This is a genomic window from Sphingopyxis indica, assembly GCF_900188185.1.
GTDB classification, from domain to species: Bacteria; Pseudomonadota; Alphaproteobacteria; order Sphingomonadales; family Sphingomonadaceae; genus Sphingopyxis; species Sphingopyxis indica.
In genome coordinates this window covers 624,634-680,768 of the sequence record NZ_FZPA01000001.1, presented here as the reverse complement: position 1 = coordinate 680,768, position 56,135 = coordinate 624,634, and the positions used below count along the sequence as shown (strand labels likewise).

At 65.3% G+C, this 56,135-nt stretch carries 53 protein-coding genes and 1 tRNA gene (2 of these 54 only partly in view); 23 read left to right on the top strand and 31 right to left on the bottom strand.

All coding sequences use genetic code 11. The annotated features are described in order from the left end of the window. On the top strand, window positions 1–971 hold the 3' portion of the coding sequence (locus CHB69_RS03135; RefSeq protein WP_089214475.1) for an aldo/keto reductase. The gene continues 25 nt to the left of window position 1, outside the view; the window shows 971 of its 996 coding nt (coding positions 26–996); its start codon lies beyond the left edge, outside the window; its stop codon occupies window positions 969–971. A gap of 276 nt (window positions 972–1,247) precedes the next feature. Here the strand turns inward: CHB69_RS03135 and CHB69_RS03130 are convergent, their stop codons facing one another. Genes CHB69_RS03130 through CHB69_RS03115 form a run of 4 tightly spaced genes read right to left on the bottom strand, consistent with a single transcriptional unit; the run spans window position 1,248 to window position 6,576 of the window. Then, window positions 1,248–1,937 (bottom strand): NnrU family protein, encoded by a 690-nt coding sequence (locus tag CHB69_RS03130; RefSeq protein ID WP_089214474.1) that lies wholly within the window; start codon window positions 1,935–1,937, stop codon window positions 1,248–1,250. 54 nt (window positions 1,938–1,991) lie between these two features. Next, window positions 1,992–3,293 (bottom strand): amidohydrolase family protein, encoded by a 1,302-nt coding sequence (locus tag CHB69_RS03125; RefSeq protein WP_170935413.1) that lies wholly within the window; start codon window positions 3,291–3,293, stop codon window positions 1,992–1,994. Then, entirely contained in the window at window positions 3,290–4,696 is a 1,407-nt protein-coding gene (locus CHB69_RS03120) for an amidohydrolase (RefSeq protein ID WP_089214776.1), read from the bottom strand. Before CHB69_RS03120 ends, CHB69_RS03125 begins: the two co-directional genes overlap by 4 nt. A gap of 14 nt (window positions 4,697–4,710) precedes the next feature. After that, window positions 4,711–6,576 (bottom strand): peptide MFS transporter, encoded by a 1,866-nt coding sequence (locus CHB69_RS03115; RefSeq protein ID WP_089214473.1) that lies wholly within the window; start codon window positions 6,574–6,576, stop codon window positions 4,711–4,713. A gap of 167 nt (window positions 6,577–6,743) precedes the next feature. On the opposite strand from CHB69_RS03115, the gene CHB69_RS03110 reads away from it, so the two are divergent. Together CHB69_RS03110 and CHB69_RS03105 are read left to right on the top strand one after the other, a co-directional pair. Then, window positions 6,744–7,325 (top strand): nitroreductase family protein, encoded by a 582-nt coding sequence (locus CHB69_RS03110; RefSeq protein ID WP_089214472.1) that lies wholly within the window; start codon window positions 6,744–6,746, stop codon window positions 7,323–7,325. Between the two features lie 70 nt (window positions 7,326–7,395). After that, window positions 7,396–7,743 carry a GntR family transcriptional regulator gene (locus tag CHB69_RS03105; RefSeq protein WP_089214471.1) on the top strand — a complete coding sequence of 116 codons (348 nt, stop codon included), beginning with the start codon at window positions 7,396–7,398 and terminating at the stop codon, window positions 7,741–7,743. 1 nt (window position 7,744) lies between these two features. Here CHB69_RS03105 and CHB69_RS03100 read toward each other — a convergent pair whose 3' ends face one another. The 11 genes from CHB69_RS03100 to CHB69_RS03050 form a co-directional block, all read right to left on the bottom strand. Next, window positions 7,745–9,598: a tetratricopeptide repeat protein gene (locus CHB69_RS03100; RefSeq protein WP_245836474.1), complete on the bottom strand. Its 1,854-nt coding sequence runs from the start codon at window positions 9,596–9,598 to the stop codon at window positions 7,745–7,747. Continuing rightward, the gene (gene prsR / locus CHB69_RS03095) at window positions 9,591–10,973 is read right to left on the bottom strand and encodes a PEP-CTERM-box response regulator transcription factor (RefSeq protein ID WP_089214469.1); all 1,383 of its coding nucleotides are present in this window, start codon (window positions 10,971–10,973) and stop codon (window positions 9,591–9,593) included. The genes CHB69_RS03100 and prsR overlap by 8 nt, the downstream gene beginning before the upstream one ends. Continuing rightward, window positions 10,970–13,066 (bottom strand): XrtA/PEP-CTERM system histidine kinase PrsK, encoded by a 2,097-nt coding sequence (prsK, locus tag CHB69_RS03090; RefSeq protein ID WP_089214468.1) that lies wholly within the window; start codon window positions 13,064–13,066, stop codon window positions 10,970–10,972. Before prsK ends, prsR begins: the two co-directional genes overlap by 4 nt. A 2-nt stretch (window positions 13,067–13,068) precedes the next feature. Beyond that, the gene (locus tag CHB69_RS03085; protein WP_089214467.1) at window positions 13,069–14,457 is read right to left on the bottom strand and encodes a TIGR03013 family XrtA/PEP-CTERM system glycosyltransferase; all 1,389 of its coding nucleotides are present in this window, start codon (window positions 14,455–14,457) and stop codon (window positions 13,069–13,071) included. A 123-nt stretch (window positions 14,458–14,580) separates the two neighbouring features. Then, complete coding sequence (locus CHB69_RS03080) at window positions 14,581–15,942, bottom strand: cyclic di-GMP phosphodiesterase (RefSeq protein ID WP_089214466.1); 1,362 nt, start codon at window positions 15,940–15,942, stop codon at window positions 14,581–14,583. 108 nt (window positions 15,943–16,050) lie between these two features. Continuing rightward, window positions 16,051–17,187, bottom strand: a complete 1,137-nt coding sequence (locus CHB69_RS03075) for a zinc-binding dehydrogenase (RefSeq protein ID WP_089214465.1) — start codon at window positions 17,185–17,187, stop codon at window positions 16,051–16,053. Between the two features lie 207 nt (window positions 17,188–17,394). Then, a complete protein-coding gene (locus CHB69_RS03070; protein WP_089214464.1) occupies window positions 17,395–18,141 on the bottom strand; it encodes a 3'(2'),5'-bisphosphate nucleotidase CysQ in 747 nt (248 codons plus the stop codon). Then, on the bottom strand, window positions 18,134–18,409 hold the full coding sequence (locus tag CHB69_RS03065; RefSeq protein ID WP_089214463.1) for a DUF2061 domain-containing protein: 276 nt from the start codon (window positions 18,407–18,409) through the stop codon (window positions 18,134–18,136). Before CHB69_RS03065 ends, CHB69_RS03070 begins: the two co-directional genes overlap by 8 nt. After that, window positions 18,410–20,311 (bottom strand): sulfate adenylyltransferase subunit CysN, encoded by a 1,902-nt coding sequence (gene cysN / locus CHB69_RS03060; RefSeq protein ID WP_089214462.1) that lies wholly within the window; start codon window positions 20,309–20,311, stop codon window positions 18,410–18,412. 118 nt (window positions 20,312–20,429) lie between these two features. Next, on the bottom strand, window positions 20,430–21,335 hold the full coding sequence (gene cysD, locus CHB69_RS03055; RefSeq protein ID WP_089214461.1) for a sulfate adenylyltransferase subunit CysD: 906 nt from the start codon (window positions 21,333–21,335) through the stop codon (window positions 20,430–20,432). A 76-nt stretch (window positions 21,336–21,411) separates the two neighbouring features. Then, window positions 21,412–22,314: a LysR family transcriptional regulator gene (locus tag CHB69_RS03050; RefSeq protein ID WP_089214460.1), complete on the bottom strand. Its 903-nt coding sequence runs from the start codon at window positions 22,312–22,314 to the stop codon at window positions 21,412–21,414. A 103-nt stretch (window positions 22,315–22,417) separates the two neighbouring features. Between CHB69_RS03050 and CHB69_RS03045 the strand changes: the two genes are divergently transcribed. From CHB69_RS03045 to CHB69_RS03035, 3 genes are read left to right on the top strand one after another with little or no spacing between them, the layout of a single operon-like run. After that, window positions 22,418–23,587: an isovaleryl-CoA dehydrogenase gene (locus CHB69_RS03045; protein WP_089214459.1), complete on the top strand. Its 1,170-nt coding sequence runs from the start codon at window positions 22,418–22,420 to the stop codon at window positions 23,585–23,587. Then, window positions 23,584–23,934: a hypothetical protein gene (locus CHB69_RS03040; RefSeq protein ID WP_089214458.1), complete on the top strand. Its 351-nt coding sequence runs from the start codon at window positions 23,584–23,586 to the stop codon at window positions 23,932–23,934. Before CHB69_RS03045 ends, CHB69_RS03040 begins: the two co-directional genes overlap by 4 nt. Further along, entirely contained in the window at window positions 23,931–24,329 is a 399-nt protein-coding gene (locus tag CHB69_RS03035) for a VOC family protein (RefSeq protein WP_089214457.1), read from the top strand. The genes CHB69_RS03040 and CHB69_RS03035 overlap by 4 nt, the downstream gene beginning before the upstream one ends. A 108-nt stretch (window positions 24,330–24,437) precedes the next feature. Here the strand turns inward: CHB69_RS03035 and CHB69_RS03030 are convergent, their stop codons facing one another. Continuing rightward, on the bottom strand, window positions 24,438–26,528 hold the full coding sequence (locus CHB69_RS03030) for a M13 family metallopeptidase (protein WP_089214456.1): 2,091 nt from the start codon (window positions 26,526–26,528) through the stop codon (window positions 24,438–24,440). Window positions 26,529–26,670: 142 nt separating this feature from the next. Between CHB69_RS03030 and CHB69_RS03025 the strand changes: the two genes are divergently transcribed. From CHB69_RS03025 to CHB69_RS03005, 5 genes are all read left to right on the top strand, one after another. Beyond that, window positions 26,671–28,269 carry a carboxyl transferase domain-containing protein gene (locus tag CHB69_RS03025; protein WP_089214455.1) on the top strand — a complete coding sequence of 533 codons (1,599 nt, stop codon included), beginning with the start codon at window positions 26,671–26,673 and terminating at the stop codon, window positions 28,267–28,269. Window positions 28,270–28,347: 78 nt separating this feature from the next. Beyond that, the gene (locus CHB69_RS03020) at window positions 28,348–28,812 is read left to right on the top strand and encodes an endonuclease domain-containing protein (RefSeq protein ID WP_089214454.1); all 465 of its coding nucleotides are present in this window, start codon (window positions 28,348–28,350) and stop codon (window positions 28,810–28,812) included. Continuing rightward, on the top strand, window positions 28,809–30,647 hold the full coding sequence (locus CHB69_RS03015) for an acetyl/propionyl/methylcrotonyl-CoA carboxylase subunit alpha (RefSeq protein ID WP_089214453.1): 1,839 nt from the start codon (window positions 28,809–28,811) through the stop codon (window positions 30,645–30,647). Before CHB69_RS03020 ends, CHB69_RS03015 begins: the two co-directional genes overlap by 4 nt. A gap of 169 nt (window positions 30,648–30,816) precedes the next feature. Further along, window positions 30,817–31,269, top strand: a complete 453-nt coding sequence (locus tag CHB69_RS03010) for a MaoC family dehydratase (RefSeq protein WP_089214452.1) — start codon at window positions 30,817–30,819, stop codon at window positions 31,267–31,269. After that, on the top strand, window positions 31,269–32,120 hold the full coding sequence (locus CHB69_RS03005) for an HpcH/HpaI aldolase/citrate lyase family protein (protein WP_089214451.1): 852 nt from the start codon (window positions 31,269–31,271) through the stop codon (window positions 32,118–32,120). The genes CHB69_RS03010 and CHB69_RS03005 overlap by 1 nt, the downstream gene beginning before the upstream one ends. Before the next feature lie 18 nt (window positions 32,121–32,138). Here CHB69_RS03005 and CHB69_RS03000 read toward each other — a convergent pair whose 3' ends face one another. The 5 genes from CHB69_RS03000 to hisI all read right to left on the bottom strand — a co-directional run bounded on the left by CHB69_RS03000 (window position 32,139) and on the right by hisI (window position 37,222). After that, window positions 32,139–33,635, bottom strand: coding sequence for a phospholipase D-like domain-containing protein (locus tag CHB69_RS03000; protein WP_089214450.1), 1,497 nt, complete (start codon window positions 33,633–33,635; stop codon window positions 32,139–32,141). A gap of 46 nt (window positions 33,636–33,681) precedes the next feature. Further along, on the bottom strand, window positions 33,682–35,481 hold the full coding sequence (locus tag CHB69_RS02995; protein ID WP_089214449.1) for an acyl-CoA dehydrogenase C-terminal domain-containing protein: 1,800 nt from the start codon (window positions 35,479–35,481) through the stop codon (window positions 33,682–33,684). Window positions 35,482–35,815: 334 nt separating this feature from the next. Beyond that, the gene (locus CHB69_RS02985; protein WP_089214448.1) at window positions 35,816–36,247 is read right to left on the bottom strand and encodes a MerR family transcriptional regulator; all 432 of its coding nucleotides are present in this window, start codon (window positions 36,245–36,247) and stop codon (window positions 35,816–35,818) included. Window positions 36,248–36,315: 68 nt separating this feature from the next. Then, a complete protein-coding gene (locus CHB69_RS02980) occupies window positions 36,316–36,855 on the bottom strand; it encodes a hypothetical protein (RefSeq protein WP_089214447.1) in 540 nt (179 codons plus the stop codon). Then, entirely contained in the window at window positions 36,842–37,222 is a 381-nt protein-coding gene (gene hisI / locus CHB69_RS02975) for a phosphoribosyl-AMP cyclohydrolase (protein ID WP_089214446.1), read from the bottom strand. The genes CHB69_RS02980 and hisI overlap by 14 nt, the downstream gene beginning before the upstream one ends. Before the next feature lie 145 nt (window positions 37,223–37,367). Here hisI and purF point away from each other — a divergent pair, with 145 nt between their 5' ends. The 3 genes from purF to CHB69_RS02960 all read left to right on the top strand — a co-directional run bounded on the left by purF (window position 37,368) and on the right by CHB69_RS02960 (window position 40,020). After that, on the top strand, window positions 37,368–38,825 hold the full coding sequence (gene purF, locus CHB69_RS02970) for an amidophosphoribosyltransferase (RefSeq protein ID WP_089214445.1): 1,458 nt from the start codon (window positions 37,368–37,370) through the stop codon (window positions 38,823–38,825). Between the two features lie 4 nt (window positions 38,826–38,829). Further along, window positions 38,830–39,564 carry an SDR family NAD(P)-dependent oxidoreductase gene (locus tag CHB69_RS02965; protein ID WP_425442398.1) on the top strand — a complete coding sequence of 245 codons (735 nt, stop codon included), beginning with the start codon at window positions 38,830–38,832 and terminating at the stop codon, window positions 39,562–39,564. A 63-nt stretch (window positions 39,565–39,627) separates the two neighbouring features. Next, the gene (locus CHB69_RS02960) at window positions 39,628–40,020 is read left to right on the top strand and encodes a hypothetical protein (protein WP_089214444.1); all 393 of its coding nucleotides are present in this window, start codon (window positions 39,628–39,630) and stop codon (window positions 40,018–40,020) included. A gap of 39 nt (window positions 40,021–40,059) precedes the next feature. Here CHB69_RS02960 and CHB69_RS02955 read toward each other — a convergent pair whose 3' ends face one another. The 6 genes from CHB69_RS02955 to CHB69_RS02930 form a co-directional block, all read right to left on the bottom strand. Next, window positions 40,060–41,232 (bottom strand): serine hydrolase domain-containing protein, encoded by a 1,173-nt coding sequence (locus CHB69_RS02955; protein WP_170935410.1) that lies wholly within the window; start codon window positions 41,230–41,232, stop codon window positions 40,060–40,062. 19 nt (window positions 41,233–41,251) lie between these two features. Beyond that, window positions 41,252–42,532, bottom strand: a complete 1,281-nt coding sequence (locus tag CHB69_RS02950; protein WP_089214442.1) for an SAM-dependent methyltransferase — start codon at window positions 42,530–42,532, stop codon at window positions 41,252–41,254. 86 nt (window positions 42,533–42,618) lie between these two features. Continuing rightward, the gene (locus CHB69_RS02945) at window positions 42,619–43,566 is read right to left on the bottom strand and encodes a metal-dependent hydrolase (RefSeq protein ID WP_089214441.1); all 948 of its coding nucleotides are present in this window, start codon (window positions 43,564–43,566) and stop codon (window positions 42,619–42,621) included. Between the two features lie 57 nt (window positions 43,567–43,623). Then, window positions 43,624–44,028: a GxxExxY protein gene (locus tag CHB69_RS02940; RefSeq protein WP_212541880.1), complete on the bottom strand. Its 405-nt coding sequence runs from the start codon at window positions 44,026–44,028 to the stop codon at window positions 43,624–43,626. 41 nt (window positions 44,029–44,069) lie between these two features. Further along, window positions 44,070–45,116 carry a 2-oxoacid:ferredoxin oxidoreductase subunit beta gene (locus CHB69_RS02935; RefSeq protein ID WP_089214440.1) on the bottom strand — a complete coding sequence of 349 codons (1,047 nt, stop codon included), beginning with the start codon at window positions 45,114–45,116 and terminating at the stop codon, window positions 44,070–44,072. Next, the gene (locus tag CHB69_RS02930; RefSeq protein WP_089214439.1) at window positions 45,113–46,975 is read right to left on the bottom strand and encodes a 2-oxoacid:acceptor oxidoreductase subunit alpha; all 1,863 of its coding nucleotides are present in this window, start codon (window positions 46,973–46,975) and stop codon (window positions 45,113–45,115) included. The genes CHB69_RS02935 and CHB69_RS02930 overlap by 4 nt, the downstream gene beginning before the upstream one ends. A 200-nt stretch (window positions 46,976–47,175) precedes the next feature. On the opposite strand from CHB69_RS02930, the gene CHB69_RS02925 reads away from it, so the two are divergent. After that, window positions 47,176–48,117 (top strand): alpha/beta hydrolase, encoded by a 942-nt coding sequence (locus CHB69_RS02925; RefSeq protein ID WP_089214438.1) that lies wholly within the window; start codon window positions 47,176–47,178, stop codon window positions 48,115–48,117. Then, window positions 48,114–48,590, top strand: a complete 477-nt coding sequence (locus CHB69_RS02920) for an RNA pyrophosphohydrolase (RefSeq protein ID WP_089214437.1) — start codon at window positions 48,114–48,116, stop codon at window positions 48,588–48,590. The genes CHB69_RS02925 and CHB69_RS02920 overlap by 4 nt, the downstream gene beginning before the upstream one ends. Here CHB69_RS02920 and CHB69_RS02915 read toward each other — a convergent pair. Further along, the gene (locus tag CHB69_RS02915) at window positions 48,551–49,240 is read right to left on the bottom strand and encodes a uracil-DNA glycosylase (protein ID WP_089214436.1); all 690 of its coding nucleotides are present in this window, start codon (window positions 49,238–49,240) and stop codon (window positions 48,551–48,553) included. The two genes, CHB69_RS02920 and CHB69_RS02915, sit on opposite strands and share 40 nt — an antisense overlap. A 23-nt stretch (window positions 49,241–49,263) precedes the next feature. Here CHB69_RS02915 and folK point away from each other — a divergent pair, with 23 nt between their 5' ends. The 3 genes from folK (at window position 49,264) to CHB69_RS02900 (ending at window position 50,821) form a co-directional block, all read left to right on the top strand. Further along, entirely contained in the window at window positions 49,264–49,785 is a 522-nt protein-coding gene (gene folK, locus CHB69_RS02910; protein WP_089214435.1) for a 2-amino-4-hydroxy-6-hydroxymethyldihydropteridine diphosphokinase, read from the top strand. 44 nt (window positions 49,786–49,829) lie between these two features. Further along, a tRNA-Lys gene (locus CHB69_RS02905) sits at window positions 49,830–49,905 on the top strand. 436 nt (window positions 49,906–50,341) lie between these two features. Then, entirely contained in the window at window positions 50,342–50,821 is a 480-nt protein-coding gene (locus CHB69_RS02900; RefSeq protein ID WP_212541879.1) for a hypothetical protein, read from the top strand. Between the two features lie 12 nt (window positions 50,822–50,833). Here CHB69_RS02900 and CHB69_RS02895 read toward each other — a convergent pair whose 3' ends face one another. After that, window positions 50,834–51,145 (bottom strand): hypothetical protein, encoded by a 312-nt coding sequence (locus CHB69_RS02895; protein WP_089214434.1) that lies wholly within the window; start codon window positions 51,143–51,145, stop codon window positions 50,834–50,836. Window positions 51,146–51,234: 89 nt separating this feature from the next. Between CHB69_RS02895 and CHB69_RS20455 the strand changes: the two genes are divergently transcribed. The 3 genes from CHB69_RS20455 (at window position 51,235) to CHB69_RS02880 (ending at window position 54,102) form a co-directional block, all read left to right on the top strand. Then, entirely contained in the window at window positions 51,235–51,948 is a 714-nt protein-coding gene (locus CHB69_RS20455) for a 3'-5' exonuclease (RefSeq protein WP_245836472.1), read from the top strand. Window positions 51,949–52,038: 90 nt separating this feature from the next. Further along, window positions 52,039–52,914 (top strand): AAA domain-containing protein, encoded by an 876-nt coding sequence (locus CHB69_RS02885; RefSeq protein WP_089214432.1) that lies wholly within the window; start codon window positions 52,039–52,041, stop codon window positions 52,912–52,914. Window positions 52,915–53,001: 87 nt separating this feature from the next. After that, entirely contained in the window at window positions 53,002–54,102 is a 1,101-nt protein-coding gene (locus tag CHB69_RS02880) for a Fic family protein (RefSeq protein ID WP_089214431.1), read from the top strand. Window positions 54,103–54,386: 284 nt separating this feature from the next. Here the strand turns inward: CHB69_RS02880 and CHB69_RS02875 are convergent, their stop codons facing one another. Further along, entirely contained in the window at window positions 54,387–54,881 is a 495-nt protein-coding gene (locus CHB69_RS02875; protein ID WP_089214430.1) for a hypothetical protein, read from the bottom strand. 567 nt (window positions 54,882–55,448) lie between these two features. Continuing rightward, the gene (locus CHB69_RS02870; RefSeq protein ID WP_089214429.1) at window positions 55,449–55,637 is read right to left on the bottom strand and encodes a hypothetical protein; all 189 of its coding nucleotides are present in this window, start codon (window positions 55,635–55,637) and stop codon (window positions 55,449–55,451) included. Between the two features lie 189 nt (window positions 55,638–55,826). Between CHB69_RS02870 and CHB69_RS02865 the strand changes: the two genes are divergently transcribed. After that, a protein-coding gene (locus CHB69_RS02865; protein WP_089214428.1) for a hypothetical protein crosses the window boundary here: on the top strand, window positions 55,827–56,135 show its 5' portion. It continues 231 nt past the right edge of the window; only the first 309 of its 540 coding nucleotides appear in the window; its start codon is at window positions 55,827–55,829; its stop codon lies beyond the right edge, outside the window.

Here is a 56,135-nt window from a genome sequence, read left to right as displayed (position 1 = left end):
GCCTTGAAGTGTCCGCGATCGGTATCGGCTGTATGCCGATGATCAAGGGCGGCAACATCCTCTATGGCGAAGCCGCCGACATGGACGAGGCGACGCGCACGATCCACCGCGCGATCGACCTTGGCGTCACCTTTTTCGACACCGCGCAAATCTATGGCCCGTTCAGCAACGAGGAACTGCTCGGACAGGCGATCAAGGGCCGGCGCGAGGGCCTCGTCATCGCGACCAAGTTCGGCTTCCGCTTCGAAGGCAAGACGATCACCGGGGTCGACGGCTCGCCCGAAAACGCCCGCCGCGCGTGCGAAGGCTCGCTCCAGCGGCTCGGCATCGACACGATCGACCTCTTCTACCAGCACCGCGTCGACCCGAACGTCCCGATCGAGGATACCGTCGGCGGCATGATGGAGCTCGTCAAGGAGGGCAAGGTGCGCCACATCGCGCTCTCCGAGGCCGGCCCCGACACGCTGCGCCGCGCGGCGAAGGCCGCGCCGATCACCGCGCTGCAGAGCGAATATTCGGTCTGGGAGCGCGAGGTCGAGGCCGAAATCCTGCCCGTCTGCCGCGAACATGGCATCGGCTTCGTCCCCTATTCGCCGCTCGGCCGCGGGTTCCTGACCGGCACGATGCGCAGCCGCGACGAACTGCCCGAGCACGACTGGCGGCGGAATGACCCGCGCTGGTCGGACGAGAATTTCGCCGCCAACCTGCGCATCGTCGATGCGATCGCGGACGTCGCGGCAAAGCATCGCGTCTCGAACGCGCAGGTCGCGCTCGCCTGGCTGCTCGCGCAGGGCGACGACATCGTCCCGATCCCCGGCACCAAGCGCCGCGCGACGATGGAGGACAGCGTCGCCGCCGCCGACCTGAAGCTCGACGCCGACGACCTTGTCGCGATCGCGGCGGCGGCACCCGTCGGCGCCACAAGCGGCCCACGCTACGGCGAACAGGGGATGCGGATGGTGCGGCTGTAGGATATTGTAGGACATAGCGTGTGCTCCCGCGAAGGCGGGAGCCCATCTCCTGCCGGCGCCATTGGAAAACGACCGGTGATGGGTCCCCGCGTTGGCGCTACGCGCCGCCTTCGGCTCCGCGGGGACACACGAACTTTGGCAAATCCATCTTGAAGGGCGGAAACGCTCACCCCCGCCCCTTGATCTCGTTCACCGCCTCGGCGAGCACGTCGAGTTTGTGGTGCAGCCGCAGCGCCATATCCGACAGATGCGCGTCGGCGGCGGCCATCGCGGCGCTCAGATCCAGCGCCAGATCCCCGCGGCGATATAGCCGAGCGCGCCATGTGCCCAGGTGGCGATCAGCCAGACGACGATCCCGCCCCACAGCGCGTGACCGCGCGGGATCGTGTCGCCCCACGGCGCTGCGCCACCGAACTGGCGGGCGAAGGGCAGATAGCTCGTCCGCGCCGTCCAGTGGCGCCACGCATCGCCCATCTGCTTCGCCTTCTTCACATCCTGCCCCGCCGCCCCGACGAGCGCGAGGAAGGCGATCGTTGCCGACAGGACGAGCTGCGCCGGCGTCGGCATGACGAGCGCATGCGCGAGCGCCCACAGCGCAAAGCCCCACATCATCGGATGGCGGGTGATCGCAAAGACGCCGCGCGGCGCCCTTTGCGCGGTGGCGGCGGCGCCGGGGGCGGGAAGCGCGGGATTACCGACGAGCGAGCCCATGAACAAGATGCTCGCCACGAGGACGATCAGCGATGCGAGCGCCCACAGCGGATCGTCGACCGCCCAGAGCGGCGGTTCGGGCGGCATCGACCGCCACGCCTGCACCACCATGACCAGCGTCGCGATCGCGACCACCGAATAGACGATCTGAAAGGCTCGCTCGCCCATCCGCCCCGCGAGCGGCTCGCGCAGCGGGTGCGACAGGATCAGGTGCGAGCCGACGAACAGCGCGCAGGTGACGATCAGCAACGACATCGGTTCCACGGCCCTCTTCCTTTCATCATGGCCGCGTCGGTTCAGGCGCGGCAGCTACCAATCATAGGCGTTGGGCAGCGCGCCCTCGGCCGGATCGGCATAGCGGTCGCGCAGCCGGTCCTGCCGCGTCGTCAGCGACTGGCGCTTGCCGTCGATCCAGATCGCGGTCGGGCGGCTGCCCAGCTCGAGCGGATCGCGATCCCAGATCACCACATCGCCGACGCGCCCCGGCTTCAGCGAGCCGATGCGATCGTCCATGCCCACCGCGCGCGCGGGGCCGCTGCTGATCGCGGCAAAGGCCTGATCCCAGCTCAACCCGCTCGTGCCCGGCATTTTGGTCAGCGCGACCAGATTGCCGGCATATTGCGTCGCATAGCCCATCTTGTGCGCATCGTCGTCGTCGAACACGCCGACCGCGACCGTCACCCCCGCGGCTTCGAGCCGCCCGGCGTTCGACTGCGTCGCGCCGAGCTGTTCGAAGCTGTTCGGCAGGTCGGTGAGCGGCGAGACGATCACCGGCACGCGCGCCGCCGCGATCTGCGGCGCCACCAGCCAGCCTTCGGTCGCCCCGACGAGCACCAGCTTCATCGCGGGAAAATCCTGCTTCAGCTTGACGACGTTCAATATGTCGGCGGCGCGGTCGACGCGCACGAACAGCGGCGTCGTGCCGTCGATCACGCGCACCAGCGCGTCGGCGTCGGCGCGCTGGATCATCGCGTCATTGCCCCATTCGGCGAGCGTCGCGGCCCCGCGGGCATAGCTGCGCGCCGCGAGCAATTGTTCGCGAAAGAGCAGGAAGGTCGCGGCGCGGCTGCCGCCCGCCTTCGACGCGCCATCCTCGCCAAAGGCGACATATTGCAGCGCGCGCGGGCGCGTGACCATGGCCATGTCGTCGCCCAGATCGACGACCGCGCCCTGACCTGCGAACAAATTGCTGCTGCCCCCCGGCGCCACAACTGCGCGCGTGACGCCCGCGGCGCGGTTCACCGCGACCGGCGAGCCCATCGGGTTGAGCGCCGGCGCAATGTCGAGCCCGGCGGAAAAGCGCGTGCGCGGCGCGCTGCGATCGTTGGTGCCGGAGACCGCATCGACTTCGGTCAGCCCGACGCGGCTGAACGCCGCGACGATCCCCGGCGTCACATAATGGCCGCCGGCATCGACCGTTTCGATCCCCGCGGGCACCGCAACGCCCGCACCCGCCGCGACGACCTTGCCGCCGCGCACGACGACAGTGCCGCCTTCGACCGGCGCGCTGCCGTCGCCGATGACGAGCTTCGCATTGGTGATCGCAACGTCTTGCGCCGCAGCGGGAAGCGCGAGCAGCGCGGCGGCGGAAAGCAGGAGAGCGCGGATCATTTCACATCTCCCTCGCCGGGCTGGCCCAGCTCGAAATCGCTCACCGGCCGCCGCTTCGGATCATCGGCGTCGTACAGCAGCGCGCCGTCGATCCACACCTTTTCGGGGCGCGTATAGACGCTGAACGGATTGCCGTTCCACAGCACGACGTCGGCCATCTTGCCGGGCTTCAGGCTGCCCGTCTTGTCGGCGATGCCGAGCGCGGTCGCGGGGTTGATCGCGAGCCAGCGCCACGCGCGCTCGTCGCTGATCGTCAGCCCCATGCGGCGCCCCGCGGCGAGCGCCTTTGCCGCCTCCTGATTGAGCCGCTGGATCTGGTTCGCATCGTCCGAATGGACGATCGCGCACGCCCCCGCCTGCTCGACCATCGGCAGATTTTCGGGCACCGAATCATAGGCTTCCATCTTGAATCCCCACCAGTCGGCCCACAGCGCGGCGCAAATGCCTTCCTTCCTGAGCAGGTCGGCGACCTTGTAGGCCTCGACCGCGTGGTGGAACGCGGTGACCTTGTAGCCGAACTCGTGGCTCATATCGATGACCTGCGCCATTTCGTCGGCGCGGTAGCAGTGATTGTGGACGAGGATTTCGCCCGACAGCACGCCCGCGAGCGTTTCCATCGCGAGGTCGCGATCGACCGTCTTGCCCTCATCGAGCTTCTTCTTATAGGCTGCGGCCTTCGCCCAGGTCTGGCGGTCGACCGCGAAATTGCCCATGCGGGTCGAGGGCATCCGCCCCTTGCCGCCATAGACGCGCTTCGGATTCTCGCCGCACGCCATCTTCATGCCATAAGGCGCGCCGGGGAACTTCATGCCCTGCACGGTGCGCGACGGCACATTCTTCAGCGTCACCGAACGCCCGCCGATCAGGTTCGCGCTGCCCGGCAGTATCTGCAAGGTCGTCACCCCGCCGTTGGCGAGCGCACGCGAAAAGCCCGGGTCCTGCGGCCAGACGCTATGCTCGGCCCAGACCTCGGGCGTCGTCGGGCTCGTCATCTCATTGCCGTCGCTATGCGCGTCGACGCCGGGCGACGGATAGACGCCGAGGTGGCTGTGGACGTCGATCACCCCCGGCGTGACGAACTTGCCGCGCCCGTCGATCACCAGCGCGTCGGCGGGGATTGCTGTATCGGCGCCGCCGATGCTCGCGACCTTGCCCTCCGCCAGCACCACCGTGCCGCCGTCGATCCGCCCGCCCTCGCCGTCGAAAATCGTCACGCCCGTCACCGCGGTCACGCGGCCCGGATAGGCGTGATAGGTCGAGGGATAGGGGTTCTTGTCGAACCGTTCGGCCTTCGCGCCGGTCGCCGCCGGCGCGGCGTCGCTCCCCGCCGCCTGCGGCTGCGCGTCGGTCGCCGCGCATCCTGCGAACACCAGCGTCGCCGCGGCCAGAAGGCCGCTCTTCATGCCCCGGACCATGATCAGCTCGCCGGCTTGGGTTCGGGGTGGACGCCGGCAGCCTGTGCCTCGCCCAGTTCCTCGGCGCCCGCGACATCGGACGGACGGTCGCGCAGCGTGTCGAGGTGCATCCAGCGCTTGACGATCGGCGACAGCGCAAGGACGATGACACTGACCCCGATGGCAACAAGACCGATCTCCCAATAGATGGCGAGCGTCGCCTCCTTGGTCATCGCGCCGCTTTCGCCGCCGGTCGCTTCCCCGATCTTGCCGGCGACGAAATTGCCGACCGCGGTCATATAGAACCAGGCACCCATGATCAGCGATGCCATGAACGAGGGTGCGAGCCGGTTCATCGCGCTGAGCCCTACCGGCGACAGGCAAAGCTCGCCCGTGGTGTGAAGCAGATAGAGCAGGAAGACGAAAATCACCGGGGTCATCGCTTCGGGCCCTACGCTGTTCGCACCCCAGACGAAGACAAGGAAGCCGAGCCCGACCTGCGCGAGCGCCAGTGCGAACTTGGCGGGCGCCGAAGGCTCGAGCCCCCTCTTGCCCAGCCATTGCCACAGCGCGGCAAAGAAGGGCGCGAAGATGATGATGTAGATCGGATTGATCGACTGGAACAGCGACGCCGGGACATCGCCGATCGCGACATAACGATCGGTATAGAGGTTGAGACTGCCCCCTGCCTGTTCGAAAAGCCCCCAGAACAACGGGTTCAAGGCGATCAGGAACAAAATCGCATAGATGCGGTCGCGCGCGTGGTTCTCGACCCGGAATTTCTCGATCCCAAGGCCGAACAGCACGACGATCATGCCGACGAAATAGACGATCTGCGCGGCGGTCAGTCCGACTATCTTGACGCCTTCGTCCGACGTCCCGAGGCCGAGCGCGTTCGAAAGCGGCAGGAACAGCATTGCCAGCGTACCGGCAAGAAGCACGACCCGGCTGTCGCTGGGCGCGCTCGCTATCTTGCCATAGGGTAGTTGCAGCGCCGCGACCGCAGCGACATAGACGAGCAGCAGCGTACCCGAGATCAGCAGCAAATTCTGGATGACATCCTGATATTGGATGAGCCCCCACATCACGAGAACGGCGATCAGGCCGGTGCCGTACAGCGTCCATTCCTTCTTTTTCGAGAGCGGTGCAGGTGCTTCGCCAGCGCCTAGCAGTACATTCTTGCCGAGCACAAAAACGATAAGACCGGCGACCATGCCAATCCCCGCCAAGCCGAAACCGTATGACCAGCCAATCTTCTGGCCCAGATAACCGACGAGGATGGTGCCGATCGCCGCCCCCGAATTAATGCCCATGTAGAAAATGGTGTAGGCGGCATCGCGGCGCATGTCAGTCAGGCGATAGAGTTGCCCCACCATCACTGAGATATTGGCCTTCAGGAAACCCGAGCCGACAATGATGAGCGCCAGCGCGAGCCAGAAGATGTTGATCGCCGGATCGGCCTGCTTCACCGCAGCCTCGGTAATGCCATAGTCGCCCTCGAACGCCATGAACAAATGGCCGAAAGCAAGCAGCACGCCCCCGAACAGCACCGCCTTGCGTTGTCCCAGATAGCGATCGGCCAGATAGCCGCCGAGCACCGGGGTAATATAGACAAGGCTGGTATAGGCACCATAGATCAGGTTCGACTTGCCGTCGCTGAACAGCCAATGCTGGGTAAGGTACAGAATCAGCAGCGCGCGCATGCCGTAGTAGGAAAAGCGCTCCCACATCTCGGCAAAGAAGAGCATGTAGAGGCCGCGAGGGTGGCCGGCGAACTCGGGTTTCTTGCTCGCCGCGATCAACGCCCCGACGGTCAGAAACGCCCCTAACAACACCAGCGCTATGACGAACGTCCAATCGCCCCCGTCCCAAAGGCTCATCTCTTTCATGCGTGTGCGTCCCTTGTCCCCGTTTGATTTTGCTGCGGCTTTTGCCGCGCGATGGCGCGCAACCTAGCGCGAAAATGGCGGATTGAAAGAATCTAATTGCGCGTGAAACCAATGAAGGCGCCGCGACGCTCTTGCGAAAGCCTCGCAAAAGGGCCACATGCCCCGCCATGTTCAACGACATCTCCTCGCTCCGCTCGCACCTCGCCACCCGCCGTTCGGGCAAGGCGCGCGACATGATCGCGCCCGGCCCCGATGCCGACACGCTGCGCGACATCGTCGCGCTCGCCTTGCGCACGCCCGACCATGGCAAGCTCGCACCGTGGCGCATCGTCACCGTCGCGGGCGACCAGCGCGGCAGGCTCGCCGACTTGCTCAAACGCGCCTGGATCGCCGAGCATCCGGGGGCAGAGGGACTCGACCTCTCGGCGCTCGACCAGTTCGCGCATCAGGCGCCGACGCTGCTCCTGCTCCTCTCGACGCCGGTGCAGGACAGCAAGATCCCGGTCTGGGAACAGCAGATGTCGGCGGGCGCAGTAGGCATGAACCTGCTCCACGCCGCACATGCGCACGGTTTCGTGGGGAGCTGGCTTACCGGTTGGGCGGCCTATAACCGCGACGTCGCGGCCGCCTTTGGTGCGCGCCACGGCGACACGATCGTGGGATTCTTCTTTTTCGGAACCCCCGGCGCCGAGCTGTCCGAACGGCCGCGGCCAGATTATGATGACGTGGTAGGCGACTGGGACATTTAGTTTCAAAAACTGGACCGGTCGAGCAAGTGGGCGATTTGACTGTCCTGCTGTCTTATGGCATTAAGGCGGCATGCTCGATCAGTCCAAGCCCGTGTATCAGCGCCTGCGCGACGTCATCGCCAACGCGATCCTCGACGGCGCCTATGGCGACGGCGACATGCTGCCGTCGGTGCGCTCGCTCGCGGCCGAGGAGGGCGCGAATCCGCTCACCGTGGCAAAGGCCTATCAGACCTTTCAGGACGAGGGGCTGGTGACGGTCAAGCGCGGGGTCGGCATGTTCGTCGCCGACGGCGCGACCGAGCGGCTGCGCGAACTGATGCGCGACGATTTCCTGACCAACGTCTGGCCGCCCGTCGCGCAGCAGATGCGCCGCATCGGCCTCGACGCGCGCACCCTGCTCGACCTCAGCGACGCCTGAGCTACCGACCGGCCTGCGCCGCCTTGTCGCGCAGCGCGGCGGCATTCGCCGCATCGCCCTGCGCTTCGAGCAGATCGGCATAGAGCAGCATGATGCCGCAATTGAGCGGTTGCAGTCGATAGGCGCGCGCCGCCAGCGGCAGCGCGCGCTTCGCTTCGCCCTTCCCCGCCCACGCGTGCGCCAGGTCGCGCAGGATCACCGCGTCGCGGTCGCCGAGGCGGCGGCGCACGCGCTCGAACGCCGCGATCGCCGCATCCCAGCGGCGGCGATCGAGCGCCAGGCGGCCGGCGAACCGGTCGGCGGCGATGCTCGAGGGGTCGCTTTCGCGTAGCGCAGCGACCGCCGCGGCGGCTCCCGCGGAATCGCCGCTGCGAAGCAGCGCGTCGGCAAGGCGCAATGCCGCACCTTCGCCTGCATCGAGGTTGCGCGCCTTGCGAAAGGCGGCGACTGCAAGGTCCAGGCGCCCTTCCGCCAGCGCGGCATCGCCGAACAGCCGGTGCGCGTCGGCGACCCCGGGATTGGCGTCGCGCAGCCGCGCCGCACGTTCGAGCGCGCGCGCACCGTTGCCCTGCATTACGTCGGCCGCGATCGCCGGAATCACCTTCGACGGATCGAGCGGCGCGGCTTCGGCCGCCATCGCGACGAGCAGCGGATCATCATCGACCGTGAAGGGCGCCGCCGCGCCGCGGGCCAGGCGCGCCGCGCGGTCCTGATAGGCCGCCGAGCCCTTCCCGTCGCCCTGCTCGGCCGCGACGCGCGCCGCGAGCAGCAGCGACCAGCTGTCGGCGTCGGCGCGCGCGACGATCGGGGCCAGCGCCGCTGCCGCGCCCTCATCGTCGGCATCGGCCCAGTTCGCCGCGGCAAGGAGGCGGCGGACGGTAAAATTATGCGGCTGCACCTCGACCAGCCGTTCGGCCCAGGTCGCGGCGAGCGCCTGCCCGCCGAGCTGCAATTCGGCGATTGCGCTGACCAGCATGAATCCCGGCTCGTCGTCGAGCTGCCCGCGCGTGCGCTGGAGCAGGCTGCGCGCGAGGCGGTAGTTGCCCGCGCGCGCGGCGAGCACGGCTTGCAGATAGAAAAGGCGCGGCTCGCCCGGCGTCAACGTGGCGGCACGGCGCAGCGACGCGAGCATTTCGCGATAGCGGCCGAGATCGCCGAGCGTCGCAGCGCGCTCGATCCACGCATCGGCATTGCCGGGGTCGGCGGCGAGGGCCCTGTCATACCATGCAAGCGCGGGCGCCAGTCCCTGCTGATCGCGCACCAGATCGGCCTTGAGCGCGAGCGCCGCACCATTTCCGGCGTCGAGCTCGATCGCATGGTCGACCGCCTGGCGTGCGCCGCGCGCGTCGGCGTTGGCGGCACGAAAGCGCGCGACGTCGGCCCACAGCCCCGCCTCGCGCGGCCGCTCGCGGAGCGCGAGGTCAAAGGCCTTGCGCGCGCCCTCCAGGTCGCCGCGGTCGAGGCGGACATTGGCTTCGACCCACGCCGCTTCGCCGAGCATTTCGGGTGCGATCGGCCCCGCATCGAGCGTCGCGATCGCCCGGTCGCCCTCGCCCTGCATCGCATAGGCGCGCGCGAGCAGCGGACGCAGCACCTCGCCCGCGCCGCCCGCCGCGATCGCCTCCTCGACCGCCGCTTCGGCCGTCACGCTGTCGCCGAGCCGCATGGCGACGCGCGCCAGCGCGGCGCGCTCGCGCACCGCTTCGGGGTGATCGGCGACATAGCGCGTCAATTCGGCGCGCTGACGCTCGAGCGCCGCGCGCGGCGCCTCGGCCTCGCGCCCACCGCAGCCGGCGAGCAGCAGCGCCGCGAGCAGCGCGCCGGTCCGAAGCCGCCCCGACGTCATGTCAGCCATGCATCCGATATTGCTTCAAGAGATCATAGAGCGTCGGGCGGCTGATCCCGAGCAGTTTCGCCGCCGCCGAAATATTACCCTCGCTCTGCGCCATCGCGCGGCGGATCGCGACGCGGTCGGCCGCCTCGCGCGCGCTGCGCAGATTGAGCCATGCCGCCTCGTCCGCGTCGCCCGTGCCCGCCGCCAGATCGAGGTCGTCCTTCGTTACAAGCTTGCCGTCGGCCATGATGACCGCGCGCTTGATCCGGTTTTCGAGCTCGCGGACATTGCCCGGCCAGCGCGCCTCGTCGATCGCCTGCAAGGCGTCGGATGCGAAACCGCGCACCGCGGGGTTCATCTCGGGCGCATATTGGTGAAGGAAATGCCGCGCGAGCAGCACCGCGTCGCCCGGCCGCTCGGCGAGCGAAGGGATCTTCACCACCATCTCCGCGAGCCGGTAGTAAAGATCGTCGCGAAAGCTGCCCGCGGCGATCATCGCATCGAGGTCGCGGTGCGTCGCACAGACGATGCGCGTGTTGACGGCGATGGCCTTGCGCCCACCGATCCGCTCGATCGTCCGCTCCTGCAAAAAGCGCAGCAATTTGACCTGCAGCGGCAGCGGAATGTCGCCGACCTCGTCGAGGAACAAGGTCCCGTCGTGCGCGAGCTCGATCTTCCCCTCGGTCGTCTTGACCGCGCCGGTGAACGCCCCCTTCTCATGCCCGAACAGCTCGCTTTCGAGCAGATTCTCGGGGATCGCGGCGCAGTTGATCGCGACGAACGCGCCGTCGCGCCGCGCGCTCGCCTCGTGCAGGGCGCGCGCGAGCAGTTCCTTCCCCGTCCCGCTCGCACCGAGCAGCATCACCGACACGTCGAGATTCGCGACGCGCTCGATCGTGCGCGCGACTTTCAGCATCTCGGGCGCGCCGGTGATCATCCCGCCGAGCACGCGATTGTCGCTCGCTCCCGCTTCGGCAAGCCGCGCATTCTCGACCTCGAGGTCGCGGACGTGAAAGGCGCGGCGCACGATCAGCCCGAGTTCCTCGATGTCGATCGGTTTCTGATAGAAATCCCATGCCCCGCTCGCGATCGCGGTGAGCGCGCTCGCGCGTTCGCCGTGCCCCGACACGACGACCACCTTGGTATCGGGCTTCATTTCGAGAATCGCCCTCAGCACGCGGAAACCCTCGCGGGTTCCGTCGGGATCGGGCGGCAGGCCGAGGTCGAGCGTCACCACTGCGGGCTCCTCGGCGCGCAGCAGGTCGAGCGCCGCGTCATGGTCGCCCGCGATCAGCACCTCATAATCGTCATAGGCCCATTTGAGCTGCGTCTGGAGCCCGGCGTCGTCCTCGACGACGAGCAGCTTGCGCGGCGTCGCGGCCGCTCCCTTGGTCATGATGCCACCTTCATCCACTCTTCGCCGCCATCGGCGCCATTCTCTCCCGCCGCGGGCAGCCACAGCGTGAAGCAGCTCCCCTCGCCCGGCTCGCTCAGCACTTCGATCGTGCCGTTCATCGCCTGCGCGAGTCCCAGCGCCTCGAAGGCCCCGAGCCCGAAACCGCCTTCCTTCGTCGAGACGAAGGGCTTGAACAGCTCCTCGCGGATGAAGTCGCGGCTCATCCCGCAGCCCTGGTCGAGCACGTCGATGCGCACGCGCCCCGCTTCCTTCGCCGCGATGATCTGCACCGGGCTTCCCTCGGGCGAGGCGTCGATCGCATTGGTCGCGAGTTGTTCGAGGATCTGCCGCACCGAAGCCGCATCGGCCCACGCCGCAAGGCCGGTCGTGCAGCCCACGAAGATGTTGCGGCGCGGGCGCATCTGCGCGGCGATGTCGGAGAGAAGCGGTTCGACCAGCGTACGCGCCGCCTCGCTCGCCCGGTTGCGGTCGCGGGGCGACAGGCGCGCGAGCAAATCGCTCAGTCGGCCTGCGGAGAGTTTGAGCGTCTCGATCATATCGGCGCGAAACTCCGGCTTGTCGGCATGACGCTCGGCATTGCGCGCGAGCAGCGACAGCTGACTCGCGAGATTCTTGATGTCGTGCATGATGAAGGCGAAGCGGCGGTTGAACTCATCGAAGCGCTTCGCTTCGGATAGCGCCGCCTGGCTCTGCGATTCGGCGAGATAGCTCGCCGCCTGCTGCCCCGCGATGCGCAGCACGTCGAGGTCTTCCCAATCGAGCGCGCGCGACACGGTGGGGCGATGCAGCACGGCGAGCGCGATCATGCGGCCGAAATGCAGCACCGGAACGACGACCCACGCGCGCGTGTCGGCGATCATCCACTCGGGAATGGCCAGATCGGGCTCGACAGCAACGCCGTGCCGGACGGCGTCGAGGTCGACGATGTGCTGCGCCTCCTGCAAGGTGAAGGCGCAGCGCAAGGAAAGCGAAAGCTCATCGTCGATGCGCGCCGGCCAGCGCCACTGGTCGGCGATGCGAAAACAGCCCTGCACGTCGGGCAGCATCAGCAGCGCCGCCGGGCTTCCCGTCAATTCGGCGAGTGCCTTGGCAACGCGGCGGTAAAGGTTGCTGTCGCCTTCGTCGCTCTGCCCCAGCGTCGCGGTGAACCGCATCCATTCGGTGCGATAATCATAGCGATGCTCGAAAAAATGCTTCGAGATCGTCACCGAGAGCCACGCACGCGACCGCGGCGAGGCGAGCAGCAGGCCGCCCGCCCCCAGCGCGACGATCAGGAACAACCCCTGCGCCAGCTCGCCATAATCGCCGCCGCCGAGCCGCGCGACCGCCCCCGCGAGCCCGATCAGCACCAGATAGGCCGCGGCGCCGAGCAGCGCGATCGTCCGCATCGCGGCAGGGCGCGACAATCGGATGCGCTCGCGCCCGACGTCCATCGCGGCGAGCACGAAAGTCGGCAGCATCAGCAGCGCGACGGCGGGGGCCAGCAGCATCAGGGTCGAGGCCGGCTTTCCGGTCAGGGCGCCGATCAGCTGGACGTTGAGCTCGTAGGCCCAGAGCATCGCGAAAGCACCCGCCACCGCCACGATCGGCATCCGCAGACCCGATCCGCCGTGCCGCACGCCGCTGTCGACGAGCAGCAACCCGCCCGAGGCGGTGATCATCGCGGTCAGCGAGAGGCTCAGCCCGATCCACGGCAGCGAGGATTGTCCGGTGCGCAGCAGCGTCGCCCCCGCCACTACCGCCGCGACCAGCGAAATCGCGATGAGCAGACGCTGAATCAGTTTCTGCGGCCGCGACATCGGCGCATCGTGCGACCAGAAGCTTGCGCCGAGCCAGCCGAGCCAGGCGACATTGCGAAGCGCGCGGCCGACGAGACCCTCGGCCGAACCCGGTCCGAAGGCATAGACCGGCAGGCACCAGAGCGCGGTCGCCACGGCGGCGGCGACCAGCCATTTCGGTGCCGGCATCAGCGCCGCCATCCGGGCGCGCGGCCGGCTGAGCAACCACAGGGTGACGCCGGCGAATCCTGCGAGCGCAGCGCCCGCGAGCAGGTGCGACAGCGCCGCGAGCATCGTCACCGCGCCCCTTCGGGCCACAGCACGACGCGCACCGTCTGCAGCAGGATCAACAGGTCGAGGAAGGGCGAATAATTTTTCGCATAATAGAGGTCGTATTCGAGCTTCGCGCGCGCATCCTCGATCGACGCGCCATAGGGATAGTTGATCTGCGCCCAGCCGGTGAGACCCGGCTTCACCATGTGGCGCTCGGCGTAAAAGGGCAGCTCGCGCGTCAGCTCCTCGACAAAGGCGGGGCGCTCGGGCCGCGGCCCGACGAAGCTCATCTCGCCCTTCAGCACGCACCAGAGCTGCGGCAGCTCGTCGATCCTGAGCTGGCGGATGATGCGGCCGACGCGCGTGATTCGCGGGTCGTTTTCGCTCGCCCACACTGCCTTGCCCGCGGCTTCGGCGTCGGTGCGCATCGAGCGGATCTTGACGATGTCATAGGGCTCGCCGAACAGGCCGACGCGTTGCTGGCGATAGAAAACCGGTCCCTTGCTGTCGAGCTTGACCGCGATCGCTGCGACCAGGATCAGCGGCAGGCCTACGATCAGCACGACCAGGCTCGCCATAATGTCGAACAAGCGCTTGCCGACCTTCGAAATCCGCTGGCCCGCCGAAAATCCGTCCGAGAAAATCAGTCCGCTCGGATTGGTCGTCGCCAGGTCGATGCGCCCCGTCTCGCGCTCGATGAAGCTCGCAATATCGTTGACATGAACCCCGGTCGTCTTGACCCGCAATAATGCGGCGAGTGGCAGCGCCCCGCGCCGCTCCTCCATCGCCAATACGACTTCGCCGGCGCCCAGCGTCACCGCATGTTCGGCCAGGTTGGCGACCGCGCCGCGCGGCAGCGCTCCCGCGACCGCGCGCTCGTTGCCGGCCATCGCGATATGGCCGACGATGCTGAGCCCGCTCCCCGGCCGCGCCGCGAGCGCCGCGAGCCGCGCCGCGCGCGGTCCGGCACCGAGCACGAGGATGCGGCGGCGAAAGGCTTCGGTTCCACCAAGCTGTGTCACCGCGAAACGGACGAGGAAGATACCGGCGATCACAAAGACGATCGCATAGAGGCTGTTCGCGCGCCACAGCGTCGCGCCGGGCAACAGGAAGCGGAGCAACGACAGAAAAATCACGCCGAGCGAAATCGCCGCGATCAGCCGCGCGGTCGCGAAACCCAGCCAGCGCAGCGCCTCGGTCCCGTACATGCCGACCGCCATCATCGCGAGCGAATTGGAAAGCGCAAAGGTCAAAAGCGGCAGCCAGCGCTCACCGAGCCCCCCCGCGTCGAAATCGGCCTGATGCGCATAGAGGTGCCACGCCGCCTCGGCCGACAGCAGCACCACGGCAAACTCGATCAGCGCCAGCCAGACGACCGCGTGCGGAACATAATGTTTGAACAGTCTGAACATCGAAGACGCAGCGCCCTTTCGCTCGGGTCTATAGCGCGGCAGGCGTCAACTGTCGGTTAATTTTACACTTGCCTGGCCGCCCCTGGAGCCGGCTCGTCTTCGCTTGGAATATGTCGCGGGCGCTCAGGCCTTTTCGGGGCGGCCGACGCGCGTGGCCATGACCCGCATCCGCATCGCGTCCCAATCGTCGAAGCGCCAGAAGGTCGGGCTGTCGCGGCAGATGATCCGCGGATCGTCCGCGCCCGGCGAGATGGTGCAATCATAGGGCTCGATGTCTTCGAGCCGGTCGCTGTCGAAAAAGGCGCGGACCGTGACGTCCTCGTCGAGCGTGCCGCAATTGCCCGAGACGATACCCAGCAACCCGTTCGAAATCCGGACCAGCGTTCCGATCGGAAATATGCCCAGACTGTCGGCGAAGCGTTCGAGCAGTTTCGGATCGAAATGTCCCGGCCAGCTCTGCATTTCGGTTAATGTTTCGCACGGTGCCCACGCCGCTCTATAGGCACGGTCGGAGGTCACGGCGTCATAGACGTCACAGATTGCCGCCATTCGCGCGAAGAGCGAGAGCTTCTCGCCGCTCAGCCCGTCGGGATAACCCGTGCCGTCGAATTTTTCATGATGTCGCAGGCAGACATCGAGCGCGGCCGGTGGAATGGAGGGGGACTGCGCCAACAGCTTGTGCCCGGCTACGGGATGTTCCTCGACCGCCTGACGCTCGCGGCTGTCGAGCGCGCCGGGCTTCAGCAATATGTCGTCCGAAATCGCAATCTTGCCGATGTCGTGCAGCAGGCCGGCGACCCCCAAATCCTGTACCGTCGCCTCGTCCAGTTGCAGGTGCCGCGCGAAATTGATCATCAGCGCGCAGACCGCAACTGAGTGAAGATAGCTATACTCGTCCTTGTTCTTCAGCCGGACGAGATTGAGCAGTGCGCGCGGATCGCGGTGGATCGAATCGGCCACTTCCTGCGTCAGAAGGACGAGCGACTTGACCTCGATCGCGCGCCCGAGGCGAGCCGATTCGAACACGTCGACCATCGCACGGCGCGATTTGTCGATCACCCGCAGCGCACGCCGGCGCTCGGGACCATAGCTTTTCCGGGCACGCCGGACGTCGCGCGCGCGCTCGGGCGCGAACAGCGGCTGCGGGCGTGCCGCCACCGGCCATGGCGTGGCGATGGTGTGGACCGGCGGACGATCGATCGCTTCTGCACGGGCGGCGGCAGGGACCGCTGGGCCAGACGCTGGCGGCTCTTTCTCCGCGGGGCCGTCATCGGTCGCCGCGCCCTCGTCGATCACCGGCATGACGACGCTGCGGCTTGGGTCGATCACCAGCGCCTCGACGCGCGATTGCCGGATCCTTTCCAGCTGTTCGGAGGTTTCGACCAGGAAGCGACTGCGCCAAAAGGGATGATCGATCCACCGCCCCTCAAAGGTGTGGATGAACATACCGATCTCAACTTCGTCCGGACTTATCCTAAGCAGCATGCACTGTTGGCCCCGTGCGCGCGATCAACCACTGAAGAGCGTTAACGGCACGGGAAAGACGAGATTAAATCGCGGCGTCGCACGGCTAGCGGCTCGGCGGCCGGCACTTCAACCGTTCGGCCGGATCAGATATTTCTCGCCCGTGCGCTTCGCATTGTAATTTGCGATCGTGTCGAGCGAGAGGGCATCGGTCAGCGAGATTTCGTGGCTGTAGTGGCTCTTGAAGGTCGTCGTCAGCTCGTCGACCACGCGCGCGCGCATCCGGCCGACGACGTCGGCGCCCGCCTTTTGCAGGAAGGGTGTGAGCAGGAAGCCCGAAAGCGACCAGGAAAAACCGAAGCTGCGGTTGAGCACGGTCGGTCCGACGTCGAGCGCGCCGTAGATATAGACCTGCTTGAAGGTATCCGACCCATAGCGGCTATAGCTCGTCATCCGCCTGACCGCCGCGGCCTCCATGCACGCGAGGATCTGCCCCGCGAGCTTGCCGCCGCCGATCGCGTCGAAGCCGCAGGTCGCGCCTGTCTCGACGAGCGCGGCGGTCAACCGGTCGAGGAAATCCTCATCGCTGCTGTTGACGACATGCGTGGCGCCGATCGCTTTCAACAACTCGGCCTGCGCCTCGCTGCGCACGATGTTGACGAGCGGAATATCATCCTTGGCGCAGATCTTGACGAGCATCTGGCCGAGGTTCGACGCCGCCGCGGTGTGGACGAGCGCGCTATGCCCCTCCATCCGCATCGTTTCGGTAAAGGCGAGGCTGGTGAGCGGATTGACGAAGCAGGAGGCGCCGTCCTTCGGGTCGGTGCCTTCGGGCAGTTCCATGCACATCTGCGCGGGCAGGCAGCGATATTCCGCATAGATTTCGCCGCCGAGTACCGCGACGGTCTTGCCGAGCAAAGCCTGCGCCTCGGGCGACGCGCCCGCTTTGACGACGAGGCCGCAGCCCTCGTTGCCGATCGGCAGCGCCTGCCCGACGCGCGGCGCCATGGCGCGCATCCCCGGCGCGGGAATGTCGGCCGTCACGACGGGCAGGCCGTCGCGCTCCGACGCGCGCGCGCTTGCCATATCGGCGGCGCCGAACAGCAGGCCAAGGTCCGACGGGTTGATCGGGGTCGCGAGGATTCTCACCAGCACCTCATGCGGCGCGGGTTCGGGCATCGGCCGCCGCTCGAAGAAGACTTCGAGCTCGCCCTCGGGCTTGACCAGCGTGAGCATCGTCAGATTGGTATCGGGCAGGTCGGTCATCGCGGGTCTCCCATGCAATTGGTTTTTCGATGAAACCGAAATAGGGAGAGCAGGCGGCGCTGGCAATCGTGAAGCGCGCGAAATATCGAAACCCAGGGGTCGGCTTTGGGGTGGTTAGCTGTCGTTCGTCCAAACCCCTCCTCTTCAGAGGAGGGGCTTATTAAGTCCCCTCCCGCCCGATTCCAGTCATTCGTCCCAATCACCCAATCAGGGATTGGCCACAAATTCTCCCGCATACCTGAGCGCGTCGCTGGCGAGTTCTTTTCGGCAGATCAGGAGGTCTGGGAGGTAGGTGTCGGGATTGTTGTAGCGCAGGGGCGATCCGTCGGCGCGGCTGACGTGGAGTCCTGCTGCGATGGCGACGGCGGCGGGGGCGCAATTGTCCCATTCATATTGGCCGCCGGTGTGGAGGTAGATGTCGGCTTCGCCGCGCACGACGGCCATCGCCTTGGCGCCTGCCGAGCCCATGGCGAGCAGTTCGGCGCCGAGGCGCTCGGCGACGAACACGGCTTCGGCGGCCGGGCGGGTGCGGCTGACGAGCATCCTGGGCGGCGCGTTGGCGGGAGCGAGCGGGATGGGCGCGTCGGAGGTCAAGGTCAGCCCGAGGCCGGGCAGCGCGACCGCGCCGACCGCCGCGACGCCGTCGACGGCGAGCGCGACATGCACCGCCCAGTCGCTGCGCCCCTCGCCATATTCGCGGGTGCCGTCGAGCGGATCGACGATCCACACGCGCGACTGGTCGAGGCGGGCGACATTATCGCTTTCCTCCTCGGAGAGCAGCCCGTCGCCGGGGCGCGCGGCGCGGATTTCCCGGCACAGCATCGCATTGGCGGCCTCGTCGCCCGCCTGCCCGAGCGCCTTGCCTTCGAACGCGCCCGCCTGTCGCAGGTTCAGCAAGATATCGCCCGCCGCCGCCGCCAGCCGCGCGGCAAGCTCCCCGTCCGTTTCAGCCATGATCGCGAACCAGCCCCTCTTTCTCGATTTTGCCGTCCGGCGGCTTGCGTTTGTGCAGGCCCCAGCCGACCCGCGCCCAGGCGCGCTCGTGGAGATAATAGAGCAGCATCTTGGTGAGCACCTCGGTGCTCGCGATCGCGCTCGCCGCCTTCACATTCGCCGTAAAGAGATAGCTCAACAGGAAGGTGTCGATGCTGCCGAGGACGCGCCAGCTGATCGCCTTCAAGAGCGACCGGCTATGCGCCTCCCTCCCCCGGAACAGCAGCATCTAGCCGAGCAGCCGGTCGATGATCAGGTCGGCCGCGGCTTCTGCCGTCATCGTCGTCGTGTCGATGCGGATCTCGGGATTTTCGGGCGCCTCATAGGGGCTGTCGATCCCGGTAAAATTCTTGAGCTGGCCGCTGCGCGCCTTCTTGTAGAGGCCCTTCACGTCGCGCCGTTCGGCCTCTTCGAGCGGGGTGTCGATGAAGATTTCGAGGAACTCGCCCTCCGGCAGCATCGCGCGCACCATCTCGCGCTCGGCCTTGAAGGGCGAGATGAAGGCGGTGATGACGATCAGCCCGGCGTCGGTCATCAGCTTCGCAACCTCGCCGACGCGGCGGATATTCTCGATCCGGTCGGCCTCGGTGAAGCCGAGATCCTTGTTGAGCCCGTGGCGGACATTGTCGCCGTCGAGCAGGAAGCTGTGGCGGTTCATCCGAAAGAGCTTCTTTTCGACGAGGTTGGCGATCGTCGACTTGCCCGAGCCGGAGAGGCCGGTGAACCACAGCAGCGCGGCTTTCTGGTTCTTCAAATCGGCGCGCGCCTCGCGGCTGATGTCGCTCGCCTGCCAATGGACATTCTGCGCGCGGCGCAGGCTGAAGTGCAGCATCCCCGCGCCGACGGTCGCATTGGTCAGCTTGTCGATCAGGATGAAGCCGCCGAGCGCGCGGTTCTCGGCATAGGCTTCGAACACGATCGGCCTGTCGGTCGATAGCTCGACGACGCCGATGCCATTCAAGTCGAGCGTCTTCGCCGCGAGATGGTCGAGCGTGTTGACGTTGATCTCGTATTTCGGGGCCTGCACCGTCGCCGAGACGCTCTGCGCCCCCAGCTTGAGCCAATAGGCGCGCCCCGGGATCATCGCCTCGTCGGCCATCCACACCAGCGTCGCCTCGAACTGGTCGGCGGCCTCTGGCGGCGCGTCGGCCGCCGCGATCACGTCGCCGCGCGAGCAGTCGACCTCGTCGGCGAGCGTCAGCGTCACCGACTGGCCCGCGACCGCTTCGTCCAGGTCGCCATCCATCGTCACGATGCGGCCGACGGTGGTGGTCTTGCCGCTCGGCAGGATGCGCACCGCATCGCCCGGTGCGATCCGCCCGCCCGCGACCTGGCCCGAGAAGCCGCGGAAGTCGAGATTCGGGCGGTTGACCCACTGCACCGGCATGCGGAAGGGCTTGGCCTCCTCGACGCGCGCGCCGAGGTCGACGGTCTCGAGATGCTCGATCAGCGCCGGGCCCTTGAACCACGGCGTATTCGGCGACAGCGCGGTGATATTGTCGCCCTTGAACCCCGAGATCGGTATCGCCGTGAAGTCCGTGATGCCGATCTCGCTCGCAAAGGCGCGATAGGCGAGCAGGATGCGCTCGAACACGCCCTTGTCGTAACCGACGAGGTCCATCTTGTTCACCGCGAGCACGATATGCCGAATGCCGAGCAGATGCGCGAGGAAGCTGTGCCGCCGCGTCTGGGTGAGCACCCCCTTGCGCGCGTCGATCAGGATCACCGCAAGGTCGGCGGTCGAGGCGCCGGTGACCATGTTGCGCGTATATTGCTCGTGCCCCGGCGTGTCGGCGACGATGAACTTGCGCTTCCCGGTGGTGAAGAAGCGATAGGCGACGTCGATCGTGATCCCCTGCTCGCGCTCGGCGGCGAGGCCGTCGACGAGCAGCGCGAAGTCGATCTCGCCACCTTGCGTGCCCACCCGCTTCGAGTCCGCCTCGAGCGCGGCGAGCTGGTCCTCGAAAATCATCTTGCTGTCGTAGAGCAGCCGCCCGATCAAGGTCGACTTGCCGTCGTCGACGCTGCCGCAGGTGATGAAGCGCAGCAGCGACTTCTGCTCATGGCTGGCCAGATAGGCGTCGATATCCTCGGCAATCAGCGCATCGGTGACATAGACGGGGTCGGTCATGGCTTTAATTTCGTCTTTCCCGCGAAAGCGGGTATCCCGCTTCGCTCATTGGCTCCGAAAGAGACCCCCGCCTTCGCGGGGGTTGACCCTTCGTCAATCTGAAGATTGACGCGGCGGGTCAAAAATACCCCTCCTGCTTCTTCTTCTCCATCGACGCATCGCCGCCATCCTTGTCGATCGCGCGCCCCTGCCGCTCGCTCGTCGTCGTCAGCAGCATTTCCTGGATGACCTCGCTCAGGGTCGCAGCGGTGCTTTCGACCGCACCGGTCAGCGGATAGCAGCCGAGGGTGCGAAAGCGGATCGAGCGAAGGGCAGGAACCTCGCCGTCCTTGAGCGGAAAGCGGTCGTCGTCGACCATCAGCAACAGCCCGTCGCGCTCCACCGTCGGCCGCGGCGCCGCAAAATAGAGCGGCACGATCGGAATAGTCTCGCGCGCGATATATTGCCAGATGTCGAGCTCGGTCCAGTTCGACAGCGGAAAGACGCGGATGCTCTCGCCCTTCGCCTTCTTCGCATTGTAAAGGTTCCAAAGCTCGGGCCGCTGCTTCTTCGGGTCCCAGCCGTGCGACTGGGTGCGGAAGGAGAAGATGCGTTCCTTCGCCCGGCTCTTCTCCTCGTCCCGCCGCGCGCCGCCGAAGGCGACGTCGAAGCCATATTTGTCGAGCGCCTGCTTCAGCCCCTCGGTCTTCCACATGTCGGTGTGCAGCGCGCCATGGTCGAACGGGTTGATCCCGCGCGCCTGCGCCTCGGGGTTCTGGTGCACGATCAGCTCCATCCCCGCCTCTTCGGCCATGCGGTCGCGCATTTCGTACATCGCGCGGAACTTCCATGTCGTATCGACATGCAGCAGCGGAAACGGCGGCGGCGAAGGATAAAAGGCCTTGCGCGCCAGATGCAGCATCACCGCGCTGTCCTTCCCCACACTGTAAAGCATCACAGGCCGCGCCGCGTCCGCCATCACCTCACGCATGATATGAAGGCTCTCAGCCTCCAATCGGTCCAGATGGGTAAGCGTCTTCGTCATGTCCCCGCCATTGCCGCCACCGCCCGCAACAGGCAAACTGTATGGCCTTTTGCCCTGCCAAGCCAGACTTGCAGGGTCAGGCGATCATCGCAACCCTCGCGCGCTGCCAGTCGCGTGCGATCGCGTCGATCGCCTTGAGCGGCGCCTCCAGCCGCCGGGCGATGTCGGGAAGCCCGCTCCAGTCCGATGCGAACAGCAATCCCAGCTCGCGGCGAAAATCATAGCCGGTGACGCGCAGCGCCACCGTGTCCTCGCCGGCCAGCGACAGCGGCGCCGTGGTGATGCCGATCCCGGCGGCGACCATCCGGATGCAGCGATCGTCGCTGTCGCTGCGCAGCGAAAAGCGGGGACGAACGCCGTGGCGGGTAAAGAAGCGGCTCGTTGCGTCGAGAAATTCGCACGAGCGCCGCGCGATCATCGTTTCGGGCGCCAGTTCCTCGGGCGACACTTCGCCTCGCGACGCCAGCGGATGATCCTGCGGAACCAGCATGACCAAGGGCTCTTCATAAAGCGCCAGCGCCTCGCCCTCACCTTCCCCGGCCTTGAGCGGAACGAGCGCGATCTGGATACGGCCGCTCGCGAGCGCGGTGCGCAGATCGGAATCGCTTCCTTCGACGATCTCGATCGAGAAGGATCGGGCGAACTCGGCGACGATCCGCTGGAGAAATTCGCCCGGCGCCGACCGGATCGCACCGATCCGCAGCAGGGGCGCGGTCGCCGTTTCGTCGCGGCCGAAGCCATCGGCGGCGCGAAAGGCGCGTTCGAGCTCGCGCGCGATGGGGAGGAAGCGCCCGCCCGCTTCGGTCAGGCGGATCTTGCGCCGGTTTCTTATGAAGAGCTGTGCCCCGACGAGCCGCTCGAGTTCGGCGACGCCGGTCGACAAGGCCGGCTGCGTCACGCGGATCTGCTGCGCCGCCTGGGTGAAGCTGCCCGCATCGACGACCGCGAGAAACTGCCGGATATGCGCGCGCTTTATCATAAATTTTTCTTATGATCTATCGCATCGGATTTCAATTTTCATATGGTTCGACTTTCGTGCAAGAGTGGGACATCCTCACCGCCCGGACTGCGAAAGGCTGACCATGCGCGCCACCCCCGACTTCGATTTCGCGCTCGGCGAGACCGCCGACATGATCCGCGAGACCACCGCCCGCTTCGCCGACGAACAGATCGCGCCGCTCGCCGCCAAGGCCGACGCCGAAGACTGGTTCCCGCGCGACGAACTGTGGACGCAGATGGGAGAGCTCGGACTTCACGGCATCACCGTCGAGGAAGAATGGGGCGGGCTGGGGCTCGGCTATCTTCAGCATGTGATCGCGGTCGAGGAGGTATCGCGCGCGTCGGGTGCGATCGGCCTCTCCTACGGGGCGCACTCGAACCTCTGCGTCAACCAGATCCGCCGCTGGGGCAATGACGAGCAGAAGCGCAAATATCTGCCCAGGCTGATCTCGGGCGAGCATGTCGGAAGCCTCGCCATGTCCGAAGCCGGCGCGGGCAGCGACGTCGTCTCGATGAAGCTCAAGGCCGAGAAGGTTCAGGGCGGCTATGTCCTCAACGGCACGAAGTTCTGGATCACCAACGCGAGCCACGCCGACACGCTCGTCGTCTATGCCAAGACCTCGCCCGAGGCGGGATCGCGCGGCATCACCGCCTTCCTGATCGAAAAGGACATGCCGGGGTTCAGCATCGGGCAAAAGATCGACAAGGTCGGGATGCGCGGCTCCCCGACCGCCGAACTCGTCTTCACCGATTGCGAAGTCAGTGAAGAACAGGTGATGGGGCCGGAGAACGGAGGCGTCGGCGTGCTGATGTCGGGGCTCGATTATGAGCGCGTGGTGCTCGCGGGGCTTCAGCTCGGCATCATGCAGGCGTGTCTCGACACCGTCATTCCTTACGTGCGCGAGCGCAAGCAGTTCGGCAAGCCGATCGGCTCGTTCCAGCTGATGCAGGCGAAGGTCGCCGACATGTATGTCGCGCTCAATTCGGCGCGCTCCTATGTCTATAATGTCGCCAGGGCATGCGACGCGGGGCAGACGACGCGTTTCGACGCCGCGGGCGCGATCCTGCTCGCGAGCGAGAGCGCGGTGAAGGTCGCGGGCGAGGCGATCCAGGCGCTGGGCGGCGCGGGCTATACCAAGGACTGGCCGGTCGAGCGCTATTGGCGCGACGCCAAGTTGCTCGACATCGGCGCGGGGACCAACGAGATCCGCCGGATGCTGATCGGCCGCGAGCTTATCGGCGCCGGCGCGTGACCTGGCTGTGGCTGTCGGCCGCCGCGATGGCAGCGACGGCCTTCTTCCATTCGCGGCTCGGCGAAAGGCGGATGGTGCGCCCCCTGCTCGCGCTGAACGCGGGCGTGACCACCGATCCACGCATCCGCCGGATCATCCGTTTCGCCTGGCACGCGACGTCGGTGCTGATGCTGCTGAGCGCCGTCACCGTCGCCTGGCCCGGAACGCCGCGCGCGGTCGTCGCGATCATCGGCGGCGGCTGGCTGGCAACCGGCCTTGTCAACGCAGCCTATCTGAGCGGCCGCCATATCATGTGGCTGTTCCTGAGCACCGCGGGTGCGCTTGCACTGATCGGGGTCTTTGCATGAGCGACACGCGCTTTTCGGTCACCGCCCTCGACCACATCGTCCTCTGCGTGAACGACGTCAATGCGACGCGCGCCTTTTACGAGCGCGTCCTCGGCATGACCTCGCGCGAGGAGCGGCCCGGCAAATGGTCGCTGCAGTTCGGCGCCCACAAGATCAGCCTGCAGGACGCCCGCACCGCCCCCTCGATCGCGCGCGACACCGTGCCCGGCAGCGGCAATTTCTGCCTGCTCAGCGATGTTCCGGTGGCCGAGTGGCGCGGCCATCTGGCCGAGCAAGGTGTAGAAATCATCGACAGCGGGCACCGCGACGGCGCCACCGGAACGATCGACTCGCTCTATTTCCACGACCCCGACGGCAATCTGGTCGAAGTGAGCAATATCGTGGCGGCGCGATGAGCGAGTTCGCCCTCGACGCACTGCAATATTATGGCGCGGGCGCCCCGACGTCTGCCGCTGCGCCGAACGGCGGCGGGACGGACTGACCGCCCCGCCATGCTTCCCCAATCAACCCCAGACGCGCACGCGCTTTTCGGGCGGCAGGTACAGCTTGTCGGTCGGCTTGACGTCGAACGCCTTGTACCACGCGTCGAGGTTGCGCACGGTCAGCGCGCGATACATGCCCGGCGCGTGGCCGTCGGTCGCGATCCGCGCGCGCAGCGCTTCGTCGCGCATCTTCGTCGCCCACGTCTGCGCATAGGCGATGAAAAAGCGCTGGTCGCCGGTAAAACCGTCGATCACCGGCGCTTCCTTGCCCTTCAGCGACGCCCGATAGGCATCGTAGGCCGCCTGCAGCCCCGCCACGTCGGCGATATTCTCGCCCAGCGTCAGCTTGCCGTTCACCGCCAGGTCGGGGAACGGCTTATACTGGTCATATTGCTCGGCGAGCGCCTTTCCGGCTTCCTCGAACTTCTTGAGGTCCGCGTCGGTCCACCAGTTGCGCAGCGCGCCGGTCGAATCGAACGCCGCGCCATTATTGTCGAAGCTGTGGCTGATCTCGTGCCCGATCACCGCGCCGATCGCGCCGTAATTATAGGCGGGATCGGCCTTGGGGTCGAAGAAGGGCGGCTGCAGGATCGCGGCGGGGAAGTTGAGCGCATTCTGCACCGGCAGGTTCACCGCATTGACCGTCTGCGGGGTCATCCACCATTCGCCCTTGTCGAAAGGCTTGCCGATCTTGGCGAGCTGATGCGCATATTCGGCCTTTTCGCCCGCGACTTCGTTGGCATAGGCGGCATCGGCGCTGACCTGATAGCTGCCATAGTCGCGCCACGTCTCGGGATAGCCGACGCCGACCTGGATCGTTTCGACCTTCTTCAGCGCTTCCTTCTTGGTCTCGGGCGCCATCCAGTCGATCGCCTGCACCCGCTTCGCAAAGGCGGCCTTGATGCCATCGACCATGTCGCTGACTTCGGCCTTCGCCGAGGCGGGGAAATATTTCTCCGCATAGACGCGGCCGACCGCATCGCCGAGATACTGGTTCACCGCCGCGATCGCGCGCTTGTCGCGGCTGCGCTGCTCGGGCGTTCCCGACAGAATGGTGCCGTAAAAGGCGAAATGCGCATTGTCGATCGCGCTCGGCAGCACGTCGGCGTGGCTGTTGATCTGGTGGAAGGCCAGCCAGTCTTTCCAGGCTTCGAGCGGTTGCGAGGCGACGAGCGCCGACAGGCCCGTGATCGCCTTGGCATGGTAGGCGCCGAACTTGTCCGCGCCGTCGAGCTGCGCCGCGGAAAAGAAAGCCGGCCAGTCGATGCCGGGCGCCTTTTTCGCGAAATCGGCCTTGGTCCAGACATCGGCCGATTTGGTGAAATCCTCACTCTCTTCGCGGCTGGCATGCGCCCTGGCGATCTTCGTTTCGAGATCGAAGATGCGCTTCGCCTTCGCATCGGCGTCGGCAACGCCCGCCGCGGTCAGAAGCGTGGCGATATAGGCCTGATAGGCGGTGCGGATGCTCGCCATCTTCGGGTCGGGCGACAGATAATATTCGCGCTCGGGCATGCCGAGGCCACCCTGCAGCAGATAGGGGATCACTTCGCCCGGCGTCGCGAGGCCCTGCGTCACGAAGACGCCGAACAGGTTTTCGGTGTTGAAGTCGGTCGCGTTGAGCGGGTCGACGTCGGCGCGGACTTCCTCGCCCAATATCTTCGACAGCTCGGCCTTGTCGGTGATCGCGGCGAAGCGCGCGAGGTCGGGCTCGACGGGCTTCATGCCCGCCTTGTCGATCGACGGCGTGTCGATATAGGCCTTGTAGAAATTGGCGATCCGCGCCTGGTCGGTGCCCTTCTCGACCGGCCCCTTGACGATCGCGTCGATCAGCTCGCGGTTACGCTTCTCGGTCTCGAGGAAGGCGGTGTAAAAGGCGCCGGTCGACGAGCGGTCGGCGGGAATCTCGGTCGTTTTCTGCCAGTTACCGTTCGCATAGGCATAGAAATCGTCGCCCGGATTGACGCTCGTGTCCATTGCGGCCTTGTTGATGCCGATCTCGGTCCCGATCGAGTAGCTCGCGGCCGCCTTGTCCTCGCCGCCGCCCGAGCAGGCGACCGGGCCGGCGAGCACCGCGGCGGTAGACAAGAGGACGGCGAAAATCTTCTTCTTCATGGGTTTGCAACCTCGACTTCGGGGGAATGTGAAGGGGGGATACGCCTGTGACCGCCCGGTTTCAATGCCAACCAATTTCGGCCTGCGGCGCTTTTCATTCGACGAGCGACCAACTAGGCAACCAGCGAGGAGAGACAGCCAAGTGAGCGCACCGGTCCTGCAAACCATGGTCCAGCCGGAGAGCGAGGCCTTTCGCAGCAACGCCGCGCACAACCGCGCGCTGAAGGACGAGTTATGGGCGCGCGTCGCCGAAGCGGCGCGCGGCGGCAGCGAGAAAGCGCGCGAGCGGCACATGAACCGCGGCAAGCTGCTCCCGCGCGAGCGCGTCGAACGGCTGCTGGACCCCGGCTCGCCTTTCCTCGAAATCGGCCAGCTCGCGGCGTGCGACATGTATGGGGGTGAAGTGCCGGGCGCGGGGATGATCGCGGGTATCGGCCATGTGTCGGGCAGGCAGGCGATGATCGTCTGCAACGACGCGACGGTGAAGGGCGGCACCTATTATCCCATGACGGTGAAGAAGCATCTCCGCGCGCAGGAGATTGCCGAGGCGAACCGCCTGCCCTGCATCTACCTCGTCGACTCGGGCGGCGCCAATCTGCCGCACCAGGCCGAAGTCTTCCCCGACCGCGACCATTTCGGCCGCATCTTCTTCAACCAGGCGAATATGAGTGCCAAACGCATCCCGCAGATCGCCTGCGTGATGGGAAGCTGCACCGCCGGCGGCGCCTATGTTCCCGCGATGAGCGACGAGACGGTGATCGTGCGGGGTCAGGGCACGATTTTCCTCGCCGGCCCGCCGCTGGTGAAGGCGGCGACGGGCGAGGAGATCAGCGCCGAGGACCTCGGCGGCGGCGACCTCCACGCGAAGAAGTCGGGCGTCGTCGACCATCTGGCCGAGAATGACGAACATGCGCTGACGATCGTGCGCGATATCGTCTCGACCTTCGGGGGCGATGACGGCTTCGAAGTAGCGATAAAAGACCCGCGCCCGCCGAAATATGACGCCGAGGAGCTATACGGCATCATCCCGCAGGACGTCCGCGCGCCCTATGACGTCCACGAAGTCATCGCGCGCATCGTCGACGGCAGCGAATTCCACGAATTCAAGGCGCATTATGGCAGCACGCTCGTCTGCGGCTTTGCTCATATCTGGGGCATCCCGGTGGCGATCCTCGCCAACAACGGCGTGCTGTTCAGCGAAAGCGCGGTCAAGGGCGCGCATTTCATCGAACTGGCACAGCAGCGGCGCATCCCCCTGCTCTTCCTCCAGAACATCTCTGGCTTCATGGTCGGTGGGAAATATGAGGCCGAAGGCATTGCGAAACATGGGGCAAAGCTGGTGACCGCGGTCGCGACGGCGACGGTGCCGAAAATCACGGTGCTGATCGGCGGCAGCTTCGGCGCGGGCAATTACGGCATGTGCGGGCGCGCTTACTCCCCGCGTTTCCTCTTCACCTGGCCCAATGCGCGGATCAGCGTGATGGGCGGCGAGCAAGCGGCAAGCGTGCTGGCGACGGTTCACCGCGACGCCGACACATGGACGGCGGAAGAGGCCGAAGCCTTCAAGGCGCCGATCCGCCAGAAATATGAGGATGAAGGCAATCCCTATCACGCGACCGCGCGCCTCTGGGACGATGGCATCATCGACCCCGCGCAGACGCGCGACGTGCTGGGACTGGCTTTTGCGGCGACGCTGAACGCCCCGGTCGAGGAGCGCGGCTTCGGTGTGTTCAGGATGTGATCTGATGGCGGCGCGCAATATAGTCCTCCCCGGAACGGGGAGGGGGACCATCCGCAGGATGGTGGAGGGGCACGGGAGATGATCACCGGCCCCCGCGATACACTCAAACACGCCCGCAAGCTGCGAAGCGAAATGAACCTGCCAGAAACGATGCTCTGGCGCAGGCTTAGGCAACGCCCCGGCGGGTTCAAATATCGGCGACAGCACCCAGCGGGTATCTATATTCTCGATTTCTACTGCGCTGCCGTGCATCTCGCTATTGAGGTCGATGGGCGAACACATGACGGAGCCGCTGCGGCAAAGAGCGATGAAGCGCGGTCGGATTTTCTGCGGTCGCAACATGTTGCGACCCTGCGCATTCCCGCGCCGGCGATCATGAAGGATTTGGAGACAGTCGTGGCGAGAATCGTCGAGGTTTGCGAGGAGCGCATGGTGAAGATCAGGCAACGGCAAGGCAAACCGCCTGTGCCCCTCCACCATCCTTCGGATGGTCCCCCTCCCTCCCCGCCTTCGCGAGGACAGGCTGGGGAGGATCGGCTGTGATCACCTCCCTCCTCATCGCCAATCGCGGCGAGATCGCCTGTCGTATCATCCGCACCGCGCGCGAAATGGGTATCAGGACCGTTGCGGTCTACTCAGATGCCGATGCCAAGGCGCTGCATGTGCGCGAGGCCAACGAAGCCGTGCATATCGGACCGTCGCCCGCGCGCGAATCCTATCTGATCGGCGAGAAGATCATCGCTGCCGCCAAGGAGACCGGGGCCGAGGCGATCCATCCGGGTTATGGCTTCCTCTCCGAAAATGCCGAGTTCGCGCAGGCCGTGACCGATGCCGGGCTGGTGTGGGTCGGACCCAACCCCTCGTCGATCACCGCGATGGGCCTGAAGGACGCCGCCAAGAGGCTGATGGCCGAGGCGGGGGTGCCGGTGACGCCCGGCTATATGGGCGAAAATCAGGACCCCATCTTCCTCGCCGAACAAGCCGCCATGATCGGCTATCCGGTGCTCATCAAGGCAGTCGCGGGCGGCGGCGGCAAGGGGATGCGCAAGGTCGATGCTCCGGCGGACTTCGCCGACGCGCTCGCCTCGTGCCAGCGCGAAGCGGCCGCCTCGTTCGGCAACGAGCATGTGCTGATCGAGAAATATATCCTGACCCCGCGCCATATCGAGGTGCAGATATTCGGCGACAGTCACGGCAACGTCGTCCACCTGTTCGAGCGCGACTGCTCGCTCCAGCGCCGCCACCAGAAGGTGATCGAGGAAGCCCCCGCCCCAGGCATGGACGAAGCCACGCGCGCCGAGCTCTGCGCCGCCGCGGTGCGCGCCGCGAAGGCGGTCGATTATGTCGGTGCAGGGACGATCGAGTTCATCGCCGACGCGTCGGAGGGCCTGCGCGCCGACCGCATCTGGTTCATGGAAATGAACACGCGGCTGCAGGTCGAGCATCCGGTGACCGAGGAGATCACCGGCGTCGACCTTGTCGAATGGCAGCTGCGCGTCGCGTCGGGCGAGCCGATCCCGCTGACGCAGGACGAACTCACGATCGACGGCTGGGCGATGGAGGCGCGCCTCTATGCCGAGGACCCGGCGAAGGGCTTCCTCCCCTCGACCGGCCCGCTCGAACTGTTTCAGCTCCCCGAGCATATCGGCCGCGTCGACACCGGCGTCTATGAAGGCGCCGAGGTCTCGCCCTTCTATGATCCGATGATCGCCAAGCTGATCGCGCACGGCGATACCCGCGAGGAAGCGCGCGAGACGCTGTCCGAAATGCTCGAAGACAGCGCGGTGTGGCCGGTGAAGAGTAATTCGGCCTTCCTCATCAACGCGCTCGACCATCCCGATTTCGTCGCCGGCGCGGTCGATACCGGGCTGATCGGCCGCGACGGCGAGGCGATGACCGCCGCGCCCGAACCTTCACCGCAGGCGCTTACCAATGCGGCGATGGCGATGGTGCCGCGCTCGCTTCTCTCGGGGTTTCGCCTCAACGCGCCCGACGTCCGTTCGGCGCCGTTCCTGCTCGACGGCAAGCGCGTCGACATCGCACTGCACGGCCCCGGCACCGACGATCCCGCCCCGGCGATGCTCGTCGCCGAGCGCGGCTCGGTATGGCAGCTCGCGCCGTGGCGCGCGGCGGGCGGCGCGAGCGGCGCGGCGGGCGACGGCGCGATCCTCTCCCCCATGCCGGGCAAGATCATCGCGGTCGACGTTTCTGCGGGCGATGCCGTCACCAAGGGTCAGAAGTTGCTGACGCTCGAGGCGATGAAGATGGAACACAGTCTGACCGCGCCGTTCGACGGCACGGTCGCCGAACTCAACGCGCAAGCGGGGGCGCAGGTGCAGGTCGAAGCGCTGCTGGTGCGGATCGAAGCGGCGGAGTAACACCCCTTCTCCCCCGAGGGAGAAGGATTTGGAGCCTTGCCGCTTCAGCGGCCAGGCGGAGTTGGATGAGGGGTTGCGAGCTATCGTGAGGGCCAAGCCCCTCACCCAGCTGCGACTGGCCGGCAAGCCGGCAAGTCTTCGCAACCCTCTCCCCGAGGGAGAGGGATAAATGGCAGGAAAATACTTCGACGAATGGCAGGTCGGCGAGCGCGTCGCGCACGACATCCGCCGCACGGTGACCGAGACCGACAATCTGCTCTTCACGACGATGACGCACAATCCGCAGCCGCTGCACCTCGACATCGAAGCGGCGAAGGCGTCGGAGTTCGGGCAAATCCTGGTCAACGGCACCTTCACCTTCAGCCTGATGGTCGGGCTGTCGGTCGGCGACACGACGCTCGGCACGCTCGTCGCCAATCTGGGCTACGACAAGCTGGTAATGCCGAAACCGGTGTTCCTAGGGGACACGCTGCGCGCGGAGAGCAAAGTCATCGCGCTCAAGGAATCGAAATCGCGGCCGAACGCGGGGATCGTCACCTTTCTGCATCGCTGCCTCAACCAGCGCGATGAACTCGTCTGCCAGTGCGAGCGTTCGGCCCTTATCAAGCGAAAGGCCGGCTGATGCGACTTCGTTCCCTCCTCTTCGTCCCCGGCGACCGCCCCGAACGCTTTGCCAAAGCCGCGGCATCGGGCGCCGACGCGATCATCCTCGATCTCGAGGATTCGGTGTCGCCCGCCAATAAGGACATGGCGCGCGAAGCCGTCGCCGATTACCTTGCCGGCACGCGCGAGGTCATCACGCTGGTGCGCGTCAACCCGCTCGACGGGCACATGACCGCCGCCGACGTCGCCGCGGTGGCCGCCGCGGCCCCCGACGCGATCATGCTGCCCAAGGCCGAAGGCGCGCCGAGCATCGCGCAGCTCGACACGATATTGCGCAGCGAGGGCGGCGACGCGGGGCATCTGCCCCCCATCCTGCCGATCGCGACCGAAACCCCGGCGGCAATCTTCACCCTCGGCAGCTATCGCGAGGCGCGCGAGCGGCTCGTCGGGCTGACCTGGGGCGCCGAGGACCTGCCCGCCGCGATCGGCGCGGCGACGAGCCGCGAGGCCGACGGCAGCTATACCGAACCCTATCGGGTCGCGCGCGCGCTGACCCTGTTCGCCGCGCACGGCGCGGGGGTCGCGGCGATCGACACCGTCTTTCCGGCGATCAAGGACGAGGGCGGGCTTTCCGCCTATGCGGCGCGCGCGCGGCGCGACGGCTTCACCGGGATGATGGCGATCCACCCATCGCAGGTCGCGCCGATCAACGCCGCCTTCACTCCGTCCGCCGACGAAGTGGCGCGAGCGCAGGCGATCGTCGATGCCTTTGCCGCCAATCCCGGCGCCGGCGTGCTGCAGATCGACGGCAAGATGATCGACGCGCCGCACCTCAAGCAGGCACGGCATATCCTGTCGCTGGCGGACTGAGCGGCCTTCGGGGAAATGTCAGCCGCGCCGCCGGAACGGCCGGTGCCGCGTCATCCATGCCTTGCCGCGGTGCCAGCTTTTCTTGAGGCCGCGCCCGGCGATCCCCTCGAACATCGCATTGGGGCGCGTCGGGTCGAGCAATTCATTCTCGGCGATGAATTCGTCGAACGGCCCCGGCGCGATCAGGTCGAGCAGTTCGAGCGAACGGCCGTCGCCCCGCAGCGCCTCGATCGTGTCGATCAGCGACCCCGTGCGGTCGAAATGGCGCGCGACCGCGTCGGGCTCGACCCCCAGATGCTCGGCGATCAGCGACTCGCGCAGCTTGCGGATCGTCGGTTCGACACCGCGATTGGCCGATAGCGCGGCGTCGATCGTCACATCGCATTCGCTGTCGAGTCCCATCGAGCGGTTGTTGAGATTGGCCGATCCGACGCGGATCAGCCGATCGTCGACGATCGCGGTCTTGGAATGAACGTAAATCGGATCGCCGCCCGCGGTAAGCGGTACATAGACACGCAGCCGGTCGCCGTGCCGCGCCTTGGCTATCTCGCGCACCAGTTCGACGCGCGCGGCGTCCATGGCCATCTGCTCGAGCCAGCCGTCGGCGGTCCTGGGCATCACCAGCACGAATTCGGGCGGGTCGTCCTCGTTCAGCCGCTCGCCGATCGCCGCAGCGATCTTTGCACATGTGAAATATTGATTCTCGAAATAGATGAAACGCTTGGCGCCCGCTATGAGGTCGAGGTAGAGCTTTTCTATCTCGCGGATTTCGCCATAGCCGTCATATTCGGCGCGCGTGCGCGAAATGGCGACGTCGACATCGCGGAAATCGGGATCGAGTTCGTCGGGCCAATTCTCGCCGGTGCCGCTCAGGTCGCGCAGCCGCTTGTTCGTCGCGCGCTGCCAGCGCTCGTTGCCGAGTTCGGCGAGCGCTTCGCCCACCGGCCCCGCAAGGATCATCGTCGAATCGTGCCACGGCATATAGCGCTTGCCGTCGGGCGCGACGCGGCACGGGTCGTCGTCCTTGTGCTCGCGCGTGTCCCAGCGCCGCAAGCCGACGTCGATCCCGCCGCACACCGCGAGATGATCGTCGAACACCGCGACCTTCTGGTGATGGCTGCACCCCGCCGGATGCGCGCTATCGAGGCGGAAGCTGATCGAGCGCGTCATCTTCCAGCGCAGGATCAGCGCGACGATACTCGGCATGGCGAGTTGCTTCAGCCCGCCGAAATTCCAGCGGAGAATGTCGATGTCGCGGTCGGGGCGGCTTTTCGCGAGCCGCAGCATATAATGGCCGAGCGCCTCGCCGCCGCCGTCGGCATCGGGGGTCAGCGCGATGCGCGGGTCGAAATCCCAGCCGATAAGCAGGATGCGCTCCTTCGCGCCCGCCATCAGCCGCGCGAGCAGCGCATAATAGTCGGCGGCATCGACGATCATCCGCGCCTTGCTCGCGCGCTCGATCCGCCAGCAATTACGCCCCGCTTCGACAATGGGGGAGAGTTCGGCCTCGCTCATCGCCGACGCCACGCATGGCGGCGGCGATGGTTGCGTGAAAAACGGCTCAGGCGGCGAAGAATTGCTCGGGCGCCAATTCCATCATCGCCTCGCTGCCCGCCTCGATCTTGCGGCGCAGCGCGCCCGCGTCGGGCATGAAGCGTTCGGCGAAATGCCGCGCGGTCATCAGCTTCGCTTCGAGGAAGGCCTTGTCGCCGCGGCCCTCGGCAATCGCCTTCTGCGCGGCTTCGGCCATGCGCAGCCACATCAGGCCCAGCGCGACGATGCCCATGATGTGCATATAGTGATGCGCGCCGGCGCCGACGTTGTTCGGGTTCGTCATGCCGTTCTGCATGAACCACATCGTCGCGGCCTTGAGCTCGCCATTCGCCTTTTCGAGCCGGGTCGCGAAGTCGCCGAGCGCACCGTCCTTTGCCGCGGCGCATTCGGCATCGACTTGTCCGAACAGCGCCTGAACCGCCCGCCCGCCATTCTGCGCGAGCTTGCGCCCGACGAGATCCATCGCCTGAACGCCGTTCGCGCCTTCATAGATCATCGTGATGCGGGCATCGCGGACATATTGGCTCATCCCCTGCTCTTCGATGTAGCCGTGGCCGCCGAACACCTGCTGCGCGTTGGTGGCGACCTCATAGCCCTTGTCGGTGCCATAGCCCTTGATCACCGGGGTCAGCAGGCTGACGAGGTCGTCGGCCTGCTGCCGCTCCTCCTCGCTCTCGGCCATATGCGACAGATCGACCTGCAACGCGCCCCACAGGCAAAGCGCGCGCAGCCCTTCGACCACCGCCTTGCCGTCCATCAACATGCGGCGCACGTCGGGATGGACGAACAGCGGGTCGGCTTTGGCTTCGGGGTCCTGCGGCCCGGTCAGCGCGCGGCCCTGGCGGCGGTCCTGCGCATATTGCACCGCGTTCTGAAAGGCGATGTCGGCCTGACCCAGCCCCTGGATGCCGACGCCGAGCCGCGCCGCGTTCATCATGATGAACATCGCGGCGAGCCCCTTATTCTCGTCGCCGACGAGCCAGCCGGTCGCGCCGTCGTAGTTCATCACGCAGGTCGCGTTGGCGTGGATGCCCATCTTGTGCTCGATCGACCCGCACGACACGCCATTGCGCGCGCCGAGCGAACCATCGTCGTTCACCAGGAACTTGGGCACGATGAACAGCGAAATCCCCTTCGAACTGTCGGGTGCCCCCGGCGTTTTCGCCAGCACGAGGTGGATGATATTGTCGGTGAGGTCGTGCTCGCCCGACGAGATGAAGATCTTGGTGCCGCTGATCGCATAGCTGCCGTCGGCCTGCGGCTCGGCGCGGGTGCGGATCAGGCCGAGGTCGGTGCCGCACTGCGGCTCGGTCAGGTTCATCGTCCCGCCCCACTCGCCCGACACCATCTTCGGCACATATTTGGCCTTTTGCTCGTCCGATCCCTTGACGAGCAGCGCCGACACTGCCGCCTGCGTCAGCCCCGGATACATGGCGAAGGCCTGATTCGCCGCCATCCGATATTCCTCGACCGGAAAGCCGACGACGTGCGGCAGCGCCTGCCCGCCGAAAGCCTCGGGCTGGTTGAGCAGCGGCCAGCCGGCCTCGCAATAGGCCTTATAGGCCTGTTTGAACCCTTCGGGGGTCGTCACCGAACCGTCGTCGTGGCGCGTGCAGCCTTGCTGGTCGCCCGAATAGTTGAGCGGAAACAGCACTTCCTCACAGAATTTCGCCGCCTCGGTCAGCACCGCCTCGACCATGTCGGGGGTCGCATTGGCGAAACCCGGGAGGTTCGCATAGCGCTCGATGCCGAGCACTTCGTTCAACAGAAAGAGCGTGTCTTTGACGGGAGCGCGATAGACGGGCATGAAAAATCTTTCCGATAAATCAGATGGATAGGGTGCGCTTTTCTTGCCCGGGGAGGGTCCGGGGTCAGCCGGCCTTTTGTTTAGAGCCTGAAGCCATGAGTTTGAACTACCTTGATTGCACTGCGAAGCCCGCCGGCGAGGAGCGGGGCGCCGCGCGGGCCGGGAGCCCGTGCAAGACCCGCGACGACGTCCGGCGGGCTTCGCAGTGCAACCCCGGAGGGGCGGGCCGCTTTTGGCCCATTGCTGCGTTGCTCGTCGGGCACGATGGGCCGCATCGCACCTCTCCTCGCGCCTTGCACTGGGCTAAAATCGGCTCCGTCAAGGTAGTTCAAACTCATGGCTTCAGGCTCTTTGCCTCGACCTTTTTCACCGTTTCGATGAACCGCGTCAATTCCTCGACCGCACTGTCGATGTCGTCGCGTTGGCGGCGCAGCAGCGCGATGCGCTCCTGGCATTTCTCGATTGTCACCTGCCGCTGCAGCTTGCGATTGTCGCCGACATCGTAAAGGTCGATCATCTCGCGAATGTCGGCCAGGCTGAAACCGGTGCGCTTGGCGCGCAATATCCACGCGAGCCGCGCGCGGTCGCGTTTCGAATAGATGCGCGACAGCCCCTTGCGCGACGGGCTGATCAGCCCTTCGTCCTCATAGAAGCGCAGCGCCCGGGCCGTGACACCGAATTCGGTCGACAGGTCGGTGATGCTGTACTGCTCGCGTCCCAGATGATCGGGCGTGTCGATATGAGCGTGGCCGTATTCTTCGGTCATAAGCATCAGGATTAGTTTCCGTTGACGTGAACGTCAAGGCTCGCAGGGATGAAGGGAAATGCCGCGGCTCAGTCGGCACAGGGTTGCACGATATTGCCCTGTCCATCGCGCATCCGCAAGCCCCTCGCATCGGCGGCCGACCAACTCGCGCGCGGCAGACGCAACCCGGCAAGCGTGGTGCGCCCGGGACAGAGGCTGTCGCACTGAGAGGGCAGGCGTCCGGGCAATCGCAACTCGTCGTCGTCCTCGCGCAGCGTCACCGCACAATCGTCGACGCCGGCAAAGCTCAGGCGCCATTCGTCGCCGTCGCGCGTGACGTCCCCATGTGCCCGGCACGCAAGGCGCGAGCCGAAAGCTGCGGTCAGTGCGAAGCGCCACCTCCCCTCGCCGTCGGGCACGACGCACATCGCATCGCGGCCGAGATCGTGGGCGCGCTCGAAAACGCCCGTAAGCTCCTCGGACTCGGGCTGAACGACGCCGCGCTCGCGCGCCGCGATTTCCAGCGGACTGCGCGCGTCGACCGCCTTTTCTCGATCCGCAGTCGAAGCCCGGTCGCAGCCGCCGAGCAGGAACACCGCAGCCAAAAACGGCAGGCTAGCCCTGCACATCGTCGTCGAGGAAGGTCAGGCCCCCGTCCGCGTCGATCCGGCGATAGAAGCAGGACCGGCGCCCCGTGTGGCAGGCAGGGCCCGCGGGATGCACGACGAGCAACAGCGCGTCCTGATCGCAATCGACGCGCATTTCGGCCACATTGAGCCCGTTGCCCGACGTCTCGCCCTTGCGCCACAGCGCCCGGCGCGATCGCGACCAGAAATGCGCCTGACCGGTGGCGCGCGTCCGCTCGATCGCCTCGGCGTTCATATGCGCGACCATCAACAGCGCGCGCGTATCCGCATCGACGACGATCGCGGTGACGAGACCCGCGGCATCGAAGCGCGGCAGGAAACGGTCGGTGCTGTCCCTATTCTGCTCCATGCGCGCGGCTTTACGGCACCAATGGCGGTGCTGTCACCCCTCGCATCGCGCCTGTCATCAAAGAGTCCAAATTGGGGGGGCGACATTTGGCCTCGGCGCTCCTATATGCGCGGCAGTTGCCGCCCCCAACATATTCTGGATCGACATGCTGACGACCCACCCTTTCGACGACGACAAGCTCCGTGAGGAGTGCGGCGTCTTTGGTATCCATGGCGCCGACAGCGCCGCCGCGGTGGTCGCGCTCGGCCTCCACGCGCTCCAGCATCGCGGTCAGGAGGCCGCCGGCATCACCGCCTTCGACGGCAAGGAATTCCACACGCACCGCGCGATGGGTCATGTCGCGGGCAATTTCGACCGCGACGACATCATGCGGCAGCTCGCCGGCGCCGCGGCGATCGGCCATGTCCGCTATTCGACGACGGGCGAGACCGCGCTGCGCAACGTCCAGCCGCTGTTCGCCGACCTCGCGACCGGCGGGTTCGCGGTCGCGCATAACGGCAATATCTCGAACGCCGCGGCGCTGCGCAAGATTCTGGTCCGTCGCGGCTCGATCTTCCAATCGACCAGCGATACCGAGGTGATCATCCACCTCGTCGCGACGTCGAGCTATCGCACGCTGATCGACCGCTTCATCGACGCGCTGAAACAGGTCGAGGGCGCCTATTCGCTGATCTGCCTGACCGCCGAGGGCATGATCGGCTGCCGCGACCCGCTCGGCATCCGCCCGCTCGTCATCGGCAAGCTGAACGATGCGCATATTCTCGCCTCCGAAACCGTCGCGCTCGACGTCGTCGGCGCCGAATTCGTGCGCTCGGTCGAACCCGGCGAGCTCGTCATCATCCGCGACGGACAACTGACCTCGCATCATCCTTTTGCCGAGCGCCCGGCGCGGCCGTGCATCTTTGAATATGTCTATTTCTCGCGCCCCGATTCGATCGTCGACGGCACAAGCGTCTATTCGGTGCGCAAGGCGATCGGCGCCGAGCTGGCGCGCGAAAACCCGGTCGAGGCCGACCTCGTCATCCCGGTTCCGGATTCGGGCACGCCCGCGGCGATCGGCTATGCGCAGGAATCGGGCATCCCGTTCGAACTCGGCATCATCCGCTCGCATTATGTGGGGCGAACCTTCATCCAGCCCGGCGACAAGGTCCGCCACCTTGGCGTCAAGCTGAAGCACAACGCCAACCGCGCGCTGATCGCGGGCAAGCGGATCGTGCTGATCGACGATTCGATCGTGCGCGGCACCACCAGCCTCAAGATCGTGCAGATGATGCGCGAAGCCGGCGCCGCCGAAGTGCATATGCGCATCGCAAGCCCGCCGACGTCGCACAGCTGCTTCTACGGTGTCGACACGCCCGAACGCGCGAAGCTGCTCGCGGCGCAGATGACCGTCGGCCAGATGGCGAATTTCATCAACGCCGACAGCCTGTCCTTCCTGACCATCGACGGCCTCTACCGCGCGCTCGGCGAAAGCAAGCGCCAGGAACGCTGCCCGCAATATTGCGACGCCTGTTTCACCGGCGATTATCCGACGACGCTGACCGATTTCGAGGAACATGCGCTCGAGGATCAATTTTCGCTGCTTGCCGAACGGGTTGTCTGACCAAATGACCAAAATGTCTGAAGAACTGGCCGGCCAGGTCGCGCTCGTCACCGGCGCGAGCCGCGGCATCGGCGCCGCGATCGCCTATTCGCTCGCGGCGCGCGGCGCGCATGTCGTGATCACCGCGCGCACGGCGGGCGGACTCGAAGAGCTCGAGGATCGCATCCACGCGGCGGGCGGCAGCGCGACGATCGCCCCGCTCGACCTGACCGACGGCGACAGCATCGCGCGGCTCGCCAGCGCGATGGCCGAGCGCTGGCAGCAGCTCGACATGCTAGTGCTCAACGCCGCGATGCTCGGCACGCTCACGCCGGTCGGAGCGATCGACGGCAAGGAGTTCAACAGGCTGTTGACGCTCAATGTCGTGGCGCAGCAGGCGCTGATTGCCAACTTCGACCCGCTGCTCCGCCGCGCCGCGCACGGCCGCCTGCTCGCGCTGTCGAGCAGCGTCGCGCGTGCCCCACGCGCCTATTGGGGCGCCTATGGGGCGTCGAAGGCGGCGCTCGAGGCGCTGGTGACGAGCTATGGCGCCGAGATGCGCAACATCTCGAACGTCCGCACCGCGATCCTCAACCCCGGCGCGACGCGCACCCAGATGCGCGCGCGCGCCTATCCGGGCGAGGACCCGCAGAGCATCAAGGACCCGGAGACGGTCGGTGCGTTCGTCGCGAAGCTGATGATCGAAGGTTTCGACAGCACCGATTTCCACGAGCTTCCCAAGGTGATGGAAGAGGCTTAACGCGATCTTTGCCTTCCCGCGTTAGGCGAGCCGCACAAACGCGTTTCAGCAAGGATTTCAGCCATGGCCCGCACCTTCCTGCGTTTCCTCGTCGCGACGATCGTCGGCATTTTCGTCGCCTTCGCGCTGATCTGGATCGCGCAATATGCGGGGGGCGAGATTTCGCCCGAGGTCTATGACGTCGAAACCGGCGAAATATTGATCCCGGCGGGCGCGACGGTCGCGCTGCTTGTCGGCTGGTTCGCCGGCACCTTCGCCGGCGGCTGGCTCGCGATGCGCGCCTCGGCGAACCCCGGCGCGGGCTGGATCGTCGCCGGCGCGGTGATCGGCGCGGGCCTCTACCGCGCCGCCACGCTGGGCGACACATGGTGGATGATTGCGCTGGGCGTGATCGTCCCGCTGGCCGCCGCGTGGATGGCACAGCGCGTATCGGCGACGGTGCCGGCGACCGCCTGAACTCGTCGCCCCGGCGAAAGCTGGGGCTACGAATGGAAACTATCGCGCTTCCGCGTCGACCGCCGCCTGCACCGCCTTGTAAAAGGCCTCGCGCGCCGATCCGACGCCCTCGGGATCGGTCGCGGTCGACCAGTTGCCGTTCGACGCGATCACCAGCCGGCGCTTGGGGTCGATGAAAATGCCCTGGCCGAAAATCCCCTGCGCGGCGAAGCTGCCGTCGTCGTTGGTCCACCATTGATAGCCATAACCGCGCCCCGGCTGGTCGATATCGGCCTGCTTGGTGGTCGCCGCCGCGAGCCAGCCGTCGGGCAGTACCTTCTCGCCGCCCGCGACGCCGCCGCCGAGGATGAACAGGCCGAAACGCGCATAATCCTTCAGGCGTGCCGACATGCAGCAGCCGCTGATCTCGTGCCCCGTGGCGCCGAGCATCCACACCGCGTCCTGTTCCATCCCGAACGGCTTCCACACCTTTTCGGACAGATAATCGGACAGCGTCTTGCCGGTCGCGCTCGACACGAGCACCCCGATCAAATTGGTCTCGCCGGTCTTGTAAACCCATTTCGACCCTGCCGGAGCTTCGCGCGGCAAGCTCTTCATATAGCTGACCGTTATGTCTTCGCCGGGCACGGGCTTTTGCAGGTTGAACTGCGCGACGTCGGATTTGGGATCGGTATAATCCTCGTTCCACTTGACGCCCGAGGTCATGGTCAGCAGCTGGCGCACGCTGACATCGTCATAGGCCGAACCCTCAAGCCCCGGAATATAGGCCGAAACCTTGTCGTCGAGGCTCTTGATATAGCCGTCCTTCACCGCCGCGCCGACGAGCGTCGAGGTGAAGCTCTTCGCGACCGAAAAGCTCGTCCAGCGCCCTTCCGGCCCATAGCCGAGCGCATATTTTTCCAGCCGGATCTTCCCGTCCTGAACGATGATCAGCCCGGCGTTGCGCTGGCTCGCCATATAGGCATCGACATCGACACCGAGGTCGATCGGCGCGCCCTGCGGCATCGGATAGGCGTTGCCGCCCGCCTTGATGGTATGGACGACCACCTTCGGCACGCTCTCCATCGTGCGGAAAGCGGCGTCGCGTTGATCCTGGCTCCAAAACAGCACGTTCAGATCCTCCGGTAATTTATCGTTCGTCTGGGTGTAGGCGGGGTCAGAACCGCCCGCCGCCGCCGCGCACAGAAGCGCCGCCGCCAAAATTCGTCGCACTATCCTCTCCCCTGCTGCTTCAGCCCGTCTTTTCGAGCGTGACCTGCGCGACGTCGATGCCGCCGCCGCGAAAGCCGCCCTCGCAATATTGCAGATAATAGCGCCAGAGCCGCACGAAGCGCTCGTCGAAACCCGCGGGCAGCTGATTGCCCGCGACGGCGGCGTCGAAACGCTCGCGCCATTGGCGCAGCGTTTCCGCATAGTCGCCGCCGAAACGCCGCACGTTGCGCCACTTGAGGCCGCGCGCTTCGGCGAGCGCGCGAAACCGGCTTTCCGAAATCAGGCAGCCGCCCGGAAAAATATAGGCCTGGATGAAGTCGCTGCTCAGCGCGTAGCGCTCGAACAGCGCGTCGTCGATCAGGATATACTGGATCGCCGCTTTGCCCCCCGGGCGCAGCAGGCGCGCGATCGCGTCGAGATAGGCGGGCCAATAGCCCTGGCCCACCGCTTCGACCATTTCGACGCTCGCGATCGCGTCATAGGGTCCTTGGGCATCGCGATAGTCGCAAAGCTCGATCCGCGAACGCCCGCCAAGATCGACCGCCTGCAATCGCGCTGCGGCGATCTCCGCCTGCGCGGGCGAAAGGGTGATACCCGTATAGAGCACATCGTGGCGCTCGACCGCACGCTCGGCGAGCGCGCCCCAGCCACAACCGATTTCGAGCAGCCGGCTGCCCGATCTGAGGTCGAGCCGGTCGAGGATGGCATCGACCTTCGCGGCCTGCGCCTCTTCGAGCGTCTGATCGGGCGCCGCAAAGCGCGCGCTCGAATAATTCATCCCCGCGTCGAGCCACAAGCGATAGAAATCATTGCCCAGATCATAATGAGCGTGAATGTTCCGCTTCGCCCCGCGGCGATCGTTGCGATTGAGCCGGTGCGCGAGGCGGTTCATCCAGCGCCACGGCCCGCGCGCGCGTCCCGATTCGCCGAGCGCTTCGCCGTTGCGCATGAACAGGTCGAACAGCGGCACCGGGTCGGGCGACGACCATTCGCCCTTGTCCCACGCGCGATACCATCCCACCGATCCCGACAGGGCAAGGCGCACGAGCGCCGCCCAGCTGTGAAGATGCACGATCGCGACCGGGCCTTTGCCACGGCCCCCGAGCAGGCGGACGCTGCCGTCGGGCAAATGCCCCTCGATCGTCCCCGAATCGAGGCCGGCGTCGATGCGGTCGAGCATGCGGTGAAAAAGCCCGCTCGGCGCATGTTTCATCAGCCACGCGAACCCGCCGCCCGAACGGAACGCCCGGTCGGCGCGCAGCAAGCCCTTGCCGCGTTTCGGACTGACATGCGTGTTCATATTGCCTTCCTGCCGCAAAGCTTTCGACGTGACAATCACCTGTCGCGCGGTGTCATGGCGTCATGCCCGCAAGCCGCGCGGCGCCGTCATTCGGAGCGGGGATTTTGCGGCGCCGTCACCCGCACCATAAAGCTGCCCCGCGTCAAAGGTTGCGCGAAACGCTGGTCGGTCAGCACGATCGCATCGCCGTCGGGCGTCGCGACCGGCATCCGTGCCCAGAAGAGAAAGGCGCGCGCGGCGGGATCGGCCTTCGCCCACAGGCGGAGCCGCATGTCGCCCATCCCGGTCGGACGTCCCGGCTCGACGGTCGCGCCCGCACCAAGCACGAAGACGCCGCTGCCGTAATAGCCGCTGCCGCGCCAGAAAATATCGCGTCTCCAGAACTCAAAGGGCGGCGGGCTCGCCACGACCAATGCCCTGTCCTGTCCTGCACGGCGCAACAGCTCGGCCGCCTGCGCTTCGGCGCGTCCCGTGATCAGGCCATTGGCGAAAATATAGGCGCAAACCCCGGCAAATCCGATCCACGCGGGGCGCGTCCAGTCCGCCGAGCCGCCGCGCTCTCGCCGCAGCGACAGCCAGACCGACGCTCCCAGCGCGATCCATATCCACAGGTCGATGATGAACAGCGTGTCGCCATAGAACCAGCGATGGCTGAACGGCTCGAGCAGCCGGATGCCGTAATTGTTGAGCCAGTCGAGCGCGGGATGGCTGAGGCAACCGACATAGGCGAGCGCGAGCAGCCACCCCTTGTGCAAGGGCAGGCGTGCCGCGGGCCTTTTGCCGCGCCGCGCCTGCCATGCATCGAAGGCAAGCATCGCCGCCCAGAGCAGCAGCGGCAGGACCAGCAGGGCTATCGGCCCGTGCGTTATCCCACGCCGCATCGCGAGCGACTCGACGCCATAAATCGCACAGCCCGCGTCGATATCGGGCAGGTTCGCTGCAAGGATCAGCGTCGGCATCGCCAGGCCGGTCTTGCGCTTGAGCCCCATCTGGCCAAGCACCGCGCCGACAAGGCTGTGGGTCAGATTATCCACGACGGTTTTGTTCGGTCATTCGATACTCGCACAAAGACACGAAGCCACAAAGACGGCCTATGAATGAAATGGTCGATAATAATCGTTGGCGAGGCGCTTGACCCCTTCCTTGTAAGTCGGTGCGCCAAAGTTCATCAACAGGCCGAGCGGCAAATCCATCAATCGCAAATAGGTCAGAACCTGTTTGGCGTGCACAGGCGCATGCCGTTCGGTCGATTTCAATTCGATCAGCAGACGCCCCTCCACCAGCAGGTCGATACGAAAACATTCGTCGAGCAGACGCCCCCGGAACCGGATCGGAACGACCTTCTGCCGTTCTACCAGCAGTCCGCGGTCGCATATGAGTTCGAAGAGCAGCAGTTCATATACGGTTTCGAGCAAACCTGGTCCCAACTCCTTGTGGAGTGAGAGTCCGCAGTCGATTGCAATGCTTGCCAATTCTTCGACATCGCCTGCCAACATATCCCCCTTTGTGGCTTCGTGTCTTTGTGCGAGTCGAAAATCTAAAGCTCCGGCCCGCCTTCCTTCACCGTCCAGGTCTGCCCCTTCTTGAGCAGGCCTTGCAGGTCGGCGGTCTTGCCCTCGCGCGCCGCGGCGTTCTGACGCACGACGTCGGCTTCGAAGCTCGGCCGCGGATCGTCGTAGAGGACGCCGAGCGCCATCGGGAATTCGCCGAAGCGCATCTCGACGAGCATGTGCGCGACGCTGCGGTTGGTGACGTCATGGACGATCACGCCCGCCGCCTGCCAGTCGCCATCGACCACATCGACGACCTTGAGTTCGAGCGCATCCTTGTCGAGCGTGATGCCCTTGGTGCCCCCCGACTTCTCGCTACCGAACAGCATCGGCTCGCCGTTCCGGAGCCAGAGCTGACGGTCCTCGGCGCCCTTCGGCGCGGCGAAGTCCTGAAACACGTCCTTGTTATAGACGATGCAGTTCTGGAAAATCTCGACGAACGCCGCGCCCTTGTGCGCGTGCGCCGCCTTGAGCACGTTCGGCAATTCCTTCGACACGTCGAAGCCGCGCGCGACGAAACGCGCGCCGGCGCCGAGCGCAAAGGCGCAAGGCTGCGCCGGACGGTCGACCGAGCCATAGGGGGTCGAGGGGGTCGTCGTCCCGACGCGGCTCGTCGGCGAATATTGCCCTTTCGTAAGGCCATAGATCTCGTTGTTGAACAGCATGATCTGGCAATCGAGATTGCGACGCAGCAGGTGCATCGTGTGGTTGCCGCCGATCGACAGCCCGTCGCCGTCGCCGGTGACGATCCAGATGTCGAGATCGGGATTGGCGAGCTTCAACCCCGTCGCGAACGCCGGCGCGCGGCCGTGGATCGTGTGGAAGCCATAGGTCTCCATATAATAGGGAAAGCGCGACGAGCAGCCGATGCCGCTGATGAACACGGTGTTTTCGGGCGCGGTGCCGATGTCGGGCATGGTGCGCTGCACGGCTTTGAGGATCGCATAATCGCCGCAGCCGGGGCACCAGCGGACCTCCTGGTCGCTTTCCCAGTCCTTGAGCGTCGTCTTGGCGATGGTGGTCATCTCGTTCACTGGAAGGCCTCCTCGATGGCGGCTTCGATTTCGGCGATGGTGAAGGGCTGGCCCGACACTTTGTTGAGCGGCTTTGCGTCGACCAGATACTGATCGCGCAGCACCGTCTTCAATTGCCCGGTGTTCATCTCGGGCACGATCACCTTGTCATAGCTCTTGAGCAGCTCACCAAGGTTGGCGGGCAGCGGCCAGATGTGGCGGATATGGACGTGGCTGACGTCCTTGCCCTCGGCACGCTTGCGGCGCACCGCCTGGTGGATCGGGCCGAAGGTCGAGCCCCAGCCGACGATCGCGAGCCTGCCGCCCTCGGCGCCGAGTTCGACGGTCTGGTCGGGAACCTTGACGCCGTCGATCTTCGCCTTGCGGATGTCGGTCATCGCCTGGTGGTTGGCGGGCGCATAGTTGATGTGTCCGGTGTCGACTTCCTTCTCGATGCCGCCGATGCGGTGGAGCAGGCCGGGCGTGCCGGGCTTGACCCACGGACGCGCGAGCTTTTCGTCGCGGCCATAGGGCTTGAAGCCGCCTTCGGGCACTTCGGTCAGGAACTGAACGGGGAAGCGTTCATAGGCGGTCAGGTCGGGCACATGCCACGGCTCGGCGGCGTTGGCGATATAGCCGTCGGTGAGCAGCATCACCGGGGTCATATATTGCACCGCGATGCGGCACGCCTCGATCGCGCATTCGAACGCATCGGCGGGCGAGCGCGCGGCGATCACGGGCATCGGCGCGTCGCCGTTGCGGCCATAGACCGCCTGATAGAGATCCGACTGCTCGGTCTTGGTCGGCAGGCCGGTCGACGGGCCGCCGCGCTGCGAATTGACGATGACGAGCGGCAGTTCGGTCATGATCGCGAGGCCCATCGCCTCGCCCTTGAGCGCGATGCCCGGACCCGACGAGCTGGTCACGCCGAGCGAACCGCCATAGCTCGCGCCGATCGCGGCGCAGATTGCGGCAATCTCGTCCTCGGCCTGGAAAGTCGTGACGTCATATTCCTTGAGCCGCGACAGATGATGCAGGATCGCCGACGCCGGCGTGATCGGATAGCCGCCGAAGAACATCGGCAGCTCGGCGAGCTGCGCGCCCGCGACGAGGCCGAGTGCGATCGCTTCGGCGCCGGTGAGCGTGCGATAGAGGCCGGGTTCGGCGGGCGCCGGCGCGACATGATGCTGCTTGAGCGGCCCCGCGAGCTCGGCCGTTTCGCCGTAGGCATGGCCCGCGTTGAGCGCCGCGATATTCGCGTCAGCCAGCTCGGGCGCCTTGGCGAACTTGGCCTTCAGCCAGTCGATCAGCGGCTGGCGGTCGCGGTCGAACATCCAGAGCGCGAGCCCCAGCGTCCACATATTCTTGCAGCGCAGCGCTTCCTTGTTGCCGAGCCCGAAGGGCTTGACCGCGTCGAGCGTCGCCTGGCTGATGTTGAGCTTCAAGAGCTGCCATTTGGCGAGGCTGCCATCCTCGAGCGGGTTCGACTCATATTTCGCCTTGGCGAGATTGCGGTCGTTGAACTCGCCCTCGTCGGCAATGATGAGCCCGCCGGTCTTGAGCGACGGCACATTGGTCTTGAGCGCGGCGGGGTTCATTGCGACGAGCACGTCGGGGGCATCGCCCGCGGTGTCGATCTCGCTCGACCCGAAATTGATCTGGAACGCCGAGACGCCGAACAGCGTCCCTTGCGGCGCGCGGATTTCCGCGGGAAAATCGGGGAAGGTCGCAAAGTCGTTGCCCGCGAGGGCCGACGAAAGCGTGAACTGACCGCCGGTCAGCTGCATCCCGTCGCCGGAATCGCCGGCAAATCGCACCACCACCGCATCCGAAAGGGGGACGTCGGGCGTCTTCGCCTCGTCCACTACCGCTGTCGCCATTCTATATTCCGCCTTACGTAATCTTTGCGAACCTGTGACATGGGCCTAGGCCTGTCGGGGACAAGCCGCAATTCAGAAAAAATTGTGCGCCGCAAAGCGAAACGACCCGATCGGTTTCGATTTGCGATTGATTATGCCGCAGCGATGCCGAATAGCTGCGCCGACAAGAACAACGCACAACTTGCAAGGGATGATCCAGGATGACCGACGGCACGCCCCCCTTTGTCCGCCCCGACGTGGCGGGCTTTCTCGCCTTCCTCAACGCGCAGGAAGGTCCGAAGATGGAAGAGCTGCCGCCCGCCGCGGCGCGCGAGATGATGCGCGCGATGGGCCAGCTCGCCGATGTGCCGCGCGGCGACATCGCGCATGTCGAGGACCGCAGGATTCCGGGACCGGCGGGGGATATTCCGATCCGTATCTATGACAACCGCCCCGACCGCGCGGCGGGACCGGTGATGGTCTTCTATCACGGCGGCGGCTGGGTGATCGGCGACCTCGAAACGCACGATCCCTATTGCGCCGAGGCGGCGCGGCAGCTCGACATGCCGGTGATCGCGGTCGACTATCGCCTCGCCCCCGAACACCCCTTCCCTGCCGCGCCCGAGGACTGCGAGGCGGCGACGCGCTGGGTCGCCGACAATGTCCCCTGCACCGGCCTTGTCCTGTCGGGGGACAGTGCGGGCGGCAATCTGACGATCGCGACTGCACTGACCTTGCGCGACAAGCCCGCGTCGAAGCCGGTGATCGCGATCCACCCGATCTATCCCGCGGTCACCACGCACTACGACTGGCAGAGCTATCGCGATTTCGGCGAAGGTCATCTGCTGACGGCGAGCGGGATGAACTGGTTCAGCGATCATTATGCCGCCGACCCTGCGGACTATCGAGCGTCGCCGATCGATTTCCCCGCCGAAGGCCTGCCGCCGACGTTGCTCGTCACGGCGAGCCTCGATCCGCTGCGCGATCAGGGACGCGCCTATGCCGCGAAGCTGATCGAAGCGGGCGTGCCGACGACTTATCGCGAGGCGAAGGGCACGATCCACGGCTATATCTGCCTCGCGCAGGGCATCCCGAGCGCCGGACAGGATATCCGGGGCAATTTGACCCTGCTCAAGGCGATCATTAGCGAAGCGACCGCATGACCGACCACAGCCACCTTCCCTATCGCCCCTGCGCCGGCGTGATGCTCGCGAACCGCGACGGCCGCGTCTTCGTCGGCCAGCGGCTCGATACGACGAGCGAGGCGTGGCAGATGCCGCAGGGCGGGATCGACGCGGGCGAGGACGCCGAAGAGGCCGCGATCCGCGAACTCGGCGAGGAAACGGGAGTCCATGGCGGGCTCGTCGACATCATCGCGCGCAGCCGCGAAGAATATTTCTATGACCTGCCCGACCATCTGGTCGGCAAGATGTGGGGCGGCCAATATCGCGGCCAGCGCCAGCGCTGGTTCCTGATGCGCTTCATGGGGGGCGACGAGGACGTCAATATCCACACCGAACATCAGGAATTCCGCGCGTGGCGCTGGGCCGATCTCGACGAGCTCGAAAAGCTCATCGTCCCCTTCAAGCGCGCGCTCTATCGCGGGCTGGTCGAGGAGTTCGGCCCGCTGGTCTGATCCCTCAGCGCCAGCGCCGTGCGGAACACATCGGCGAACATTTCGGGCGTCAACCGACCCGTATTCGTGTTGTAGCGCGAGCAGTGATAGCTATCGACCAGCACCCGCCCGTCGGGCAGCCGATGGACGGCGCCATGGGCAAAGCGACAGGCCGCGAGCCGTTCGCCGGCGGCACGCACCGCGGCATCGTGCGCGATCCGCCCCAGTGCGATCATCACGCGAACCTTGGGCAGCACCCGCATCTGCGCCTCGAAAAAGGACCGGCAGGTCGCGATTTCCTTTGGCGTCGGCTTGTTCTGCGGCGGGAGGCATTTGACGCTGTTGACGATGATCGCGCCGTCGAGCCGCAGCCCGTCGTCGATCCGGCTGGCATAGCGCCCGTTGCTCAAGCCGAATTCGGCGAGCGTCGCGAAGAGCAGGTCGCCCGCATAATCGCCGGTGAAGGGGCGCCCCGTGCGGTTCGCGCCATGCTTCCCCGGCGCAAGGCCGACGAGCACAAGCCACGCGTCGGGATCGCCAAAGGCATGGACCGGCGCGTTCCACCAATCGGGATGCTCGGCGCGGCATTTGCGGCGCAGCGCGACGAGCCGCGGGCAGCGCGGGCAATCGCGCGGCGGTTCGGTGGCGGCAAGCGGGCTGGATATTGGCACGCGGCTGCGATAGGCGCCGCGGCATGGACGATGCAACACCCCTGCCTCTCTATGTCATCGGGCTCGGCTCGAATCGCCGCCATGCGCGTTTCGGCGATCCGCGGCATGTGCTCATGGCAGCGCTCGCCGCGCTCGAGAGCGACGATATCGAACCCGTCGATGCGAGCCCGATCATCGCCAGCGCACCGCTCGGCCCGTCGCGGCGGCGCTTTGCCAATGCGGTCGCGCTCGTCGCGTCGCCGCTCGCGCCGCCCGACATGCTCGCGCGGCTAAAGGCGATCGAGGCCGATTTCGGGCGGCGGCGCGGCCGGCGCTGGGGCGAGCGCACGCTCGACCTCGACATATTGCTCTGGTCGGGCGGCGCGTGGGCGGACGAGCGCCTCACCGTCCCGCATCCGGCGATGACGATCCGCCGCTTCGTCCTCGATCCGCTGCGCGCCATCGCCCCGAACTGGCGTCATCCGCTCACCCGCCTCACCGTGCGCCAGCTCGCCGCGCGCCTTGCCGCGGCAAAGCCGGTTGACCGCGCCGCCCCGGCGCTCTAGGGCGACGGCGCACGGTCGCAAGGCGCCCTTCGGGTCGCCGCGATGGGCCCTTAGCTCAGTCGGTAGAGCAACTGACTTTTAATCAGTAGGTCGCTGGTTCGAACCCAGCAGGGCTCACCATTGTCGTGTTTTCAATGACTTAGACGTGAATATGTGTCGCTGTTTCACAGCGCTGTGTCACAGTTTGTTTACCGTCGGTTGAACCGTTGTCCCGGTCATTGCAACATAGCTTGCGGTTCGTCGATCTCAGAATCCCTCCCGCGCTGCCGCTGTTTCCCGAGTGCTCAGACATTATAAGAAACGCCTTCCAATTCTTGAAACAGCCCCGAACGGCTGGCCAAATATATTCTGGTGCTCGTGCAAAGCTTCAATTCGGGTCTGTTAGCGAATTTCTAGCCTTAAATGTGTAGACCGTCGGACACTTGGCCTGAGGTTCATCCAAAGGCGGGTGCTAGACTCGGGGAAGATCTTTCCCTTTTATGCAGCACGAGCAAGGGGGAGTACCCATGACGAGGCGTCGCGGCGGAATGCGCCGACGGCCGAGCTCGAGGCGTTTGTGCCCGAGGACGTCAAGGCGCCGATCCTTGCCGCCTATGAACGGCGCAATCCCGATCTCGACCCGCAGCTGGTGTGGCGCGGCAAGGATGTCGCCGACTGGTCCGACCTGATCGTCGAGGCGCCGCCGCTCTATATCCAGGAAAAGATCCACCCCAAGGCGCTGGTCGAGGATCTGAAGCGCGCCAGCGCGCGCCGCGCCGAGCCCGAGGAGGCGCCCGACCTGTTCGCCGACTTCAACGGCATCGAACCCGAACAGCGCACCGAATTTTACGAGCATGACCAGCATTGGTCGAACCGGATGATCCTGGGCGACGGGCTGAAAGTCATGGCCAGCCTCGCCGAGCGCGAGGGGCTGAAGGGACAGGTGCAGTGCATCTATATCGACCCGCCCTATGGAGGAAGAGGATGGCCCGCGCGCGGATCATGGGCGCTCGCTATCCGTGGTATCTGCTCGCCGACAGCCGCGAGGGGCAGGTGAAGGAGGGCGAGGTCACGCGCAGCGTCCCCGCCGACACCCCCAGGCGCGCCAACGCGCCGCGCCGCAATCTTCGTCGGCCCCGAATATGGCACCGTCGCGCGCGCCGACCTGACCGCCGCCGCGCGCGAGGCGATGGAGGCGGGTTTCGACCTGCTGATCGCCGCGTCGTTCAACTTCGACGCGCATGCATCGGAGTTCGACCGCATGGGGGCGCTGACCGTGTTGCAGGCGCGGATCAACCCCGATCTCCACATGCCCGACCTCGCCAGCACCGGCGCGGGTAATCTGTTCACCGTGTTCGGCGAGCCCGACATCCAGGTGCATGACGAGGGTGACGGCTGCATCAGCATCGAGGTCGCCGGGGTCGACATGTATATTCGCATGTCGTCGTCGACGAAGCGCAGGATCTGTCCGTGGCGCAGGCACGTTTCCTCGCTTCCGTGGGGCGCTCTGGGGGCGCCGATGCGTTATTCTTCGCCGGCGACCTCGGGCAACGCATATTTCATCTGCCATTCTCATGGGCGAAGCTGGGCATCGACGTGCGTGGACGCGCCCAGATCCTCAAGGTCTGCTACCGAACGTCGCATCAGATTCGCCGCGCGGCCGATCACCTCCTGTCCAACGAAATCGTCGATCAGGATGGAATCGAAGAGACGCGGCGGGGGACGGTGTCGGTCTTCGACGGCCCCGATCCTCGGGTGCAGCTCTTTCCTGACGAGGACGCGGAGATCGCGGGGGTCGCGGCCTGGCTGAAGGATCGCGCAGCCGAAGGGCTCACCGACCGCGAGATTGCCTTGCTCGTCCGCGGGACGAACCAGATCGCACGTGCCATGGCAGCTGTCGACGCCAGCGGATCGGCTTGCACCGTGCTGACGATGCACGAAGCCAAGGGGCTGGAATTTCGAGCGGTCGGCGTGATGGCACTCGACGAGGATGTGCTGCCGGACCCGGAACGACTGGCAGGGATCGGCGATGTAGCCGATTTGGAGGCCATTCAGGATACCGAGCGTCACCTCCTTTACGTCGCAGCGACGCGCGCGCGTGATCGCCTGCTGTTGACCGGGGTGGAGCCGGGATCGGAATTTCTTGACGATCTCACATCTATCATCGGCTTCAGTTCACCCTGACACTTTGGTTCATTGGGCGACTCTATGATCAATGTCTCGTGCAGAAATAAATTCGCAGCCCGAACACAGATCAGCCGATTTTGAGGGGAGATGATGGCGCTGACCCGTCAGGACATAGTCGATGCGCTTGCCAGCGAGCGAGCGATCAACCTGCAAGGCGCGCCCTTTGAGGTGGGAACTGCCGAGTGGGAGGCCGATCTAATCATTCTGCCGGTAAGGCCGGCAAAATCTCGCATCAAACTCCCCATCGACGAGTCAATTGAGGGCGCTCGCATCCGTTGGGGCGCGGACCTCGTTGAAGGCGGCCTTATCAAGATGGTCGACCCCGACAAAGAGCGATTGGTGGTCCAGATTCTTGAAGGGCGAATGCCGACGCCTGGAGCGACCGCCTGGGTGTTCCAGAATGATTTCCTTGGCCCACTGATCGACATGTGGAATGGCCCGATGGCGGGGCTGGCCGCAAAGCGTCTGCAACAATCGAAGGACGATGTAGAACCCCTCCAGCCGGTCAAGCTGCTCCCGAACGATTATCATGAACTGCGAGAAAGACAGGTTCTGGCAGTGCAAAGCACGGTCTATCGATCCTCGATCATGATCGGCCCACCGGGAACTGGTAAAAGCTACACGATCGGCGCGATGACCTCATATCTTTTGCGGCGGTTCTCTAAAGGCCGGATTCTAGTCGTGGGGCCAACAAATGTGGCTGTCGACACGGCTATGCCAAGGGCTCTGTCAGCAATGTTGATTGCTCACTCACGGTTGAGCGTATCGGGCAATGAGATCGCCGAACAACCTTGTCGGCCTCCATGCGCTAGACGATCAGTTAATCGCGATGTTTGCGCCGCCGCGTGCTGGATGGTCGCGCGCGATGTAGTCATCACGCGCGCTCCTGCTTGGCAGGAAGAGCATCAATTGTCGCCAAACTCCGCCCCCAACCTTCTCGGCCGCGCCAAATGCGGTGATTAGCCACCTTAATCACCGCATTTAATGCAGCGAATGCCCTTGCTCTTGCGGTGATTAATCCATATAATCGCCGCTAAGGATGCGGTGATTATGACATATATTCATGAACTGACGGACTGGCCCAATCTACGCTGGAGCGATGCGCAGCTTGCACAGCCGCTTGCTGCCGTGCGGCACCGGCAGGGGCGATTGATTGGCCATATGGAGGCGCTTGGCTTCCCGTTGCGTGAAGAGGCCGTGCTTTACGCGCTGACCGAAGATGTCCTGAAATCCAGCGAGATCGAGGGCGAGGTGCTGGACCGGGAGCAGGTGCGCTCCTCGATCGCTCGCCGTCTCGGCATGGACATCGGCGGCCTGGTCGAAGCCGATCGCGACGTCGAAGGCGTCGTGGAAATGATGCTGGACGCCACACAGAACTATGCCCGGCCGCTGACTGCCGAACGGCTGTTCGGCTGGCACGCGGCGCTGTTCCCCATGGGCCGCAGCGGCATGAGCCGCATCACCGTGGGCGCATGGCGCACCGCCGAAAGCGGGCCGATGCAGGTCGTCTCGGGACCGATGGGCCGCGAGCGTGTCCACTACGAAGCGCCGGCGTCGGAGCGGCTCGCCGCGGAAATGGCGCGCTTTCTCGATTGGTTCGAAACAGCAGCGCCCGATCCCGTTCTGAAGGCCGGAATCGCGCATTTGTGGTTCGTCACCATCCACCCCTTCGATGACGGCAACGGGCGCATCGCCCGCGCTATCGCCGATCTTGCCCTGGCACGCGCGGAAGGAACCGCGCAGCGCTTCTACAGCATGTCCGCGCAAATCCGCACCGAGCGCAAAACCTATTACGACAAGCTGGAATCGACGCAGAAGGGCGACTTGGACATTACGCCCTGGCTGTTGTGGTTCATCGGCTGCCTCGATCGCGCGTTCGACGGCGCCGAAACCATCCTTGCCAGCGTCATGCGCAAGGCGCGGTTCTGGGAATCGGTCGCGGGGCAGTCGCTGAACGAACGCCAGCGCAAGGTCCTGAACCGGCTTCTGGACGGGTTCGAGGGCAAGCTGACCAATGCCAAATGGGCGGCGATTACCAAGGCGTCGTCCGACACCGCCTTGCGCGACATCAACGATTTGGTCCAGCGAGGTATTCTTGTGAAGGATCCCGCCGGCGGACGCAGCACCAGCTATTCGCTGGCGGTGCAATAAGCAGCTTGAGCTTCGGCGCTCTGTTCGGCGCCTTTTGGGTGCCCCCAGCGATCAGGCAGCATTGATTGCGATCATCGTGAAATGTTCGAGCGAACAATGATCGTCGATCGAACGGAGATCGTGTCTAAGTTTGCGCGCGGTGAATTTTGAGCCTTGTGAATCCTAGACACAGGTCGCCGACTAAGCTGCGGGGAGGCTAGCAGAAAGAGGGGCCGACCTCAATTTGAGATTGTGTGGCCGGCCCACCCCTAGCGCCCCGGAAATGGGTGGCGCTCCTTTATGTCTTATGCCGCAAGGCGCGGGTCTAGCAGCGGCGGCAAGATGCCATTTCGTATCCTCGCGCCCGCTGCTCGACGAATGCGAGGAAGGCGAGCACGAAACTCAGCGATGATATCCATATCAGTCTCGGAAAGGCCACCTTCTTGGATCGCCGCATGAAACCTCTGATTCATTTGTTCCATGAAGCCCATAAAGTCATCGTTGACACGCTGCCAAAGCCACTTGCCGAACCTTTCACCCTCGGCAGGGTCAAGTTCATAGAAAACCTGAGCGGCATTCTCGATCGCTTGAGTAATTTCCAGCGACAGGTGAAAGCCCCACCAAGCGGGATCGTGGCGGTTGCGCGGTTTCGCCGGCGCGGGACACCCGACGATCGACCATATAATGTCGTGGGCACGGCATTCGAGTTCGAAGTCGGCGCGCAGGCGCTCGCGATAGTTGCGCTGATTCCGAGCGCGGCGAATCTTGCGAACGGCAGCGATATCATGGGTAATATTCATGTGATTTACTCCTCTAGCTTAAAAGCTCAACCGAACGATTCGGCCGAGGAGTCAATTCACATAGGCATATTTTAGCGAATGTCTCTTGGCAAATAATTGCGAACGATTCGCAATCCCCGTTTATGTTCGACGCTAGAGGCACCGCCCCATGATTGCCTTTGTGCTGTCATCGGTGGCACGCCCTCCATTAACTTGAAGCAGGCGCGTCGATCCGTGGTCAAAAATCCTAACGCTCAATTGTAGCGATCTCGAATATGCATGATAGAGAGACACCGTATTATATTGCTCGCCGTGCAGCACGAATGGTATTCCGTGCTCGGACAATTCCTCGCCCAAGCAGGTTTCTAGCTCTAGCGACGTTTTTTCACTCTCATAGGTATCTCGGGCTGGGTTAGACCACATTTCCTTTAGGCTTTCTGCATTCACGGGGACACACATTGCGGTCACCACGATCAATATCCCTACTCTTTTCACTTCACATGCCCCCAAAGACCCCGATTCCACAATAGAAACGGCCGCTCAATACTGGCGGCCGTTTCGATCAATTCAAGGAAAATCCAGTTAGACCTAATCCGCGAAAACCTCGCCCCATTCACCCGCTGGCGCCGACACGGGCGCGGGGCAATCATCCTCGGGCTCTGCGCCGATAGCCTCATAGATCGCATCGGCCGCACGGTCCGCGCCGGCGAACACCAGGAACTCGGCGAGCGCGTCGAGGAACTTGGTTTCATGCGGCGCCAAATTGATATTTTTCATGCTGTTCTACTCCAATCGTCACTCACACGCAGGCGGCGAGTCCCAACGATCGGGCATACTCATAAGGGCATGAACCCGGTGTAGGTCAAACGACACACGGGTGATTTTTGGACGCTGACAAGCGAGATCACCCTACGCACTTGCTCTCTCGAAGGTGATGACGGATATTAGAAAGATGGGAGGGAGGATATGTCGATGTCGAAGCTAACATTTGTCGGCGGTGCCGCCGGCGGGTTCATCGTTTTGCTGGCGTTCCTCGTAATTCCAATCATGTTATTAATGGGCGCAGCCAAGTTTAGTATTTGGGTTCTTGATTGGATTCCCGCGGCGCTCGGGGTTTCTACGCTGATTTGCCTAGTTCTAGTGCCCTTGGCGCTCATACCAGCAACCAGAGGCATTGCCGCTAACCTGTTTGCGCTTGTCTCCTTAATTTTTGGCGTATGTGTATGGCTATACGCATTGGCGTTCACCTACATTGAATGGGGAATGGTAGGGGTT

Bases quoted from the DNA above. Each gene is read 5' to 3' on its own strand.
- CHB69_RS03130 (WP_089214474.1), bottom strand. From the start codon at position 1,937: ATGTCGTTGCTGATCGTCACCTGCGCGCTGTTCGTCGGCTCGCACCTG.
- CHB69_RS03125 (WP_170935413.1), bottom strand. From the start codon at position 3,293: ATGATCCGCGCTCTCCTGCTTTCCGCCGCCGCGCTGCTCGCGCTTCCC.
- CHB69_RS03120 (WP_089214776.1), bottom strand. From the start codon at position 4,696: ATGAAGAGCGGCCTTCTGGCCGCGGCGACGCTGGTGTTCGCAGGATGC.
- CHB69_RS03115 (WP_089214473.1), bottom strand. From the start codon at position 6,576: ATGAAAGAGATGAGCCTTTGGGACGGGGGCGATTGGACGTTCGTCATA.
- CHB69_RS03110 (WP_089214472.1), top strand. From the start codon at position 6,744: ATGTTCAACGACATCTCCTCGCTCCGCTCGCACCTCGCCACCCGCCGT.
- CHB69_RS03105 (WP_089214471.1), top strand. From the start codon at position 7,396: ATGCTCGATCAGTCCAAGCCCGTGTATCAGCGCCTGCGCGACGTCATC.
- CHB69_RS03100 (WP_245836474.1), bottom strand. From the start codon at position 9,598: ATGGCTGACATGACGTCGGGGCGGCTTCGGACCGGCGCGCTGCTCGCG.
- prsR (WP_089214469.1), bottom strand. From the start codon at position 10,973: ATGACCAAGGGAGCGGCCGCGACGCCGCGCAAGCTGCTCGTCGTCGAG.
- prsK (WP_089214468.1), bottom strand. From the start codon at position 13,066: ATGCTCGCGGCGCTGTCGCACCTGCTCGCGGGCGCTGCGCTCGCAGGA.
- CHB69_RS03085 (WP_089214467.1), bottom strand. From the start codon at position 14,457: ATGTTCAGACTGTTCAAACATTATGTTCCGCACGCGGTCGTCTGGCTG.
- CHB69_RS03080 (WP_089214466.1), bottom strand. From the start codon at position 15,942: ATGCTGCTTAGGATAAGTCCGGACGAAGTTGAGATCGGTATGTTCATC.
- CHB69_RS03075 (WP_089214465.1), bottom strand. From the start codon at position 17,187: ATGACCGACCTGCCCGATACCAATCTGACGATGCTCACGCTGGTCAAG.
- CHB69_RS03070 (WP_089214464.1), bottom strand. From the start codon at position 18,141: ATGGCTGAAACGGACGGGGAGCTTGCCGCGCGGCTGGCGGCGGCGGCG.
- CHB69_RS03065 (WP_089214463.1), bottom strand. From the start codon at position 18,409: ATGCTGCTGTTCCGGGGGAGGGAGGCGCATAGCCGGTCGCTCTTGAAG.
- cysN (WP_089214462.1), bottom strand. From the start codon at position 20,311: ATGACCGACCCCGTCTATGTCACCGATGCGCTGATTGCCGAGGATATC.
- cysD (WP_089214461.1), bottom strand. From the start codon at position 21,335: ATGACGAAGACGCTTACCCATCTGGACCGATTGGAGGCTGAGAGCCTT.
- CHB69_RS03050 (WP_089214460.1), bottom strand. From the start codon at position 22,314: ATGATAAAGCGCGCGCATATCCGGCAGTTTCTCGCGGTCGTCGATGCG.
- CHB69_RS03045 (WP_089214459.1), top strand. From the start codon at position 22,418: ATGCGCGCCACCCCCGACTTCGATTTCGCGCTCGGCGAGACCGCCGAC.
- CHB69_RS03035 (WP_089214457.1), top strand. From the start codon at position 23,931: ATGAGCGACACGCGCTTTTCGGTCACCGCCCTCGACCACATCGTCCTC.
- CHB69_RS03030 (WP_089214456.1), bottom strand. From the start codon at position 26,528: ATGAAGAAGAAGATTTTCGCCGTCCTCTTGTCTACCGCCGCGGTGCTC.
- CHB69_RS03020 (WP_089214454.1), top strand. From the start codon at position 28,348: ATGATCACCGGCCCCCGCGATACACTCAAACACGCCCGCAAGCTGCGA.
- CHB69_RS03010 (WP_089214452.1), top strand. From the start codon at position 30,817: ATGGCAGGAAAATACTTCGACGAATGGCAGGTCGGCGAGCGCGTCGCG.
- CHB69_RS03005 (WP_089214451.1), top strand. From the start codon at position 31,269: ATGCGACTTCGTTCCCTCCTCTTCGTCCCCGGCGACCGCCCCGAACGC.
- CHB69_RS03000 (WP_089214450.1), bottom strand. From the start codon at position 33,635: ATGAGCGAGGCCGAACTCTCCCCCATTGTCGAAGCGGGGCGTAATTGC.
- CHB69_RS02995 (WP_089214449.1), bottom strand. From the start codon at position 35,481: ATGCCCGTCTATCGCGCTCCCGTCAAAGACACGCTCTTTCTGTTGAAC.
- CHB69_RS02985 (WP_089214448.1), bottom strand. From the start codon at position 36,247: ATGACCGAAGAATACGGCCACGCTCATATCGACACGCCCGATCATCTG.
- CHB69_RS02980 (WP_089214447.1), bottom strand. From the start codon at position 36,855: ATGTGCAGGGCTAGCCTGCCGTTTTTGGCTGCGGTGTTCCTGCTCGGC.
- hisI (WP_089214446.1), bottom strand. From the start codon at position 37,222: ATGGAGCAGAATAGGGACAGCACCGACCGTTTCCTGCCGCGCTTCGAT.
- purF (WP_089214445.1), top strand. From the start codon at position 37,368: ATGCTGACGACCCACCCTTTCGACGACGACAAGCTCCGTGAGGAGTGC.
- CHB69_RS02965 (WP_425442398.1), top strand. From the start codon at position 38,830: ATGACCAAAATGTCTGAAGAACTGGCCGGCCAGGTCGCGCTCGTCACC.
- CHB69_RS02960 (WP_089214444.1), top strand. From the start codon at position 39,628: ATGGCCCGCACCTTCCTGCGTTTCCTCGTCGCGACGATCGTCGGCATT.
- CHB69_RS02950 (WP_089214442.1), bottom strand. From the start codon at position 42,532: ATGAACACGCATGTCAGTCCGAAACGCGGCAAGGGCTTGCTGCGCGCC.
- CHB69_RS02940 (WP_212541880.1), bottom strand. From the start codon at position 44,028: ATGTTGGCAGGCGATGTCGAAGAATTGGCAAGCATTGCAATCGACTGC.
- CHB69_RS02930 (WP_089214439.1), bottom strand. From the start codon at position 46,975: ATGGCGACAGCGGTAGTGGACGAGGCGAAGACGCCCGACGTCCCCCTT.
- CHB69_RS02925 (WP_089214438.1), top strand. From the start codon at position 47,176: ATGACCGACGGCACGCCCCCCTTTGTCCGCCCCGACGTGGCGGGCTTT.
- CHB69_RS02920 (WP_089214437.1), top strand. From the start codon at position 48,114: ATGACCGACCACAGCCACCTTCCCTATCGCCCCTGCGCCGGCGTGATG.
- folK (WP_089214435.1), top strand. From the start codon at position 49,264: ATGGACGATGCAACACCCCTGCCTCTCTATGTCATCGGGCTCGGCTCG.
- CHB69_RS02895 (WP_089214434.1), bottom strand. From the start codon at position 51,145: ATGCACCTGGATGTCGGGCTCGCCGAACACGGTGAACAGATTACCCGC.
- CHB69_RS02885 (WP_089214432.1), top strand. From the start codon at position 52,039: ATGATGGCGCTGACCCGTCAGGACATAGTCGATGCGCTTGCCAGCGAG.
- CHB69_RS02880 (WP_089214431.1), top strand. From the start codon at position 53,002: ATGACATATATTCATGAACTGACGGACTGGCCCAATCTACGCTGGAGC.
- CHB69_RS02875 (WP_089214430.1), bottom strand. From the start codon at position 54,881: ATGAATATTACCCATGATATCGCTGCCGTTCGCAAGATTCGCCGCGCT.
- CHB69_RS02870 (WP_089214429.1), bottom strand. From the start codon at position 55,637: ATGAAAAATATCAATTTGGCGCCGCATGAAACCAAGTTCCTCGACGCG.